The sequence below is a fragment of the Niveispirillum fermenti genome, assembly GCF_048066175.1.
In the GTDB taxonomy this organism is placed as follows: domain Bacteria; phylum Pseudomonadota; class Alphaproteobacteria; order Azospirillales; family Azospirillaceae; genus Niveispirillum; species Niveispirillum fermenti.
This window is the reverse complement of record NZ_JBLTXA010000008.1, coordinates 110,681-166,336: the sequence shown is the minus strand read 5'-3', so window position 1 is coordinate 166,336 and position 55,656 is coordinate 110,681. Positions and strand designations below refer to the sequence as shown.

Sequence of the window (55,656 nt, the reverse complement as noted above, 5' to 3'; positions counted from 1 at the left end):
GGGGGCGTCGCCGGCAGCCTGGGCGCCGGCCGTCAGGCCGGCAATGGACAGAACGCCTGCGGCGATCAGGGTGCGAAGACGACGCATCAGGCCTTCTCCATCGTTTGAGCGGTAGAGCCGGCGGCGGTCTTGCCACCACCCAGGACAGCCTGGGCGATGCTGTCCGGCAGCGGCAGCGGCTTCTCGATCCGGCCGATGATGGGCAGGGCCAGGAAGAACGCGAAATACATCACGGTGCCCAACTGGCCGATCCAGACATAGGGCGGCTCGGCCGGCTTGCCACCGGCATAGCCCAGCATGATGAAGGCCGGCACGAGGCAGAGCAGCACCCACCACTTGTAGATCGGGCGGAACCGGGCCGAACGGACCGGCGAGGTGTCCAGCCAGGGCAGGAACAGCATGATGGCGATGGAACCGAACATGGCCAGCACGCCGCCCAGCTTGGCGGGGATCAGCACCACGTCGGTGAAGGGCAGCCCGATGGAGAAGGTGATGGAGCGCAGGATCGCGTAGAAGGGCAGGAAGTACCATTCGGGCACGATATGCGCCGGCGTCACCAGCGGGTCGGCCGGAATGTAATTGTCCGGGTGGCCCAGCAGGTTCGGGGCAAAGAACACGAAGCCGGCGAAGAAGATCAGGAAGATCGTCAGGCCGAAAATGTCCTTCGTGGTGTAGTAGGGATGGAACGGCACCGTGTCCTGCGGACCCTTGGGCTCGATGCCCAGCGGGTTGTTGGAACCGGTCATGTGGAAGGCGGCGACGTGCAGCACGACGACGCCCAGCAGCACGAACGGCAGCAGGTAGTGCAGCGCGAAGAAGCGGTTCAGCGTCGGATTGTCGACCGAGAAGCCACCCCACAGCAGGGTCACGATGCTGTCGCCCACCACCGGGATGGCGGAGAACAGGTTCGTGATCACCGTGGCGCCCCAGAAGGACATCTGGCCCCAGGGCAGCACATAGCCCATGAAGGCGGTGCCCATCATCAGCAGCAGGATGATGACGCCGAAGATCCACACCAGTTCACGCGGGGCCTTGTACGAGCCGTAATAGACACCGCGGAAGATGTGGATATAGACGACGATGAAGAACATCGACGCGCCGTTGGCATGGATGTAGCGGATCATCCAGCCCCAGTTCACGTCGCGCATGATGCGCTCGACACTGTCGAAGGCCAGTGCCGTGTTGTTCGTGTAATGCATCGCCAGCACGATGCCGGAAACGATCATCGTCACCAGCACGAACATGGCCAGCGCGCCGAAGTTCCAGAAATAGTTGAAATTGCGCGGAGTCGGGAAAACCCCGTACTCCTTGCTCATCATCGTGAAGATCGGCAGGCGCTGGTCGATCCAGTTCACCACCGGGTTCTCGAAATTGGATTGTGGGGCGTGAGCCATTTGGCACTCCCTGACTGGATCTGTTCTTAGCCGATCTTGACGCGGGTGTCGGTCAGGAACGTGTATTCCGGCACATGCAGGTTGGCCGGCGCGGGGCCCTTGCGGATACGGCCCGACGTGTCGTAGTGCGAGCCATGGCAGGGGCAGAACCAGCCGCCATACTCACCCTTCGTCTCGCCCGAGGAAGTGCCCAGCGGAATGCAGCCCAGATGGGTGCAGACCCCGACCAGCACCAGCCAGTTATCCTTGCCCGCCGTCACGCGGTCCTGGTCGGCCTGCGGATCGATCATGTCCGCCGGCTGCACGGCGCGGGCGGTGTCGATCTCTTCCTGCGTGCGGTTGCGGATGAAGACCGGCTTGCCGCGCCACATGACCTTGATGGCCTGACCGGTCTGGATCGGGGCCAGGTCGACCTCGACACTGGCCAGCGCCAGCGTATCGGCGGCCGGGTTAAGGCTGTGGATGAAGGGCCACAGGGCGGCGGCACCACCAACGCCACCCATGGCGGCGGCAGCCAGATAGATGAAATCGCGGCGGGTCTGGCCGTCGCCCGCATGCATGGTGTCCGCCATACCTCTCTTCTCCTCAAAGAGCGAACCGGGCGATGGCCCCCACCGGGCCGCCGCCCAAGACTGGAACGACTTGTTGTGACCCGGCGGGGGCCGGGCACGAATAGGCTTGTCCGCCGGCCTGGCCATCCCCATCTGCAGCGCCAGCATGTCCCATCGGGGATGGTCATGGCGGCAGCCTGTTGAAAAGGCCAACACGAACGGAGCGGCCGAAGGATTCTCCGGTCGCGGATGTTCGATATACATGCCCCGCCAACCGTTGGGAAGCGCGTGCTTCTGGACAATCTGTCGCGCACGGACATCCGGCCCCCGGCGGCAACGCATGGCGCGGCCCAAGCGGCGCGCTTGCATCCGGCCGGGTTTGGGAATATCCCTGATTTCACAGCGGCGGCGCCGTGCTTTGCCCGGCCCGCCATGGCGCAATTCGCGGAGAATCGGGACAGGCCCGGTTCCGCCCCAGCTTGATGCCGGCCCCCCTTGCAACAGACACCCCCACCCGCCCCGCCCCTCGCCGGCCGCCGCATCCTGCTGGTGGTCAGCGGCGGCATCGCGGCCTACAAGACCCCGGACCTGGTGCGGCGCCTGCGGGAACGGGGGGCGGCCGTGCGCGTCGTGCTGACGGGCGGGGGGGAACGCTTCGTGACCCCGCTGGCCCTGCAGGCGGTGTCGGAGGATACGGTCTATCGCGACCTGTGGTCCCTGACCGACGAATCGGCGATGGGCCATATTCAGTTGTCGCGGCAGGCGGACCTGGTGCTGGTCGCCCCCGCCACGGCCAACATCCTGGCCCGCATGGCGCACGGGCTGGCCGACGATCTGGCCAGCACGGTGCTGCTGGCCACCGACAAGCCCGTGCTGGTGGCGCCCGCCATGAATGTGCGCATGTACGAACATCCGGCCACCCGGGCCAACCTGGACCTGCTGGCGGCGCGCGGCGTGGGTATCATCGGCCCCGATGACGGCGCCATGGCCTGTGGCGAATATGGGCCCGGCCGCATGGTCGAACCGCTGGCCATCGCCGATCATCTGATCGCCTGGTTCGCACAACGGGATGCGCCCAGGCCGCTGGCCGGCCGCCATGCCCTGGTGACCAGCGGCCCGACGCATGAGGCGATCGACCCCGTGCGCTATATCGCCAACCGGTCCAGCGGCAAACAGGGCCATGCCGTGGCCGCCGCCCTGGCCGCCCTGGGCGCGCGCGTCACGCTGGTCAGCGGGCCGGTGCGCCTGACCGACCCGGCAGGGGTGACCGTGGTGCCGGTGGAGACGGCGGCGGAAATGCTGGCCGCCTGCCGCGCGGCCCTGCCGGCCGACATCTTCGTGGCCGCCGCGGCCGTCGCCGACTGGCGCGTGGACGGGGCGGCGGAACAGAAGCTGAAGAAGGATGGCGGCGGCCCGCCCGCCCTGCGGCTGGCGGAGAACCCCGACATCCTGGCCACCCTGTCAGCCCCGGGGCCCGAAAGGCCGGCCCTTGTCATCGGTTTCGCAGCCGAAACGAATGATGTGCAGACCTATGCCCGTGCCAAGCGGCAGCGCAAGGGCTGTGACTGGATCGTCGCCAATGACGTGTCGCCCGCCACGGGCACCTTCGGCGGCGACCGCAATTCCGTGCATGTCATCCGCGCCGACGGCCAGGAGGACATCTGGACCGACCTGCCCAAGACCGAGGTGGCGGCACGTCTGGCCACCGCCATCGTCGATCATTTCGGAAACGGAAAGATATAGGAAAGAATATAGGAATGTCAGAGACCAGCATTTCCATCCGCCGACTGCCGCATGGTGCCGACCTGGCGCTGCCGGCCTATGCCACGGCCCTGTCGGCCGGCATGGACCTGCTGGCAGCACTGGACGGCCCGCTGACCATCGCCCCCGGCGCGCGCGCGCTGGTGCCGGCCGGCATCGCCATCGCCCTGCCGCCGGGGTATGAGGCGCAGGTGCGCCCCCGTTCCGGCCTGGCCCTGAAGAACGGCATCACCGTGCTGAACAGCCCCGGCACCATCGATGCCGATTATCGCGGCGAGGTGAAGGTGATCCTGGCCAACATGTCCGACACGGGCTTCACGGTGGAACGGGGCATGCGCATCGCCCAGATGGTGATCGCCCGGCATGAGCGGGCGGCCTGGGTGGAGGTGGATGATCTGGATGAGACCGAACGCGGGGCTGGTGGATTCGGGTCCACGGGCACCAAGGGCTGAGGGAACGAGGATGCTGCGGATTTCCAAGAAGCTGATGTTCGCCATCGAGACCGTGCTGGACATCGCCTATAATGCCGGATCGGCCCCCGTGCAATCGGCCGAGATCACCCAGCGCCAGGGCATCCCCAAGCGCTATCTGGAGCAGGTGCTGCAGGCCCTGGTGCGCGCCGGGGTGCTGGCCGGGGTGCGCGGGCCCAAGGGCGGCTACCGGCTGGCCAAGGAACGCCGCCGCATCACGGTGGCGGAGATCGTGCGCGTCGTGCGCGCCCTGGAACAGGCCACCGACCCGATCGAGGAGGAGGTCGGCGCGGAGCTGGGCCGCAAGGTCGTCCGCCCGCTGTGGGCGGAATTGCAGGAAGAGGTGATGGCCCGCCTGGAACAGACCAGCATCGAGGATCTGTGCGTGCGGGCCCATCAGGCCGGCGTGGCCAGCGAGGCCGCGTCCAAGCTGGATTTCAGCATCTGATCCCGGCCCGTGGCACCGGCACGGCTTTGACACCCGTCGCCACTGCCTATATACATTCCCGACCCGGTATTTCCGATAAATACCACAACGGAGACGTGAAATGTCCGCCAACGCCGAATTCCGTGGCAAGATCTACGACAATATCCTGGACACCATCGGGGCCACGCCGCTTGTGCGGTTGAGCCGGCTGGCGGCCAAGCACGGGGTCGTGGCCGATGTCGTGGCCAAGCTGGAATTCTTCAACCCGCTGTCCAGCGTGAAGGACCGCATCGGCAAGGCCATGATCGAGGCGGCGGAGGCCGAGGGCAAGATCGCACCCGACCGGACCGTGCTCATCGAGCCGACATCCGGCAATACGGGCATCGCCCTGGCCTTCGTGGCGGCGGCCAAGGGCTATCGCCTGATCCTGACCATGCCGGAAAGCATGTCGCTGGAACGGCGCAAGATGCTGAAGCTGCTGGGGGCGGAACTGGTGCTGACCCCGGCCCCGCAGGGCATGAAGGGCGCCATCGCCAAGGCGGAGGAGCTGCTGGCCGGCACACCGGGTGCCTATATGCTCCAGCAGTTCAAGAACGCGGCCAATCCGGCCATTCACCGGGCCACCACGGCCGAGGAAATCTGGAACGACACGGCGGGCAAGGCCGACATCCTGATTTCCGGCGTCGGCACGGGTGGCACGCTGACCGGCGTGGCCCAGGTGCTGAAGGAACGCAAGCCCGGCTTCCAGGTCATCGCCGTGGAGCCCGAGGACAGTCCCGTCCTGTCCGGCGGCCTGCCCGGTCCGCACAAGATCCAGGGCATCGGCGCCGGCTTCGTGCCCGACATCCTGTCCAAGGACCTGATCGACGAGGTGCTGCGCATCTCCAACGTCCGTGCCTTTGAACTGGCCCGCGAGGCGGCCAGGACCGAGGGCGTGGCCGTCGGCATCTCCTCCGGTGCCGCGCTGGCCGCCGCGTTCGAGGTGGGTGCGCGGGCCGAGAACAAGGACAAGCTGATCGTCGTCGTGCTGCCCAGCTTCGCCGAGCGTTACCTGTCCACGGCCCTGTTCGAGGGGCTGGAGTAAGGACCGCAGCCCCTGGCGGCCCCCTTGCCGCCAGGGGCTGCGGCCATCCGTGTCGATGCCCCCGATTTGCGGGAAGGGGGAACGGAACAATCGACCTTGCGCTGTGTTTCTCGTTTTGTCAGCCGGCCTCCCGGGCCGGTTCCAGGACGAGAGGATATCATGAAGAAGCGTTTTCTGACCGTTGCAGCCCCCCTGCTGGTTTCCCTGCTGGCGCTTTCGGCGTGCAATACCGTGGAAGGCGTGGGCAAGGATGTGAAGTCCGGCGGCAAGGCCATCGAGGACACGGCCCAGGACGCCAAGAGCTGATCCTGATCGCCGCTTGATGCCGTAAGGCTTTGACGGCATGGTGGCGGCATGAGCATGCCGCCACCTTCCCCGCCCCATACTCCGCCCCGTCCGCCTGTCCCGCCGGCCCCGACCACGGGTCCGCGCCTTCGCACGGCGCCCCAGGGGGAGGATCGGGAGCGGCTGGTCTGCCCCGATTGCAACTATATCGCCTACGAGAATCCCAAGATCGTCGTGGGGGCCGTGGTGACCGACGCCACCGGCCGCTTCCTGCTGTGCCGGCGCGCCATCGAGCCGCGCCGCGGCTTCTGGACCCTGCCCGCCGGCTACATGGAACTGGGAGAGACGACGGAGCAGGGTGCCGCGCGTGAAGCGTGGGAAGAAGCGACGGCCCGGATCGCCATCGATGCGCTGCTGGCCGTCTACAATATTCCGCGCATTTCGCAGGTGCAGATGATCTATCGCGCCAGCCTGTCCGATCCCGCCATCGCCCCCGGGACCGAGAGCCTGGAGGTGGGAATGTTCGCCTGGGGGGATATCCCCTGGGACGAACTGGCCTTTCCCAGCGTGTCCTGGGCCCTGCATGAATGGCGCGACCGGGCGGGCCTGACCGGTTTCGCCCCCGGCACCAACCCGCCCCCGCCCGTGGAGGGCTTGTAACCGGCCCCGCCTGTGGGCGAAGATGCGGGCGCGATACCGAAACCTGCCAGAGAAAGCCGGACCCGTCGATGCGCCGTTCCCTGCATGCCGCCCGCGGCACCGTTCACCGCCTCACGCTGGGCAGCCAGGTCCTGCGGGACAATCTGCTGGGCGACCCGTCGGAACGCGACATCCATGTCTATGTCCCCGCCGGCCATGACGGGCGGGACCTGCCGCTGCTGATCGACCTCGTGGGTTATACCGCCGGCGGCCCGGCACACACCAACTGGAAGAATTTCGGCGAGAACCTGCCGGAACGTCTGGACCGGCTGATCGATAGCGGGGCCATGGCACCGGCCGCCGTCGCCTTTCCCGACTGTTTCACCCGCCTGGGCGGCAACCAGTACATCAATTCCGCCGCCATGGGCCGCTGGATGGATTTCCTGTGCGACGAGGCGGTGCCCTTCGTGGAACGCCGGTTCGGGTGCGGCGGGGCCGGGCGGCGCGCCCTTTTCGGCAAGAGCAGCGGAGGATATGGCGCGCTGGCGCATGTCTTCCTGCGCCCCGATATCTGGGCGGCGGCGGCCTGCCATTCCGGTGACATGGCGTTCGAACTCTGCTACCTGCCCGACATGCCGGGCGTGCTGCGCGCGCTGAGCCGGCATGGCGGCTCCATCGAGCGGTTCATGAATGCCTTTGAGACGACCCGCAAGACGGATGGCAAGGACACCCACGTCCTGATGATCCTGTGCATGGCCGCCACCTATGATCCCGACCCGTCTCAACATCTGGGCATCCGCCTGCCCGTCACCCCCGATACGTGCGAGATCATCGCGGAACGCTGGGCCAACTGGCTGGAATGGGACCCGGTGCGGCTGGTGGAAAGCCGGGCGCACGCGCTGCGGGGGCTGAAGGGCCTGTTCATCGATTGCGGCGACCGCGACCAGTATAACCTGATCCACGGCGCCCGCCGGCTGCACCGCCGGCTGGAGGCGCTGGATGTGCGCCACCGGTACGAGGAATTTCCCGACGACCATTCCTCCATCGATTACCGGATGGATGAAAGCCTGCCCTATCTGGTCCGCTGCCTGAACGGCTGACCCGATGACCGGGCAGGATATAACCCCGACCGATCCGTCCGATGCCGCCGATATGGCCCGGGGCCGGCTGCGGCTGGACAAATGGCTATGGTATGCGCGGTTCCTGAAGACACGCAGCCAGGCGGCGAAGCTGGCCGGTTCCGGCACGCTGCGCCTGGGTGGTGCCCCGGTATCGAAATCCAGCCAGCCCGTGAAGGTGGGGGACGTGCTGACCTTCCCGCTGGGCGCCTATGTGCGGGTGATCAGGGTGACAGCACTGGCCGCGCGGCGCGGGCCGGCGGCAGAGGCCCAGGCGCTCTACGAGGACCTGGACCCGCCGACGCCGGAAGCAAGGCTGCCGCGGGGATAGGCACGGGTATCGCGGCGCCGGACATGCCGGCGCCCGCAACTACTCGCTCTGGATCTGGGCGCGGGCGATCTCAAGCTGGGTGTCCAGCTCCTTCTCCACCCGGTGCTCGGAAATCGCGACACCCTTGGCCTGGAAATCGGCCAGGATCTTGCGGACGATGTCCTTGTGGCCCGGCTCCTCGAAATCGGCGGCCACGACCTGCTTGGCATAGGCGGCGGCGTCCTCGCCGGTGATGCCCATCTGCTCCGCGGCCCACAGGCCGACCAGGCGGGCGCGGCGGGCATAGATGCGGAACAGCAGTTCCTGGTCGTGCTTGAACTTGTTCTCGAATGCCTGTTCGCGATCGTCGAACGTGGTCATCTTCTTCCCTCTGTGAATGAAAACCCGCTATCGTTCCGCGGCTGCTTATATACCGGTCATGCGCCAGCCGCCATCGTCTGCTGCGCTTCGCACCGTATAGGATGGTGTCCATTGGTCGTAATGTGAAGGTGTCGCACCCATGTGTACGGTGGTCATCCTGCGTCGTCCCGGTCATGAATGGCCGCTGCTTCTGGCCGGCAACCGGGACGAGATGCTGGCCCGCCCCTGGAAGCCACCGGCCCGCCACTGGCCCGACCGGCCGGAGGTGCTGGCCGGCCTGGACGAGACGGGCGGCGGGTCCTGGCTGGGCATCAACGACCATGGCGTCGTCGCCACGGTCCTGAACCGGGAACACACGCTGGGGCCACAGGCCGGCAAGCGGTCGCGCGGCGAACTGGTGCTGGACGCGCTGGACCATGCCGACGCGGAGGCCGCGGCCGATGCGCTGGGCCATCTGGACGGCCGCGCCTACCGGCCGTTCAACCTGCTGGTCGCCGACAACCGGGATGCCTTCTGGCTGTCGCTGCCGGCCGATGGCGGGCGGATCCGAACCCATCGCGTGCCGGACGGGCTTTCCGTCATCGCCAGCACCGACCTGAACGACACGCACAATCCGCGCACCCGTTTCTTCCGCCCCCTGTTCCAGGCCGCGGCCATCCCCGATCCGGACAAGGATGACTGGCGCGCCTGGCAGGAATTGCTGGGCTGCCGCATCTGGGACGGCGATGCGGGCCCGCGTGGGGCCATGTGCATCGTCACCGACTGGGGTTATGGCACGGGCAGTTCGGCGCTGGTCGCCCTGCCCTCCATGCAGCGGTCGGGCGCGCCGCCGCGCGTCCTGTTCGCCGCCGGACGGCCCGACCAGACGCCGTTCCAGCCCATCGACCTCTGATCCAAGCCACCCAGCACTGACCCGCCCGCATCGCTGCTTGCATTGTGCCCGGCCCCGTTGCTTGCTATAGGGTGGGCGTCGGACCCGCTGGCCAGCGCCACGCGGGTCCGTATCCCTTTGGCTGGAACGATTGCTGGACACCAGACCCATGACCCGACGCCGGCGCATCTACGAAGGCAAGGCCAAGATCCTGTACGAAGGCCCCGAGCCGGGTACCCTGGTCCAGTATTTCAAGGACGACGCCACCGCGTTCAACGCCCAGAAGAAGGGCACGATCACGGGCAAGGGCGTGCTGAACAACCGTATCAGCGAATATCTGATGACGAAACTGGGCGAGATCGGCATCCCGCACCATTTCGTCCGCCGCCTGAACATGCGCGAACAGCTTGTGCGCGAGGTGGAGATCATCCCCATCGAGGTGGTGGTCCGCAACATCGCCGCCGGGTCCCTGACCAAGCGCTTTGGCATTCCGGAGGGCACGCCGCTGCCCCGCTCCATCGTCGAATATTATTTCAAGAACGACGAGCTGGGCGATCCGATGGTGTCGGAAGAGCATATCACGGCCTTCGGCTGGGCCGCCCCGCAGGATCTGGACGACATGCTGTCGCTGGCCCTGCGCATCAATGATTACCTGAACGGCCTGTTCCTGGGCATCGGGCTGAAGCTCGTCGACTTCAAGGTGGAATTCGGCCGCCTGTGGGAGAACGAGGAGATGCGCATCGTCCTGGCCGATGAGATCAGCCCGGACAATTGCCGCCTGTGGGACGCCAAGACCAACGAGAAGCTGGACAAGGACCGCTTCCGCCAGGATCTGGGCAATGTCGCCGAGGCGTATCAGGAAGTGGCCCGCCGCCTGGGCATTCTGCCCGAGGCCGGACCCGGCGATCACACCGCCCCCAAGCTGGTGCAGTGACCAGGACGGCAGTGGCCACCATCCGCTATCCGGTTTCCTCCGCGTTGTTGAAAAGGGTTTCCCCATGAAGGCCAAGGTCGTGGTGACGTTGAAGAACGGCGTGCTGGACCCGCAGGGCAAGGCCATCGGCCATGCCCTGACCAATCTGGGTTTCGACGGGATCGGCGAGGTCCGCCAGGGCAAGCTGATCGAACTGGAAGTGGCCGAGACCGATCCGGCCAAGGCCAAGGCCCAGATCGAGGACATGTGCCGCAAGCTGCTGGCCAACACCGTGATCGAGAATTATTCGATCGAACTGGTGGCCTGACGCCCCGGCATCCCCCGTGCCGCCCGTATCCGGCGCGGCGCGGGCCTGTCCCGCCTGACGCCCATCTCGCTTCAATCATTGAGATATTCGCCATCGGCAGGTAGAGACTGTTCTATCGACAGTCTCCTGCCCTGCTTTTCCCTGTCCGTAGGGATCCCAGGGCCGGGTCCCCAGCGCCAACCCTGTCAGGGATGCGACCCCGATGCGTGATATCCGCCTGTCCAGCCTGTTCGCCGCCGCCCTGTTCGCCGCCCTGCCCCTCGCGGCCGGCGGCCTGCCCGCGCGGGCCGCCGCACCGGACGAGGTGCTGAAATGCCTGGGCGTCACGGATGATGCGGCACGCCTGGCCTGCTATGACCGGGCGGTTCCGGCCCTGCGTCAGGCCCCGCCAATGGCCGCCGCCCTGCCCCCCGCCCCCCCGCCGCCGGTGGTGGCGGCCAGCCCGCAGCAGGCGTTCGGCGCGGAACGCCTGTCCAGCAAGGAGCGCGGGATCGAGGAGGTGGCGGAGATCACAGCGACGCTGGTCAGCTTCCAGCAGGCCGGTTACGAGCGTTACACCTTCACCCTCGATAATGGCCAGGTCTGGACCCAGACGGTGGCCCGCTCGCTGTCCAACCTGCGGGCCGGACGCAGCCTGCGCATCGAGAAGGGAATGGTGGGCAGCTACAACATGGTGATCGACGGCGTCTCCGGCCTGATCAAGGTCCGCCGGGTGAAATAGCCCATCAACGCCGACACCGGACAGACGGCAGGATGCAAAAAGGGCCGCCCGATTTCCGGGGCGGCCCTTCTTTTGTGCGGCGGAGCCAAGCCAACGAATGTTGGCGCCGGCGATTGAGGGCGGTGACCAGAACCAACAGGTTCTGATCACCGCAAAATAGTATCAGTGCCCGCTGCCCGAGAGGTTCTTCACGATCTCCTCGGTCACCTTCTTGGCGTCACCCAGCAGCATCATGGTGTTGGGGCGGAAGAACAGTTCGTTCTCTACGCCGGCATAGCCGGCACCCATGGACCGCTTGATGAACAGTACCGTCTTGGCCTTTTCCACATCCAGGATGGGCATGCCGAAGATGGGGCTGGCCGGGTCGGTCTTGGCGGCCGGGTTGGTCACGTCGTTGGCGCCGATGACATAGGCCACGTCGGCCTGGCCGAAATCACGGTTGATCTCGTCCAGTTCGAACACCTCGTCATAGGGCACGTTGGCTTCGGCCAGCAGCACGTTCATGTGGCCGGGCATGCGGCCCGCGACGGGGTGAATGGCGTACTTCACCTCCACGCCTTCCTTCTTCAGCAGGTCGGCCATTTCGCGCAGCGCATGCTGGGCCTGGGCCACGGCCATGCCATAGCCGGGGACCACGATCACCTTGGTCGCGTTCTTCATGATGAAGGCCGCGTCGTCGGCGGAGCCGGCCTTGAAGCTGCGGTCGATGGCAGCGCCGCCACCCGCCGCGGCCGCGGCCGTGTCACCGCCGAAGCCACCCAGGATGACGTTGAAGATCGACCGGTTCATGCCCTTGCACATGATGTAGGACAGGATGGCGCCGGAGGCGCCGACCAGCGAGCCGGTGATGATCAGCAGGTTGTTCTGCAAGGTGAAGCCGATGCCGGCCGCGGCCCAGCCGGAATAGCTGTTCAGCATCGACACGACGACGGGCATGTCGGCGCCGCCGATGGGCAGGATCAGCAGCAGGCCCAGCGCCAGCGCCAGCAGCACGATGATCCAGAACAGCAGTTCCGACTGCGTGAAGCACAGCAGTGCGATCAGCACGACCAGTGCGATGCCCAGGCCGGCATTCAGCAGATGCTGCCCGCCGAAGACCAGCGGCTTGCCGCTGACCCGCCCGTCCAGCTTCAGGAAGGCAACGACCGAGCCGGTGAAGGTGATGGCACCGATGGCGACACCCAGGCTCATCTCGATGATGGAGCCGATATGGATGGCGCCGGGCCGGCCGATATTGAAGCTTTCCGGCGAGTAGAAGGCGGCACCCGCCACGAACACGGCGGCCAGGCCGACCAGGCTGTGGAAGGCGGCGACGAGCTGAGGAAGCTGCGTCATCTGGATGCGCTTGGCGATCACGACGCCGATGGCGCCGCCGATGGCGATGCCGGCCACGATCAGGATCAGCCGGCCGAATTCCAGCGACTGGCCCGTCAGGGCCGGCAGCGCGAACAGGGTGGTGACGATGGCCAGCGCCATGCCGATCATGCCGAAGCGGTTGCCCGCCTGCGCCGTTTCCGGGCTGGACAGACCGCGCAGGGCCAGGATGAACAGCACCCCGGAAACGAGATAGAGAAGCGATGCGGTGATGAGCATTATGGTTCCTCCCCGATCACTTCTTGGCGGCGCCGGCGGGCGCCTTCTTCTTGTACATGGCCAGCATGCGCTGCGTGACCATGAAGCCGCCGAAGATGTTCACGCTGGCCAGCACGACGGCCAGGAAACCCATCAGCGCGGAAAAGCCGCTGGCCGCGGCCCCCGTGGCGATCAGCGCGCCGACGATGATGACCGACGACACGGCATTGGTCACCGCCATCAGGGGCGAGTGCAGGGCCGGCGTCACCTTCCAGACGACGTAATAGCCGACGAAACAGGCCAGGACGAAGACCGTCAGGCCCGTGACGATGAAGGGCATCCCGCCGGCATGGGCAAGCTGCGCCTCCAGCATCGAAATCTTGTTGGCCAACTGGACCGCCTGCTCACGCGCGGCATCCAGGTTGCTCAGCAGCTCCGTGCCGCTGTCCGCTTTGGCAGCAAAGGTCATGGCGGCTCCTCCTCAGGCAGCGGGCTTGTTGAAGGCGGGGTGGACGACGGCGCCGTCGCGGGTCAGGCCCGTGCCCTTCACCACCTCGTCCTCCCAGTTCATCTTCAGCGTCTTCGTCTCCTTGTCGACGAAGGGCGTGATGAAGTTGAGCAGGTTCTTGGCGTACAGGGCCGAGGCGTCGACGGCGATGCGGCCCGGCATGTTGATGCGGCCGATGATCTTCACGCCGTACTTCTCCACAACCTGGCCGGCCACCGCACCTTCCACATTGCCACCCTGCTCGCAGGCCAGATCCACAAGGATGGCACCCTGCTTCATGGTCTTCAGCATCTCGTCGGTGACGAGGATGGGCGCCTTGCGACCGGGGATCAGGGCCGTGGTGATGACGATGTCCTGCTTCTTGATCGTCTCGGCGATCAGGGCCGCCTGCTTGGCCTGGTATTCCTTGGACATTTCCTTGGCATAGCCGCCGGCCGTCTGGGCCTGCTGGAACTCCTCGTCCATGACGGCGACAAAGGTGCCGCCCAGGCTTTCCACCTGTTCCTTGGTGGCCGGGCGCACGTCGGTGGCCGACACCGCGGCGCCCAGGCGCTTGGCGGTGGCGATGGCCTGCAGGCCGGCCACGCCGGCCCCCATGATCAGCGCGCGGGCCGGCGGCACCGTGCCAGCGGCCGTCATCATCATGGGAAAGGCGCGCCCGAACTCGTTCGCCGCCTCGATCACGGCGCGGTAGCCGGCCAGGTTCGACTGCGAGGACAGGATGTCCATGCTCTGCGCACGGGTGATGCGCGGCATGAACTCCATCGCGAAGGCATCGACCTTGGCGGCGGCATAGGCGGCCACCGTCTCCGGCGCGCCATAGGGCGACAGGCCGGCGATCAGGATGGCCCCCGGTTTCAGCAGGGCCAGTTCATCGACATCGCCTTCCCCGGCGGTCAGGGGGCGCTGCACCTTCAGCACGATGTCAGCCCCGGTCAGGGTCGAGGCCAGATCGGGGGCAATGCCCGCCCCGGCGGCGGTGAAGGCCTCGTCGGTGATGGCGGAGCCCAGGCCCGCGCCCGCCTCCACCACCACCTCGAATCCCAGCCCGATATATTTGCGCACCGTGTCAGGCGTTGCTGCGACTCGCAGCTCGTGCGCCCGGCGCTCCCTCGGTATGGCGATTTTCATGCGATCCGATTCCCCCTCTCAAGTCCTCTGCCAAAAGGCGGCCCAGGTGGCCGGAGTTCCTTCAGGATTATGCCGGCCGATAATTTTGCACCCGCACGATGACGCATCCGGTAATCTTTGTGAAGCTTTGCGGGGGCATAGCGCCATGTTGCCAAACGGGACGCCCGATAATCGATCCCTGGGCAACCCCGTCCGCACCTGCCATCGGACAAGTCGGGTGTGCCGTCCTGGATGACATCATGTTGCTAGTGGCATTCCATATTAAGTCTGCACTTTAGGGCAAAATTCACGTATGTCGCCTGCCGAATCGGCCCTGGAATGCCGGAGAATGTGTAGTATCATTACAAATCCAACTGCGACGAACGTCCAGCTTGGCGGCCATTCCTTCCTCATGGACCCGGACAGCCGCCCTGCCATGCGGCTGAGGCGCACCGCCCTTGCAATGGCGTCGGGGGCAAGCAGGGGTCTGGACCGGCCCGGCCGTTCCGTCGCACAGTGCCCCCCGCCCCAGCCCGAAGCGCCAATGACCATGACCGATACCGCAGCACCCGAGAAACATCCGCTGGCCGACGCCGCCCGCACCCTGTTCAAGGAACTGACCGATGCCGGCCGCCCCGTTGTCGGCACCGGCCTGGGGGAGGGGCGGATTTTCCTGCGCGTCTCCGGCCCCGACCATGGGGCGCCGGCTGAATATCGCGGATACCAGGTCGTCGTGCTGACGGACGAAGGCATCAAGCGCTAGCACCGGCCGCGCTGCCGGCACCCGCCGGCCGAGCCACACCCCTTGACGGCGCCCCCTCCCCGTCGCACCCTTCAAACAATTGTTTGAACGAACCAGTGCAAGAACGGGAGGAAGCGCATGCCCAAGGCATTGCAGTGCATCGAATTCGGACCGCCGGAGAAACTGTCCCTGGCCGAAGTGCCTCCCCTGCCGCTGGGGGCGGGAGAGGTGCGGATCGCCGTCAAGGCGGCTGCCCTGAACTTTGCCGACACCCTGATCATCGAAGGCAAGTACCAGGAAAAGCCCCCCTTTCCCTTTGTCCCCGGCATGGAATGCGCCGGCATCATCACCGAACGGGGTGAGGGGGTACGGCATCTGGCGGTGGGACAGCGGGTCATGGCCCTGTCGGCCAAGGGGGCCTTCCGGGAGGAAACGGTGGTGGAGGCGGGGGCGGTCCTGCCCATCCCGGACGGCATGGATTTCGCCACGGCCGCCGGCTTTCCCGTGGCCTATGGCACCTCGCACCTGGCCCTGACCGACAGGGCGCGCCTGCAAGCCGGAGAAACGCTGCTGGTATTGGGCGCATCGGGCGGCGTGGGGCTGACAGCGGTGGAGATCGGCAAGGCGCTGGGCGCGCGCGTCATCGCCGCCGCGTCATCCCCGGAAAAGCTGGACGTGGCCCGCGCACACGGGGCGGACGAGGGGATCGATTACAGCGCGGAGGATCTGAAGGGACGGCTGAAGGAACTGGCCCCAAAGGGGGTGGACGTCGTCTTCGACCCCGTGGGGGGCGATTATTTCGATGCCGCCTTGCGCAACATCGCCTGGTGCGGGCGTATCATCACCATCGGTTACGCCGCGGGACGCATCCCCCAGGTGCCGGCCAACCTGCTGCTGGTGAAGAACTGCGCCGTGCTGGGACTGTTCTGGGGCGCCTATCGCAAGCACGATCCCCGGCGCCTGGGCCAGAGCCTGGGTGAATTGCTGAACCTGTGGTCACAGGGCAAGCTGCGCCCGCATGTGTCGCATGCGCTGCCCCTGTCCGACCATGCCCGCGCCTTCGGCCTGCTGTCGGGACGCCAGGCCACGGGCAAGGTCGTGCTGACCATCGGGTAGGCGGGAGACGGGGCACTTGAAGCGGGGTCAACCCCGGTGGGCGCGATCCCCCGCGATGGCCCATACCCCCCGGAAATGGAACCGCCGCACCGGTTGCCCGGTGCGGCGGCTTTCTTTCCAGACGGATGCCCGGAGCTTACTGGACCGACTCGCCGTGCAGGGCGATGTCCAGACCGTCGCGCTCGGCCTCCTCATCCACGCGCAGGCCGACGATGGCCTTGACGACGTAGAGGATGACGGTCGTGCCGATGGTGGCCCAGACGATCGTGGCCAGGATGCCCCAGATCTGGGTCCAGACCTGACCGATATTGCCTTCCAGGGCGCCGGCGGTGCCGCCGATGGCCTCACGGGCGAAGACGCCGGTCAGGATGGCGCCGACGATGCCGCCGACCCCGTGAACGCCCCACACATCCAGGCTGTCGTCATACTTCAGGGCATGCTTCAGCGTGGTGGAGGCGAAGTAGCAGATGATGCCGGCGGCCAGACCGATGCCGAGCGCACCGTCGATGCCCACGAAACCGGCGGCCGGGGTGATGGCGACCAGGCCACCGACGGCACCGGAGATGGCACCCAGGACCGACGGCTTGCCCTTCACGCCCCATTCCACGAACATCCAGGCCAGCGTCGCGGTGGCGGCGGCAACCTGCGTGACCAGCATGGCCATGGCGGCGCTGCCATTGGCGGCGGCGGCGGAACCGGCGTTGAAGCCGAACCAGCCCACCCACAGGAAGGCGGCGCCGATAACCGACAGGACCAGGTTATGCGGCTTCATGTCGGAAGAGCCATAGCCCTTGCGCTTGCCCAGCACGATGGCCGCCACCAGACCGGCGACACCGGCATTGATGTGCACGACGGTACCGCCGGCGAAGTCCAGCACGCCGTCGCCGCCAAGGAAGCCGCCGCCCCACACCCAGTGGCAGACCGGGGCATAGACGATCAGCGACCACAGGCCCATGAACAGCAGCATGGCCGAGAACTTCATGCGGTCGGCGAAGGCGCCGGTGATCAGGGCCGGCGTGATGATGGCGAAGGTCATCTGGAATACGATGAACAGCGATTCCGGGATGCTTCCCGACAGGCTGTCGACCGTCACGTCCGCCAGGAAGGCGCGGCTGAAATCGCCGATATAGGCATTGCCTTCACCGAAGGCCAGGCTGAAGCCGACCACCACCCAGAGCACGGAGATCAGGGCGGTGATGGCGAAGCTCTGCATCACCATCGTCAGGACGTTCGGCTTGCGGACCATGCCGCCATAGAACAGTGCCAGACCAGGAATGGTCATGAACAGCACCAGCGCCGTGGACGTCAGCAGCCAGGCGGTATCGCCTGAGTCCAGGGTCGGCGCCGCGTCCTGAGCGAGGGCCACGCCCGGAACCAACGCCAGGCACGCCGCGATAAGGGTCTTGAACATACGATTCATGTGGCTCCCCATTCTTGTGGGCACGGGGCCGACCGGCCGCCGCACACGCCGTTTCCCCTCTATTCAAAGTCCGTGCCGCAACGCAAAGCGGCGGAATCCCTACATCCGGTCCTGAGCGGAATCCACGCAGCCACCCAGGACTCCCCTGCGAATCCGGACTGTTTGCACAAATTTTGTGCTGTTTCCAGCGGTGCGAAATCGGGATAAAGTTAATTCAAACAATAATTTAGACAAAAACACCTCGCCCGTATTACCCCGATTCAGCGGCTAAAAATGCGTCAGATTAAAAAATAGGCAATTTTCCGGCATTTCCGATCGCGCGTACCGGCACAGGCGGTCTTCGCGATTTCGTTGTCTGCCCTGCCCGTTCCACACCCTCGCGCATACGTATCGGGACGTGACCCGGCCGGATGCATGTGAGAGCATCGGGCACGAAGACAGCCGCCGGATGAAGCGGCGGCGTCCCTGGCGTCAGGATGGGAGGATCGGGAATTGCTCACCAGTCAGTCTGAACAGCGTCTGGACCGCGATCTGCGGCAGGCACCGCGTCATGCCTTGGCCCTGGTGCTGGCGGGCGGGCGCGGCAGCCGGCTGAAGCAACTGACCGACCGCCGGGCCAAGCCGGCCGTGCATTTCGGTGGCAAGTTCCGCATCATCGATTTCGCGCTGTCCAACTGCATCAATTCCGGCTTCCGCCGCATTTCCGTGCTGACGCAGTACAAGTCGCATTCCCTCCTGCGTCATCTTCAGCGCGGCTGGAATTTCCTGCGCGGGGAGATCGGGGAGTTCATCGACCTGTTGCCCGCCCAGCAGCGCATCGACGAGACAAGCTGGTATCAGGGCACGGCCGATGCGGTGTACCAGAACCTGGACATCCTGCGGTCCCACAAGGCCGAATGGGTGCTGATCCTGGCCGGCGACCATATCTACAAGATGGATTACGCCAACATGCTGGCCAGCCACATCCGCACGGGCGCGGATGTGACGGTGGGCTGCATCGAGGTGCCGCGCCGGGAGGCGACGGGCTTCGGCGTCATGCATGTGGATGAAGAGGACCGCATCGTCAGCTTTCTGGAAAAGCCGGCCGACCCGCCGCCCATGCCCGGCAAGCCCGACATGTCGCTGGCTTCCATGGGCATCTATATCTTCAACGCCCAGTTCCTATACGGACATCTGGAGCGCGACGCCCGCGAACAGGGCTCCTCACGCGATTTCGGCAAGGACATCATCCCCTATCTGGTGGACCGGGCCAAGGTGATGGCCCACCATTTCAGCGAAAGCTGTGTGCGCAACCGCGCCCAGCCCGGTGTCGCCTATTGGCGCGATGTGGGCACGGTGGACGCCTATTGGGAAGCCAACCTGGACCTGTGCCAGGTGTCGCCGGACCTCGACCTCTATGACCGCGACTGGCCCATCTTCACCTACCAGGAGCAATTGCCCCCCGCCAAGTTCGTGTTCGATGATGATGGCCGCCGCGGCATGGCGGTGGACAGCATGGTGTCGGCCGGCTGCATCACCTCGGGGTCGCTGGTGCGCCGGTCGCTGCTGTTCAACAAGGTGCGCGTCCACTCCTATTGCGAGCTGACCGACGCCGTCATCCTGCCGGAGGTGGAGATCAACCGGAACGCCCGGCTGACCAAGGTGGTGGTCGATCGGGGCTGTGTCATCCCGGCCGGCCTGGTGGTGGGCGAGAACGCGCAGGAGGATGCCCGCCGCTTCTACCGGTCGGAAAATGGCGTGGTGCTGATCACCCAGGACATGCTGGACAGGCTGGCCGGCTGACGGGCCGGCCCTTTGGTGCCATCATGGGGAACCATGCCGACGGAACATCAGGGGGGCGGCGATGAAGACCTATGCCGGCAATTTCGTGCTGGACCCGCAGGGGCGCCGCGTGCCCCTGCAGGATGCGGCGGGCTTCGCCGCCCTGCGCGCCGCGGGGCAGGCCGCCGCGGCCTGCCTGGATCATATCGCCCCCTTCATCCGGCCCGGCGTGACGACGGGCGACCTGGACCGGGAGGTGGATGGCTTTCTGCGGGCCCGCGGGGCCGTGCCGGCCACGCTGGGCTATCACGGTTTTCCCAAATCCTGCTGCATCTCCCCCAACCATGTCGTCAATCACGGCATCCCGTCCGACCGGACACGGCTGATGGAAGGCGACATCGTCAATATCGATGTCACGGCCATCGTGGATGGCTGGTACGGGGATACCAGCCGCACCTATCCGGTGGGCGCGGTGGCGCCGGCTGCCGCGCATCTGGTGCGCACGACCTATGATGCCATGATGGCGGGCGTGGCCCAGGTGGCCCCCGGACGCCATCTGGGCGATGTCGGCAACGCCATCGAGCAGACGGGCCGGACCTATGGCTATTCCACGGTGCGCGATTATGTCGGCCACGGCATCGGCCGCATCTTCCACGATGCGCCCGACGTGATGCATTTCGGCCGGCCGGGCAAGGGCATGAAGCTGGTGCCCGGCATGGTCTTCACCATCGAACCCATGCTGAACCAGGGCGGTCCCGGCGTGCGCACGCTGGCCGATGGCTGGACCACCATCACCCGCGACCTGTCGCTGTCGGCCCAGTTCGAGCACATGGTGGGCGTGACCGCGGACGGGGTGGAGATCTTCACCCTGTCCCCCACGGGCCAGCATTGCCCCATGCCGCCCCCCGGCGGCGATATCCGATGATCCCAACAATCCCGGACCCGATCATGCGCGTTCTTTTCGTCTCGTCGGAATGCCTGCCCTATGTGAAGACCGGCGGCCTGGGGGATGTGGCCGGTGCCCTGCCGGCCGCCCTGCGGGCTGTGGGGGTGGATGTCCGGCTGCTGATCCCCGGTTATCCCGGCGTGCTGGAAAGGCTGGACGGCATCCGCGTGCTGCGCGATCTGCGCGGGCTGCCGGGCCTGCCCTCGGCAGCGCCGGCCCGGCTGGTGGCCGGGCGCGGCGTGGATGGCGGCATCGTCTATGCGCTGGACATTCCCAGCTTCTTCGGGCGCAAGGGCAACCCCTATCTGGGACCCGACGGGAAGGATTGGAGCGACAACCATCTGCGTTTCGCGGCCCTGGGCCGCGTGGCGGCCCTGATCGGGCTGGCCGGCGACGGGAGCACCGGCCGCGCGATGTGGAAGCCGGACGTGCTGCATGGCCATGACTGGCAGGCGGGCCTGGCCGCAGCCCATCTGCATTTCCCGCTCTGGCCCCTGGCGGGCCTGAAACGGCCGGGGACCGTGTTCACGATCCACAACCTGGCCTTCCAGGGGCTGTTCCCCGCCGACATGGTGCCCATGCTGGGCCTGCCCTGGGACGGGTTCACGCCGCAGGGGTTCGAGTTCCACAACCACCTGTCGTTCCTGAAAGCCGGCCTGGTCTATTCGGACCGGCTGACCACGGTCAGCCCCACCTATGCGACGGAAATTCAAGGGGAGGTGTTCGGCTTCGGCCTGGACGGGTTGTTGCGTGCCCGCGCCGGCGTGCTGGAAGGCGTTCTGAACGGCATCGACACCGACGCCTGGAACCCGGCGCGCGATCCCCAGCTTGCCGCCCCCTATGATGCCGGCACCCTGCCTGCCAAGGAACATAACAAGGCCGACCTGCAGCGGGCCTTCGGCCTGACCCCGGACATCCATGCCCCGCTGTTCGGCATCGTCAGCCGCCTGACCGACCAGAAAGGCATCGATCTGGTGGTGCAGGCCATCCCGCATCTGGTGGCGCGCGGCGCGCAGCTTGCCGTGCTGGGCACGGGTGCGGCCGGGCTGGAACAGGCGCTTGCCGGGGCCGCCCGGCATTATCCGGGCCGCGTCGGGCTGGTGCTGGGCTATGACGAGGCGCTGTCCCACCGCCTGCAGGCCGGCGTGGACGTGCTGATGGTGCCGTCCCGGTTCGAGCCGTGCGGCCTGACCCAGATGTATGCCCTGCGCTATGGCACATTGCCGCTGGTCAGCCGTGTGGGCGGGCTGGCCGATACGGTGACCGACTGCACCGACGATGCGCTGTCCGATGGCACGGCCACCGGCTTCACCTTCGGCCCCGTCACGGTGCCGGCCCTGATCAATGCCATCGACCGGGCCCTGGCCCTGCATCCGCAGACCGACCGCTGGCGGCAGGTGCAGCGCAACGCCATGGCGCGCGACGTATCATGGACGGCATCCGCCCGCCATTATGTCGAAACCTACAAGGCCGCCATCGCCGCGGCCGGTCCCTGATATTGGCGGGCGCTGGCCGGCCGTGCCCGGCCGCCAGGGTCGCCAGAGGGGCGGCGGTGCCTAGGCCCCGCGGAATGAATGAAAAAGGGCGGGTGCCACACCGGCCCCGCCCCCCTTCTTCACAGCGCCCTTCGGCGCGCCGTGGCGCGCCGGGGTCCGCGCATCAATACATGTGCTGGCCGCCATTGATGGACAGGGTGGACCCGGTGACAAAGCCGGCCTCTTCCCCCACCAGGAACAGCACGCCGCGCGCAATCTCGCTGGCCTTGCCCAGGCGGCCAACAGGGATCTTGGCGACAATCTTCTCCAGCACGTTGGGCGGCACGGCGCGCACCATGTCGGTATCGATATAGCCGGGCGCGATGGCGTTCACGGTGATCCCCTTGGCCGCCCCTTCCTGGGCCAGCGCCTTTGTGAAACCGTGGATGCCCGACTTGGCGGCGGCATAGTTCACCTGGCCATACTGGCCGGCCTGACCGTTGATGGAACCGATATTGACGATGCGGCCGAAATTGCGTTCCCGCATGTCATCGATCACGGCGCGGCAGGTGTTGAAGCAGCTTGCCAGGTTGGTCTGGATCACATCGTTCCACTGCTCGAACGTCATGCGGTGGATCGTGGTGTCACGGGTGATGCCGGCATTGTTGACCAGGATATCCACCGGTCCCAGATCGGCCTTGATCTTGGCCACGGCCGCCTTCACCGCCTCGAAATCGGACACGTCGAACTTGTAGGCGGGGATGCCCGTCCGCTCGGTGAATTCCTGGGCGGCCTTGTCATTGCCGCCGTAATTGGCGGCGACCAGATAGCCGGCTTCCTTCAGCGCGACGGAAATCGCCTCGCCGATGCCGCGCGTACCGCCCGTAACCAATGCCACTCGTGCCATCTTGTTTCCCCCTTCGTTGGAAAATCACTTTGCGCAAAAAAGCGAACGGGGGTGACTGGCACCCCCGTTCCGTCCGACCGTCAGTCCCGCTCGACACAGAGCGCGACGCCCATGCCGCCGCCGATGCAAAGGGTCGCCAGACCCTTCTTGGCATCGCGCCGGATCATCTCATGCAGCAGCGTGATCAGCACACGGGCGCCCGATGCGCCGATCGGATGGCCCAGCGCGATGGCGCCGCCATTCACATTCACCCGGGCGGGGTCCAGGCCCAGGTCGCGGTTGACCGCGATGGCCTGCGCCGCGAAGGCCTCGTTCGCCTCGATCAGGTCCAGCTGGTCGATGGACCAGCCGGCCTTGCGCAGCGCCTCCCGGCTGGCCGGGATGGGGCCGGTCCCCATGATGGACGGATCGACGCCGGCCGTGGCCCAGGAGGCGATGCGGGCCAGCGGGGCCACGCCGCGCCTGGCGGCATTGTCCGCCCGCATCAGCACCAGCGCGGCGGCACCGTCATTGATGCCCGATGCGTTGCCGGCCGTGACCGTGCCGTCCTTCTTGAAGGCGGGACGCAGCTTGGCCAGCGATTCCGCCGTCGTGCCGTGCTTGGGATATTCGTCGGTATCGACGATCACATCGCCCTTGCGGCCCGACACGGTGACGGCCGCGATCTCGTCCTTGAAGCGGCCTTCCTTCTGCGCCGCCTCGGCCTTGTTCTGCGAAGCGGCGGCGAAGGCGTCCTGCTCCTCCCGGCTGATGGCGAACTTGGCGGCCACATTCTCGGCCGTCTGGCCCATGTGGTAATTGTTGAAGGCGTCCCACAGCCCGTCGCGGATCATGGTGTCGACCAGCGCGGCGTCGCCCATCTTCGTGCCACCACGCATATAGATGGCGTGCGGGGACAGGCTCATGCTCTCCTGCCCGCCGGCGACCACCACCTCGGTATCGCCCAGCAGCAGCGACTGGTAACCCAGCGCCACGGACCGCAGGCCCGAACCGCAGATCTGGTTGATGGCGAAGGCCGTGCGGCCGGCCGGGATGCCGGCGGCGATGGCCGCCTGGCGCACCGGGTTCTGGCCCTGACCGGCGGTCAGCACCTGACCGAACACCACTTCCGACACCTCGGCCGCATCGGTCTTCGCGCGTTCCAGTGCGGCGCGGATGGCAACCTCGCCCAGCTTGTGGGCCGGCACGGCACCGAAGGCGCCATTGAAGGCGCCGATCGGGGTGCGGGCCGCACCGGCAATTACCACTTCGACCATGGTTCCTCTCCTTGAAATCTCGCCGTCCGGTCCCCGGGACCCGGACAATTCCTCCGCCCGGAAGCTTAGGCGGAAGCGGCTGGCCGGTGCAAGCAACGGGTCCATGACAGCCCCGCCACAACCGCATTATTGCGCTGCATCATGGCCGATGGACAACAGGTGCCGCTTGCTGTTGGGCTGACCGGCTGCCCGGCGCAACCCGGGGGAAGACCAGGGTGAACAGCGCCCCGCCCTGCGGCGAGGCGCCGACATGCACCGTTCCCCCCATGCGGACCGTCACGATATTGTACAGAAGATGCAGCCCCAGCCCCGACCCGCCCGTGCCGCGCCGTGTCGTGAAGAAGGGTTCGAAGATGCGCGGCCACAGATCGGGCGGAATGCCCTGGCCGTCATCGCCATAGGTCATCTCCACCCGCCCATCCTCCAGCAGGCGGGCCGACAGGCGCATCACCCCGGCCCGTTCGCCCGGATAGGCGTGCATGATGGAATTGATGACCAGATTGGTGACGATCTGCGCCATGGCGCCGGGATAGCCGTCCATTTCGATGCCTTCGGGCACCGCCATCTCCACCCGGTGCCCGGCCCGGCGCACGCGCGGCGACAGGCTGGCCAGCACCTCCGCCACATAGGCGCGCAGGTCGTAGGGGCGGCGCGCATCGGACGACTGGTCCACCGCCACCTCCTTGAAGGACTGGATCAGTTCCGCCGCGCGCACGGCATTCTTCTCGATCAGGCCGGCCAGCTCGTCCACCACGGTCAGATACTCGTCGAAGGTGCTGCGCCGCAGCTTGCCTTCCGCCGCCAGCGCCATGATGCGCGCCGTCTCCGTCTTCAGTTGCGAAGCACCGGTGACCGCCAGGCCCACGGGCGTGTTCACCTCGTGCGCGACGCCGGCCACCATGCCGCCCAGGCTGGCCATCTTCTCCTGCAGGATCATCTGGGCCTGGGCAGCGCGCAGCTCGTCCAGCGTGCGCTCCGCCTGGGCGCGGGCCTCCTCCGCCTTGCGACGGCCGTCGATGGCCGCATCACGCGCCCGTTGCAGCATCAGCCGCGTCTTGGTGCGGGCCGATTGCGACGACAGGTTGGCCAGGACCAGCAGCACCACGGCCGTCAGCAGGAAAGCGAATCGGCTATGGACATCATCGGCATGGCTGCCCGTGTAAAGCTGCCAGCCATAGGTGCCGGCGATGACGGCGATAAAGCCGGCGAAAAAGACCAGGATGGCCCGGTTGCCCCCGAAATTCCCCGTCGTTGCCACCCCCATCAGGAACAGCGGCACCAGCGGCGACGCGATGCCGCCCGTGAAATGCAGAAGCATGGCGATCAGGCTAAGCCCGGCCAGGTTGTTGGCGATCGTCACCTCGTGAAACCGGCCCGTCAGGCGCACCAGCACCAGATTGACGCCCAGGATGGCGGCATAGCCGGCCCAGGCCAGGCTGACGGGGTCGAACGGCCCCTGCCGGACGGCCCAGACGGCGTAAAGCACCAGCAGCCCGACATGGATCAGCAGCGTCACGCGGATGAAGGCGCGGGCACGCAGCAGTTGCTTCTCGTCAAAGCCGGGTTGGCGCATCACGGCGGGAAGGAACAGGTCCGTCACCGCGCGCAAAGTCCCCGACGCCCACAACCGCCAGCCACCAGCGCCCATGCGCCTGCCCCCAGTCCGTCGGTTCATACCCTGTCAGGCTCGCCGAATTCGGACAAAAGCTCAATGGGTTAAGCGGTTTTTGCATGAAAAATTCAGGGTTTTGCAACTTCTTGCGGTGCAAGATGGCGCACGGGGTGGCTGTCGCGCAGATTATCCACCCATCCCCCGATCCGGGGGGCAACCAGATGCCGGCTGGTGGCGAACAGCACGGGCATGAGGGCGGCGTCATCCAGCATCAGCGCCTCGGCCCGGCGCAACGCGCGGGCCATGCCGGCCCGGTCCGTCGCGGCATCGGCCGCCGCCATGGCGGCATCGAAGGCGGGGCTGGCATAGCCATTGCCGTTATGCTGCTCGCGCGTGCGCAGGATCTCCAGATATTTTTCCGGGAAAACCCAGAACCATTGCCGCAGGACAAGACCGGGATAGGACCCGTCGCGTACCCGGCCCATCACCACCTTGAATTCCTGGTTCTCCAGTTGCGTGCGCACGCCCAGCACCGACTGCCAGCGGGCCGCCACGGCCACGGCGATCTGCTTGTTCATCTCCCCCGTCGGGTAGAGCAGATTGACCGTCAGCGGCCGGTCCGGGCCGTAGCCGGCCTGGGCGAACAGGGTCCGGGCCAGGGCGTCGCGTGCGCCTTGCGTCCACCCGGCCTGGACGGGCAGGGCGGGGTCATAGTCGGGCAGGCCCGGCGGCACAAAGCTGTGGGCGGGGTCGCCATCGCGCAGGATGCGCCCGGCAATCGTCTCCCGGTCGATGGTCAGCGACAGGGCCAGCCGCAGCGCCCGGTTGGATTTCCAGGGCTCCACCCGCATGTTGGGGGCAATGAAATTGATGCCGGCGCGCGGGGCCAGCCGCAACGCATCCCCCAGATGGGCCCGCACCCAATCGAGCTGGCTGGGCGGCACCGTTTCGGTGATGTCCAGTTCGCCTGCCCGGAACCGGCGCAGTTCGGCCTGGCCGTCCTCCGTGGTGAAGAACAACACCTTGTCGAAGGCCACAGAGGCCGCATCATGGAAATGCGGGTTGCGCACGACGCCGACATGGCTTTGCGGCCGCTGGCTGTCCAGCCGGTAGGGACCGTTGGAGACCAGGTGGCCGGCCCGCGCGAACCCGTCCCCATGCGCCGCCACCGAGGGCGGATGCACGGGATATGTGGCCCGGTGATAGAGATAATCGGTGAAATTGGGCTTGGGCGCGGCCAGCCGCACCTGGAAGCTGCGCATATCCAGGGCCGCCACGCCCAGCGCTTCGGGCGGCATCCGCCCCGCGGCCACCGCCTGCGCATTCAGCACGGGATAAAGGAAATCCGCGAACAGCGGCCGGGTGGCGGGGTCCACGGCACGGCGCCAGGAATAGACGAAATCCGCAGCCGTCACGGGGCTGCCATCCGACCAGCGCCCATCGGCACGCAGGATGAAGGTATAGGTCAGGCCATCATCCGACACGGTCCAGCTTTCCGCCGCCCCCGGCACCATGCGGCCCGCCGCGTCCGGGGTCAGCAGCCCCTCGAACAGGGCCGTCAGGATACGGCTGTCGCCGGCGCCCACGGCGCGGTGCGGGTCCAGGCTCTCGCTGTCGGGACCGTTCCCCAGCCGCAATACGGTCTCCGCCGCCGCCGGCGGCAGGGCAAGGGCCAGGCAGAACAGCAGCAGGGCAAGACAGCGCGACATGGACGGCCCCCCGGGGTTCGCACTGGTTGGGGAAGGAAACCGCCGGCAGCGTGACGGGTCGGCCCCGCGAAGTCGAGCGCGCAATGGCGCGGCGGCCGGACCCGTCGGGTGATGCCGCCTATTCCCCGTCCGGCACGACCAGCCGCCAGACATCGACCAGGGCCCGCCTGCCACGCAGGGAAAAGGCCCCGATCGCCGTCAGCGGCATGTCCACGGCACAGGTGCCGGCGGCGCGCACCGTGTCGTCGCTGACCAGCACGACATAGCACTCGTCCTCCATCATCTCCCCGCCCAGCGCTTCCAGCCGGGCGGCGGTGTTCACCGTGTCGCCGACGATGGTGTAGTTGATGCGGGTGGAAGCGCCGATATTGCCCACGATGACAGGGCCGGAATGCACGCCCACGCGCAGGCAGACGGGCGGACGGCCGGCTGCCTGCGCCTCGGCCGCTTCTTCCGCCACGACATGGGCGATGGCATGGGCGGCCCGCAGCGCGCGGGCGGCATGGTCGGGCTGGTCGTCGGGTGCGCCCCAGAAGGCCATGACGGCGTCACCGATGAACTTGTCCACGGTGCCGCCCTCCGCCTCGATGCAGGCGGCGATGCGGGTGAAATGGCGGTTCAGCCATTCCGCCGTATCCTGGGGCGACATCTTCTCCGCCATGGCGGAGAACCCCTTGATGTCGGTGAACAGCACGGTCACGTCCCGTTCCTCCGACGGGATTTCGGCCTGGGTCGCGTCGCGGCGGATCAGGCGCAGCACCAACGACTTGGGCACATAGGTCTCAAACCAGCGCAGGCCGCTGACCATGGCGTTGAAGGCGGCGGCAGCGTCCGCCACCTCGCGGAACCGGCTGTCGGGCAGACGCGGGACATTGGCGAAATCCAGGTCGCGCAGGGCCACGGCGGCCCCCGACAGCAGCCGGATGCGCCGGCTGATCATCTTGCCCAGGGCCATGGCCACCAGCACGGAGACGATCAGGATGACGAAACCCACGACCAGCAGGTGCTGGAACCGGTCGATCTCGCTGTCCATATCCTCTTCCCGCATGGCGACGACCAGCGTGAAGGGATGCTCGCCATAATCGGAGATGGAGCGAAGCAGGTAGAAATAATTGACCCCGTCCACCTTGGCCTGGCGGAAATGCAGGTCCGCGCGGCGTTCGCTGATGCGGGTTTCAACCTTCTTGCCGGCATTCCACTTGGCCAGGGGCGTGCCGATCCCGTCGGGCCCCACGACGGACCAGATGGCCGAGACGATCGGGTCCCCCACCTCCTCCAGCGTGGGCAGGGGCGGCCGGTTCTCCACCGCGGCGAAATCGAACCGCCTTTCCGCCAGCGCCGGATGGGCCAGCACATAGCGGTCATCGAACAGGATGAAGCTGAACAGGCCCATATCCTTGTCCGTATCGCGCAGGAAGCGCGACAGGCCGTTGAAGCCCACGGCCGACATCACGGCCCCCAGGAACTGCCCGTCCCGGCGCAGAGGCCCTTGCACCGGCATGACCGTCGTTTCGATCTCGTCGGCCCAGACCGGGTCCAGCCAATGGGCCGAGCCGGTCCGCAGCACATCGGCCAGGATGACGGGCGCATCCTTCACCTTGTCCATGTCGAAGGCCGATTCGGTGTCCCCGACGCGGGCCGCCCCCAGCAACTGGTGGTCATCGGCCCGCAGGACGCCGATGCCGGCGACCTGCGGCGTGGAGGCCAGGGCACCGCGCAGCAGCGCCTCGATCCGGTCGGTGTCGTCGATCGACATCTCGCCCGTGCTGAGGATCGAGGTGAGGTAATCCACCTGGGCCTGGGCCGGGTCCAACTGGGCCCGCACCCGCGCCTCGGCCATGTTCATGGCCAGTTCGGCCTTGTCGTTCAGCAGGTTATAGGTGTTGCGGCCCGATGTCTGCACCCCCAGCAGAAAGACGCTGGCCACGGCGGCCAGCATCAGCCCGCCGAAGCCCAGCGTCATGACGGCGGTGATCGGCAGACGCCAGCGGCCTTTGCACGCCGTCGTCTCCTCGCATCGCGGAAGGGGAAGAAGGGTCTTCATGGCCGCGGACGGTACAGGAGAGGGCGAAGGCCGGCAACTGCCGGCCCCGTCCTACCCTTCGACAATGGTCTTCACCCACACGCCGGGCCGGGGCTCCGTGCCGGGCGGAATGTTGTTCAGGACGCGGAACCGTTCGTCCGCATGGTCCTTCAGCGGCATGCGGGCCACGAAATCGGCCACCCGCTCGCCCTGCTTCACCTGCACGACCTTGATCCGGTAGGGCTTCAGGCCCGCCTTCTCCGCCGCGGTCAGGCGGCGGAAGCTGTTGGCCGTGTCCAGGAAGCCGGGATCAAGCCGGCTGGCCAGGGCCGGCGGGCTGGACAGCAGGAACCGGTGGTAGCGCCCGGCCGTTCCCGCCGAAATGGCGACCAGACGGGCAAAGGCGGGGCCGGACTGTCCCGACAATTGCGTCACGGCCGTGGCGGCGGGCAGCCCGCCGATGGTCAGGGACCGCAACTCGCCCAGCTGCACACCCTTGGCCCAGGCATTGGCGATATAATCGGCAGCGCTGTAGGCGCCATCGGCCTGGCCCTGGGAATAGACGATCTGCGATCCTTCCGGCCCCAGCCCGATCACCGCCTGGTCGCTGTTCAGCAGGCGGAAGCCGTCCGGCACCTCGAACCGGAAATCCATGCCGGGATGGGCGAAGACCCGCCCCCGCACGAAGCCGTTCTGGGCGCTGTCGCCATAGATCATGCCATCGATGGCCTGCATATATTCGCTCTGGCGCACCAGCAGGTTGGCGCCGCCCATCTGGGCGGCGGCGGCCGTGGCCCGCTCGGCGCGGTCGCCCGTGGGCGGATGGGTCTGGAGATAGCTGAACTGGTCGGCCCGGCCCGGCTGGCCGGCCAGCAGCGCCTCCAACTGGGCATGGCGGCCCATGGAAGACAGGAAGCCCGCCATCTCACGCGGGTCGTAGCCCGCAGCCGTCATGTAGCGGATGCCCAGATTATCGGCCTGCAGCTCCTGGCTGCGGCTGAAACCGGCCAGGGCGACCTGTGCCCCGGACTGGGCGACCTGACCCGCCTGCTGGCCCAGCAGGATGCCGGCCAGCAGCGCCCCGCCCTGGGCCAGCACGCCGCGGCCATAGCGGTCGGCCGAATGGCGGGCCGTGACGTGCCCGATCTCGTGGCCGACCACGCCGGCCAGTTCCGCCTCACTGTTGGCCAGGGCCATCAAGCCGCGGCTGACATAGACATAGCCGCCGGGCAGGGCGAAGGCGTTGACGATGGGGCTGTCCAGCACCGTGAAGGTGTAGCGCGTGCCCGGCACCTCGGTCCTGGCCGCCAGTTGCTGTCCCAGCCGGTCCACATAGGCCTGAAGCTTCGCATCCTCGTACCGGCCACCGAATTCCTTCAGCATTTCGGGATGCTGCTGGGCACCGATGGCGGCTTCCTGTTCGGGGGGCATCAGGGCCGTGAACTGCCGGTCGCCGGTGACCGGATTCGTGGAGCAGGCGGCCAGCCACAGGGGCAGCATGACGGGCGCAAGGCGGGGCAGAAGGCGTGTCAGACGGGCCATGGTTCAGGCTTCCAATGGTCGTTCGCAGTCCCATTCTTATGCCAAACTAGGCCGGATACCGATAGTCATCCGGTCGGATGAGGGGGAGGGCAAGGGGTCATAGGCTATTGGCCCTGCTCAATTCCCGCGTCGTGAATTCCAGGCGCAGCGCCAGATCGCGCAGCATGGGCACGGCCATTTGCGGGAACTCGTCCATCAGCCGGAAAAACGCCTCCCGCTCGATGCGCAGCGTGATGACATCGCCCACGGCCAGGGCCGTCGCCATGCGCGGCCGGCCGCACAGGATACCCACCTCTCCGATGATGCCGGACCCGTCATGGCTGATCCGATGGACGGCGCCGCCAGCCCCGTGCAGCAAAAGATCGACCCGGCCGCACAGGATGACATGGGCCGCATCCGACGGCTCGTCCTGACGGAACAGCGTGGTGCCGTCAGGAAAGCACTGCTGCTCGCCGGTGAAGGCCAGCAGCTTCAGCTTGGACAGTTCGATCCCCGCGAACAGGGGCAGACGCCGAAGCGCCTCGACCTGTTCGGTCAGGCTGGCGGTCAATGCTTCCTCCCCCATGGCTGCCTGTTTTTGATGCAGCATCCGTTATGACATAGTCGTGACGCATCCGTTCCCCCATGTCCAGCCCGATGGCCGTCAGCGCCGGATTGCCCGTCCGGCAGGTGGCCGTTCCCGGTATCGGGCGGGCATGGATCAGGGGATGGTCGCCATGTCGCAAATCCCCTCCGTCCGGCAGGCGGCATCAGGATAGGATCGGTGCCGGCCCGCCGCCTTGATGCGGGTCAACGCCTCATCATCCGACCATCCCGCAGGGAATTGCCATGTCCGTCGCCCTCCTGACCCATCCCCGCGTCGGCGTCGGCTGCCTGGTCTGGAAACAGGCGCGCGTGCTGCTGATCCGGCGGGGCAAGCCGCCGGGCCATGGCGAATGGTCACTGCCCGGCGGCAGCCAGGAACTGGGGGAAACGCTGTTCCAGGCGGCGGAACGCGAGGTGCTGGAGGAAACGGGCGTCACGGCCCGCGCCCGGTCCATCCTGACCGCCGTGGACAATATCGTGCATGACGCCGCCGGCGCCCTGCTGTTCCATTACACCATCGTGGATGTGGAGGCCGACTGGCAGGCGGGCGAACCCGTGGCCGGCGACGATGCGCTGGACGCGCGCTGGGCCGGCCTGGAGGAATGCGAGGCGCTGGTGTCCTGGGAGCCGCTGAAGCAGGTCCTGCGCATGGCCTTTGCCCGGCACGCGGATGGCCCTGTCCTGGCCGACGGGCGATGACCCCCGCGGCCGGCAACAGCCCGCAGGGGGCAAAGGCCGGCCGGTCATTTCATCAATGGCTCAGCACCTGGCCCAGGAAGGCGCGGGTGCGCTCGCTCTGCGGGTTGTCGAAGAACTGTTCGGGCGGCGCCATCTCCACGATCTCCCCCCGATCCATGAAGACCACACGGTCGGCCATGCGCCGGGCGAATCCCATCTCGTGCGTCACGACCAGCATGGTCATGCCGCCTTCGGCCAGGTCGGTCATCACGTCCAGCACTTCCTTGACCATCTCCGGGTCCAGCGCGCTGGTCGGTTCGTCGAACAGCATGATGGACGGGTCCATGCACAGGGCGCGGGCGATGGCCACGCGCTGCTGCTGCCCGCCGGAAAGCTGGCCCGGAAACTTGGCCGCCTGATCGGGAATGCGCACCCGCTCCAGCAATTGCAGGGCCTTGGCCTCTGCCTGCGCACGCGGCATCTTCTTCACCCACATGGGCGCCAGGGCGCAATTCTCCAGCACCGTCAGGTGCGGGAACAGATTGAACTGCTGGAACACCATGCCAACGTCGCGGCGGATGCTTTCCACGTGCCGCACGTCGTCGTCCAGCGGCACGCCCTTCACGATGATCTCTCCCGCCTGGTGTTCCTCCAGCCGGTTGACGCAGCGGATCATCGTGGACTTGCCCGACCCCGACGGGCCGCAGATGACGATCCGCTCCCCCTTTTCCACGGACAGGCTGACATCGCGCAGCACATGGAAGGCGCCGTACCATTTGTTGACGCCGCGCAGTTCGATGATGGGCTCGGTGGTCATTCGCTCAACTCCGTGTCGGGGGCGCGGGCGGTCATGGCGTCGTGATGATCGCGCGTCACCGCCGCCTCCCCTGCCCGAGGACGGTTTCCAGATACCGGCTGTAGCGGGACAGCGCGTAGCAGAACAGCAGGTAGATGAGGCCGACGAACAGGTACGCTTCCTTGTAGAAGCCGCGCCAGGCCGGATCGGTCAGCGCCGATTTGGCCGTGGACAGCAGGTCCAGCAGGCCGATGACGATGACCAGGCTCGTATCCTTGAAGGTGGCGATGAAGCTGTTGACCAGCGGGGGGATGACCAGCGCCAGCGCCTGGGGCAGCACGATCAGCCGCTGGCGCTGCCAGTAGCCGAGGCCCAGTGCCTTCGCCGCCTCCACCTGTCCCTTGGGGATGGCCTGCAGGCCGCCGCGCACCACCTCCGCCACATAGGCGGCGGCGAACAGGATGATGCCGATCTGGGCGCGCAGCAGCTTGTCGATCGACACCCCGGCCGGCAGGAACAGCGGCAGCATCACCGACGCCATGAACAGGATGGAGATCAGCGGCACGCCGCGGATCAGCTCGATATAGACCACCGACAGGGCACGCAGCACGGGCAGTTCCGACGTGCGGCCAAGGGCCAGCAGCACCCCCAGCGGGAAGCTGGCCGCCAGCCCCACGACGGACAGGGCCAGCGTCAGCGGCAGACCGCCCCATAGCGAGGTCGGCACGAAATCCAGCCCCAGCACCCCGCCGAACATCATCAGCGCGGCAAACCCCATGCCACCGGCCCAGATGAAGACCAGCGGCCGGCCCCAGACCCGGCGGTCGGCCGAGACGACCAGCATGCCGATGATGGACAGCATGGCCAGCGTCGGCCGCCAGTGCTGGTCATCGGGGAAGGTCCCGAACAGGATGAAGCGCCATTTCTCCGCCAGGAAGGCCCAGCAGGCGCCGCCGGCGGCGCGGCAGGCGGCGGCGTCGCCATCCCATGTAGCGCTGACCAGCAGCCAGTCGATCACGCCGGGCACCAGCCTGAACAGCAGATAGAGGATCAGCAGCGTCAGCAAGCTGTTGTACCAGGTGGAAAACAGGTTGGCACGCATCCAGCCGACCGGCCCCTGGCGGGGGCGTTCGGGGGCGGCGCGCTGAACGGTTTCGGTTTCCATGGCGCTCATCCTACCGCTCCACCAGCGCCACGCGGCGGTTGTACCAGTTCATCAGCAGCGACAGGCTGAGGCTGATGACCAGATAGGCCGCCATGATCGACAGCACCCCTTCCACCGCCTGGCCCGTCTGGTTGATGGTGGTGTTGGCGATGGACACGAAGTCCGGAAAGCCGATGGCAACAGCCAGCGAGCTGTTCTTGGTCAGGTTCAGATACTGGCTGGTCGTGGGCGGGATGATGACGCGCAGCGCCTGCGGCAGCACGACGAGCCGCAGCACCTGCCCCCGTGTCAGGCCCAGCGCCGTCGCCGCCTCCGTCTGCCCCCTGTGTACGGCCAGGATGCCGCTGCGCACGATCTCGCCGATGAAGGCGGCCGTGTAGATGACCAGGCCGAACAGCAGGGCCGCGAATTCCGGTGTCAGCGTCATGCCGCCCCGGAAATTGAAGCCCTGGAGCACGGGAACGTCGATGGCGCCGCCGCCATGCGCCAGCAGGATCAGGCCCGGCATGCCGATGACCAAGCCCAGGCCGACAGGCAGCATGTGGAAACGCCGGCCCGTCCGGGCCTGACGCCGGGTGTTCCAGGCGGAAATGACCAGCGTCAGGATGACGCCCAGGCCGAACGCGGCGGCCACCCAGGCCCAGACCGGATCATCGGCCGGGGCGGGCAGTTTCAGCCCGCGGTTGGACAGGAAGACACCCGGCAGCGGCTCCAGCGCCTGGCGCGGTCCCGGCAGCCCCTCGGTCAGCAGGCCGTACCACAGGAAAAGCTGAAGCAGCAGGGGAAGGTTGCGGATCGTCTCGACATAGAAGGTGGCGAAGCGGGCCACCAGCCAGTTGTCCGACAGGCGCGCGATGCCCAGCGCCACCCCAAGGATGGTGGCCAGGACGATACCGATGCCCGACACTTTCAGCGTATTCAGCAGCCCGACCAGGAAGGCGCGGGCGTAATTGTCCTGCGGGCCGAAGGCGACCGGGCTTTCACCGATCTGGAACCCCGCCTCCCGCTCCAGGAAGCCGAAACCGGAGGAGATGGACAGCCGGGCGAGGTTGTCCATCGTGTTGCCGACCAGATACCAGGCGGCCAGCGCGACCAGGAAGGCCGCAACGACCTGCCACAGGATGGCACGGACGAGGGGATTGTTGATGGACAGGTGAAAGGCCGCCTGCCCGGGCGGGGCGGCGGCCTTGATCGTGGCGGGCGCTTGGCGGTCCGTCATGGGGATGGAGGCCGGCCGGTCAGCGGATGGGCGGGGCGTACATCAGGCCGCCATTTGTCCAGAGCGCGTTCAGACCCCGCTCCAGCTTCAGCGGCGTCGACTTGCCGACATTGCGTTCGAAAACCTCGCCATAATTGCCGACGGCCTTGATGGCGCGATAGGCCCATTGCTTGTCCAGGCCCAGCGCCGGGCCCAGATCGCCCTGGACGCCCAGGATGCGCTGCACCGTGGGGTCGGTGTCCTGCAGCTTGGTATCGATATTGGCCTGGGTGATGCCCTTCTCCTCCGCCTCGATCAGGGCAAAGACGCTCCAGCGCACGATGTCCGCCCACTGGTTGTCGCCATGGCGGACGACGGGGGCCAGCGGCTCCTTCGACATGATTTCCGGCAGGATCACGAAATCGTCGGGCTTGGGCGCCACAGAGGCGCGCACGCCCGCCAGACCGGAAATATCCGTGGTCAGCACATCGCAGCGGCCGGAGAAGAAGGCGGCATTCACCTCGTCCAGCGCCTCGATCACGACGGGCCGGAAGGAAAGATTGTTGGCACGGAACCAGTCCGCAAGGTTCAGTTCGGTGGTGGTGCCGGGCTGCACGCAGACCGTGGCCCCGTCCAACTGCTTGGCGCTGGTCACGCCCAGGCTTTTGGCCACCATCAGGCCCTGGCCGTCGTAATAGACCACGGGGCCGAAATCCAGCCCCTGGGCATCGCGGGTCAGCGACCAGGTGGTGTTGCGCGACAGCACGTCGATCTCGCCCGATTGCAGGGCGGTCAGCCGCTGTTGCGCCGACAGCGGAATATAGCGGACCTTGTTCGGGTCGTTCAGGACGGCGGCGGCGACCGCCTTGCAGATATCCACGTCCAGCCCCGTCCAGCGGCCCTGGCTGTCGGGGCTGCTGAAGCCCGGCAGGCCGCTGTTCACGCCGCAGACCACTTGTCCCCTTGCCTTCACGGCGTCCAGCGTCGGCCCGGCCTGTGCCGGGCTTGCGATGAAGGCAAGGCATGCCGCCAGGGCGGCCGCACCGTGCAGGCGAAGGTTCATTTCTACGATCCCCTGTTTTACGTGACCGGCTATCCGATACCGGCCCCTTTTCATGTCAAACAGTTAAGCATTCAATGCGGATCGGAAACAACCCTGTAACCGGGACAATGGCGACAATTTTCACCCCCTTGGCCCGCCGGGCCGACCGGGGCCGCCGGTTCTAGCCCATGCTGCGCGACAATTGTTCCAGCCGTTCCTCCAGCTTGGCGGAGAGGGACTTGAACTGGGCCAGTTCCCCTTCATCCAGGCAGTCCAGCCAGCGCCGCTGCCATTCCAGCGCCAGCGGCGCGATACGCTCATAGAGCGCGCGGCCCGCCGGCGTGAAGGACAGGCGCAGCAGACGCTGGTCGGACGGGTGCGTGCTGCGCGACAGCAGGCCGGCCTCCACCAGCGCCGTGACGGCGCGGCTGACCTTGGCCTTGTCCATGGCCGACCGCTCGACAATGTCGTTGGAGGACAGGGGCTGTTCACGCCCCAGGATGGCCATCACCCGCCATTCGGGGATGGAGATGCCGAATTGCTCCTCGTACCGGCGCGCCAGTTCACGGCTGACGCGCTTGGCCAGGACATTCAGGCGATAGGGCAGGAAATCGTCGAGATCGAGCATGGGTCAAGGGTGACCTGCCCGATACGGACTTGCAAGAGGGTCTGTGATCCGCCATATTCGTTTCAATTGAAACGAATTACCTGACAAGCCAGCCGGGAGCAGCCCCCATGCGTCGGTATATCTCCTTTCCCAGGGTCGAGGGCACAGCCTCGCGCCAGGCCCATGCCGACCTGCCGCCCGGCACCTATGAACGGGAACTGGGCCGGGAGGGTTTCTTCGGCCCCGCCACGCACATGTACCACCGCAACGCCCCCACGGGCTGGACAAGCTGGGAGGGTCCGCTACGCCCCCGCGCCTTCGACCTGAACCAGTTGGTGGAGGGCTTCTCGGCCGGGCCCTGGGCGGCGAAGGAGGTGCTGTTCAACGCCCATTGCCGCATGCGCATGTGGCGCTGCGATGCCCCGATGGACCATCTGGCCCGCAATGGCGACGGCGACGACCTGATCTTCGTGCATGAGGGCGAGGGGGAGCTGTACTGCGACTACGGCCACCTGACCATCAAGGCCGGTGACTATGTCGTGCTGCCGCGCGGCACCATGTGGCGCCTGTCCCCCACCCGGCCCGTCACGGCCCTGCTGATCGAGGCGACGGGATCAACCTATCAGTTGCCCGATCGCGGCATCGTCGGCCCGCATGCAATCTTCGACCCGGCCATGCTGGACACGCCGACGATCGACGCGGCCTTCCGGGACCAGCAGGCCGATAACGGCCCCGGCGGGGCGCCTGACGGGTCCTGGCGCGTGCTGGTGAAGCGGCGCGGGGCGATCAGCACGGTGACCTATCCGTTCAACCCGCTGGACGCCGTGGGCTGGAAGGGTGATCTGGCGCCCGTGCGCCTGAATGTGAAGGATGTGCGGCCGCTGATGAGCCATCGCTACCACCTGCCGCCCAGCGCCCATACCACCTTCGTCGCCAACCGTTTCGTCGTCTGCACCTTCGCCCCCCGCCCGTTCGAGACGGATGAGGGCGCCATCAAGATCCCGTTCTTCCACAATAACGACGATTATGACGAGGTGCTGTTCTACCATGCCGGCGATTTCTTCAGCCGCGACAATATCAAGGCCGGCATGATGACCTTCCACCCGTCGGGCTTCACCCACGGGCCGCATCCCAAGGCGCTGGGCAAGATGCTGGTGCAGACCAAGCCCGCGACCGACGAATATGCGGTCATGGTCGACACCCGCGACGCGCTGGAGGTGGCGGACCTGCCCGCCGGCGTGGAGAACCCCGCCTATGCCGACAGTTGGCGGGTGAAGCCGTGACACCGTTCTGCGGTGATCAGAACCAACCAGGTTCTGATCACCGCCCTCCATCGCCGATGCCAACATCCGTTGGCTTGGGCTACGCCGGACGAACGGCGCGGCAGCAGCCGTAGAGCCAGCAGGTTCCTGCTTAGCCGTTCGCCACCACAGAATTTCCCCGAGCCGGAGCCTCCTTCATGAAACTCGCCTCCCTGCAACAGGGCCGTGATGGCCGTCTCGTCCTGGTGTCCGACGATCTGTCCCGCTGCGCGCCCGTGCCCGACATCGCGCTGACCCTGCAACAGGCGCTGGACCATTGGGACAGCGTGGCCCCGGCCCTGAAGGCCGTGGCGGACAGGCTGAATACCGGCGGGATCGACAGCCAGCCGTTCGACGAGACGGAATGCGCCAGCCCCCTGCCGCGGGCCTATCAATGGGCCGACGGGTCGGCCTATGTGAACCATGTGGAACTGGTGCGCAAGGCGCGCAACGCCGAGATGCCGCCCAGCTTCTGGACCGACCCCCTGATGTATCAGGGCGGGTCGGACAGCTTCCTGGCCCCGCACGATCCGATCCTGATGGCGGACGAAGCCTATGGCATCGACCTGGAAGGAGAGGTCGCCGTGATCACCGGCGACGTGCCCATGGGCGTGACGCCGGAACAGGCGAAGGCGCATATCCGGCTGGTCATGCTGGTCAACGATGTCTCGCTGCGGGGCCTGATCCCGAACGAGTTGGCCAAGGGCTTCGGCTTCTTCCAGTCCAAGCCCAGCAGCGCCTTCAGCCCGGTGGCCGTCACGCCCGACAGCCTGGGCGACGCCTGGGACGGCGGCAGGCTGCATCTGCCGCTTCTGTCTTCCATCAACGGCCAGCCCTTCGGCAAGCCCGATGCCGGCGTGGACATGACCTTCGATTTCCCCACCCTGATCGCGCACGCGGCCAAAACCCGGCCGCTATCGGCCGGCACCATCATCGGGTCGGGCACCGTGTCCAACAAGGATGCCGATGGCGGGCCCGGCCGCCCCGTGTCGGAAGGTGGCCTGGGCTATAGCTGCATTGCGGAAATCCGCACGATCGAGACCATCCGCGACGGCAAGCCCAGCACCCCCTTCCTGCGCTTCGGCGACCGCGTGCGGATCGAGATGAGGGATGGGCGCGGCCGCTCCGTCTTCGGCGCCATCGACCAGGAGGTCCGCCGGTACGAGGGCGCCTGAGAGAGGCGGACGGGGGAAGCCGGGCCCATGGGATCATCGCCGGCCCCGGCCACCGCCCCCGCCCTACAGCCCGCGCAGCCCGCCGCTGGCCCGGATCACCTCGCCCGTGATCCAGGCCGCGTCGGGGCCGGCCAGAAAGGCGACGATGGCGGCAATATCTTCGGGTTCCCCGATGCGGCCCAGGGCCGTGCGCCGCACGATCTCGTCGGCACGCGATCGGTCGCCCGACTTGAACCGGTCGGTGGCCGTCACGCCGGGGGCGACCGTATTGATGGTGATGCCGCGCGGGCCCAGTTCCTGCGCCAGCACCCCCGTCATGGCATGCACCGCCCCCTTGGACGCGGCATAGACGGCGCGCAGCCCCACGGGCATGTCGGTGATGACGCTGCCGATATTGATGATCCGCCCGCCCGGCTGCATGGCCCGCGCCGCCTCCCGCGCCATCAGCAGCGGTGCGGCGGCATTCACGGCCAGCACCTGGGCCAGTTCTTCCGCCGTGATGTCGGCGATGGCGGCGAAACGGCCCGTGCCGGCATTGTTGACCAGGATGTGCGGCACGCCCAGCGCCGCCGCCGCCGCGCCGAACAGGGCCACCGCCCCGCCGGCATCGGACAGGTCGGCCAGATCCGCCTGCAACGCCACGGCCCGCACGCCATGCTGCACGCGGCAGTGCCCGGCCAGTTCTTCCGCCGTCTGGCGGTGCGACCCGTAATGCAGCGCGACATCGGCGCCGTCGCGTGCCAGCCTGTCGGCGATGGCGGCCCCGATGCCGCGCGATGCCCCCGTGACAAGGGCGATCCTGCCCACCAATGGACGGCCCATGGCCCTGCCTCCCCATCAATCCCCGACCGGTGATACCACAGCCATGCAGCTTCATACCTATTTCCGTTCGTCTGCCGCCTACCGGGTGCGCATCGCCCTGGCGCTGAAGGGCATCGCCTGGGATGCGGTCCCCGTCCATCTCCTGAAGGATGGCGGGCAGCAGAAGGCCCCGGCCTATCGGGCGCTGAACCCGATCGGGCTGGTGCCGACCCTGGTGGATGGCGACACCGTGATCCCGCAATCGCTGGCCATCCTGGAATATCTGGAAGAAACGCATCCCACCCCTGCCCTGCTGCCGGCCGGGCCCGTGGCACGGGCCCGGGCCAGGGCCATGGCCCTGACGGTGGCCTGCGACATCCATCCGCTGAACAATCTGCGGGTCCTGTCCTATCTGCGGGGTCCGCTGGACCAGGGGGAAGAGGCTGTCAACGCCTGGATTGCGCACTGGATCGCCGAGGGCTTCCAGGCGCTGGAACAGATGGCGGAGGGGCCGGATTTCTGCCTGGGCGGGGCACCGGGCCTGGCCGATCTGTGCCTGGTGCCGCAGATGTTCAATGCCCGCCGTTTCAACATCGACCTTGCCCCCTATCCGACGCTGGTTGCCATCGACGCGCATTGCCAGACACTGGAAGCCTTCCAGGTGGCGGCACCGGCACAGCAGCCGGATGCGGCATAGGCGACAACAGGCGACGACAGGCGCGCGCCGGCCCGCAATCATTCCCCGCTTTCGTCCCAGAAATCGCCGCAATGGGGGTGCATCAGCTTGTCCGGGCGGCCGCCGGAAGCCTATCCTGGCCACCATCATCCGAAAATGCCCCCTGGGGACCCGTTCCTTGACAACGCTGAGCGCACCGCCCCGTTTCACCCCCCCCGGACCGCCGCCGAAAAGGCGGCCACCCGGACCGCCTCCGGGCGGTTCGGGGCCCGGTGGTGGCGGACGGGGGGCAGCCCCCCCGCCCCCATCCCCACCCGGCGGCGGCAAGGGTTCGCGCCGGTCGCAGCCCCGCAAGTCCTGGGGAAAGCGCTTCCTGACGGGGATCACCGTCCTGGGTATCTGGAGCGTGATCGTCGTGGCCGGCATCGTTGCCTATGTCGCCCATGACATGCCCAGCATATCGGAAGTGGCCGCCGCGGCCCGCCGGCCGGCCATCACGCTGGTGGCCATGGATGGCACCGCGTTCCAGCGGCTGGGCGACCTGCGCGGGGAAACGCTGGATGTCGGGGAATTGCCGCGACATTTCGTGGATGCCCTGATCGCCACGGAAGACCGGCGGTTCTGGAGCCATTTCGGCGTCGACCCCATCGGCATCGCACGCGCGGCCTATACCAACCACAAGGCCGGGCGCACGGTCCAGGGCGGGTCCACCCTAACCCAGCAATTGGCCAAGAACCTGTTCCTGACCCCCGACCAGACCTTCAAGCGCAAGGCGCAGGAAGCGTTGCTGGCCATCCAGCTCGAAGCGACCTACAGCAAGGAGCAGATCCTCACCGCCTATCTGAACCGGGTCTATCTGGGGGCCGGCACCTTCGGCGTCGACGCGGCGGCCCGCACCTATTTCAACAAGTCGGCCCGTGATCTCAGCCTGCGCGAATCGGCCATCATCGTCGGTCTGCTGAAGGCGCCGTCGCGCTATGCCCCCACCGCCAGCCTGAATCGGGCCACCCAGCGCATGGGCGTGGTGCTGCGTGCCATGCTGGACGAAGGCTATATCACCCAGGCCCAACTGGATGCCGCCATGACCCCGCCGCAGGCCCCGGCCCGGACCGAGCAGGCCGACGGCGACGGCCGCTATTTCGCGGCCTGGGTGGCGGACCAGTTGCCGGCCTTCGTGGGGGCCGACCATGGCGACCTTGTCGTCCACACCACCTTCGACGGCGGCATGCAGCGCATCGCCCAGCAGAAGGTGACGGAGATGCTGGCCGGGCCTGGTGCCGAGGCCAAGGTGGGCCAGGCGGCCGCCCTGGTCATGACGCCCGACGGCGCGGTACGCGCCATGATCGGCGGCCGGGATTACGCCAACAGTGAGTTCAACCGCGCCACGCAGGCACTGCGCCAGCCGGGTTCGGCCTTCAAGCCCTTCGTCTATCTGGCGGCGCTGGAGGAAGGGTGGGGGGAATACAGCACCGTTCTGGACGCCCCGTACCGCAAGGCCCGGTGGACGCCCGGCAATTATGACGGACGGTTCCGCGGACAGGTCACGCTGCGCGACGCGCTGGCCCATTCGCTGAACACGGCCACGATCCGGCTGATGGAAAGCGTGGGCATCGACAATGTGCGCCACGCCGCCCGGCGCACGGGCCTGACCACGCCCATGCGCCGCGACCTGTCGCTGGCCCTGGGTACGTCGGAGGTGACCCTGCTGGACCTGACCGGCGCCTATGCCACCATCGCCAATGCCGGGGAGGGCGTGATCCCTTACGGTATCCTGGAGATCCGCGACACGAGCGGCAACATCCTTTACCAGCGCCACGGGTCCAGCGCCGGATTCGCCGTCGCCGCCCCGCATGTGGAGGCGATGAACCGCCTGCTGGCCGGCCCCGTCACCTATGGCACGGGCAAGGCAGCACAACTGGACCGGCCCGTGGTGGGCAAGACCGGCACGACCCAGGATTACAAGGACGCCTGGTTCATCGGCTATACCGCCGATCTGGTCGGCGGCGTCTGGCTGGGCAATGATGACGGCGCGCCCATGAAGAAGGTGACGGGCGGCGGCCTGCCGGCCCGCCTGTGGCAGGCCATCATGGCGGAGGCGCACCAGGGCCTGCCGCCGCGCGACCTGCCCGGCCTGGGCCGCCAGGCACCGGACCCCGCATCAAGCCCCGCATCCAGCCATGCGCCACCGGCCGAAAGCGATGTCCAGACGGCCGACGGGCTGAGCCTGCCGGATGCCGCACCGGCAGGCCCGGAAACGGCCCCGCCGGCCGCCGCCAACGAGGAGGGCAGCGACCCGATCGGCAACCTGTTGCGCAGCCTCACGGGCCGCTGACGGGCGGGTGAGGGGCTGGCCGGGCAGCGCCCGCCCCGCCGCCGGTCACGCCGCCTGTTCCAGCACCGGATAGTCCAGATAGCCGCGTTCGTCGCCGCCATAGAAGGTGGCGCGGTCAGCCTGGGCCAGCGGGGCCTTGCGGCGGAACCGTTCCACCAGGTCCGGGTTGGCGATGTAGGGCACACCAAAGGCGATGGCATCCGCCGCCCCTTCCGCGATCAGCCGGTCCCCCATCTCCCGCGTGATGCCGCCATTCAGGATCAACGGTCCCTTGAACAAGCCGCGCAGCAGGCCCGCCACGCGCGTGGCACCGGGCGGCGGGCTCATCTGATGGTCGTCGGCCAGCGGCTCGATGATGTGCAGGAAGGCCAGGTCGAACCGGTTCAACTGTTCCACCGCATAGGAGAAGGTGGCGGCCGGGTCGTTGTCCGACATGTTGTGATAGGCGCCGTTCGGGCTGAACCGGATGCCGACCCGGCCCGGCCCCAGCACGTCCGTGACCGCCGCCACCACTTCCAGCATGAAGCGGTTGCGGTTTTCCACCGACCCGCCATAGCGGTCGGTGCGCTGGTTGGACCCGCTGCGAATGAACTGGTCGATCAGATAGCCGTTGGCGCCATGCAGTTCCACGGCATCGAAGCCGGCCGCCCGGGCATTTTCCGCCGCCCGGGCGAAATCGGCGACGATGCCGGCGATCTCGTCCGTTTCCAGGGCGCGCGGCGTCACATAGTCCAGCATCCCCTGCGGGGTGAAGGCCTTGCCGTCGGGCTTGATGGCAGACGGGGCCACGGGCAGCCCGCCGCCGGGCTGCAGCACCGGATGGGACAGGCGGCCCACATGCCAGAGCTGGGGGGCGATGCGGCCACCGGCTTCATGCACGGCATCCACGACCCGGCGCCAGCCGGCCACCTGGTCGTCCGTATGGATGCCGGGAGTATAGGCATAGCCCTGCCCCTGCTGGCTGACCTGGGTACCTTCGGTGATCAGCAGGCCGGCCGTGGCGCGCTGCACATAATATTCGGCCGTGGCTGCCGTCGGCACGTCACCCTTGCCGGCACGCGACCGGGTCATGGGCGCCATGATGACGCGGTTGGGCAGGTCCAGCGCCCCCAGGCGCAGCGGAGAAAGCAGATCGTTCCGGCTCATGCGGGAAATTCCTTGATAGGGTCGTTTGCGGTGCGGCAGGGCCGATGCGGCGGCGCACCATGGGTCATGGGCGCAGCCTTGCGGATCGGATGGCAATGTGCAAGTGACCGGCATCACGCAGAATGTTGCAGGCGTGAAAAAGAAACCGGAGCGGGGCAGATGCGGCCCGTGCCGCCGAAATCCCCTGCCCGCGCGTTGGCCGGGTCAAAGGGTCGCTCAATAAGGGCGCTCGCTTTTCAGCCGCAATGCGATAGGATGGGGGCGCGGACCGCTTCCTGGTCCGCGTCACCCAACGCAGAAGATGGTTTCGCTCGAACTCGCCGCGGTCCTGTTCCTGATCCTGTTGAACGGCTTCTTCGCCATGTCCGAACTGGCCATGGTTTCCGCCCGAAAAATCCGGCTCCAGCAGATGGCGGAGGACGGGCGGCGCGGCGCCCGCGCCGCGCTGATCCTGCAGGACGATCCGTCGCGCTTCCTGTCCACGGTCCAGATCGGCATCACCCTGATCGGCGTGATCAACGGCGCCCTTGGCGGGGCGACACTGGCCAACCGGCTGGCCCCCTGGCTGAACGAAATGCCCCTTGTCGCGGGGTATGGGGAGACGCTGGCCATCGCCATCGTCGTGGTAACCATCACCTACCTGTCGCTGATCGCGGGCGAACTGGTGCCCAAGCGCATCGCGCTGAACAATGCCGAGGCCATCGCCAGTTTCGCCGCCCCCATCATGCGCGGCCTGTCGCGCGCCACGGCCCCCTTCGTATGGCTGCTGGGCGCCAGCACGGAAGCCATGCTGAAGCTGCTGCGCGTGCCGGAAAAGGCCGAGCAGACCGTGACGGAAGAAGAGGTCAAGAGCCTGATCGCCGAGGGCACGGCCAGCGGTGTGTTCGATCCGGGCGAAAAGCGGATGATCGAGGGCGTCATGCGCCTGGCCGATCGCACCGTGCGATCCCTGATGACGCCGCGGCCGGAGGTGATGTGGCTGGACATCGACGATGATCCGGAGAACATCAAGCGGGAGATCCGGGAAGCCGGCCATTCCCGCTTCCCCGTGTGCCGCGGGGATTTCGACGATGTCCTGGGTACCATCCATACCAAGGATGTGCTGCACAGCCTGCTTCAGGACGGCGCCTTCGATCTGCGACCCGTGCTGCGCACGGCGCTTATCGTGCATGATGGCACGGCGGTCATGCGCCTGCTGGAACTGTTCAAGCAATCGGGCGAGCAGATGGCCGTCGTCGTGGACGAATATGGCACGGTGGAGGGCATTGTGACCCTGACCGATCTGCTGGAAGGCATTGCCGGTGAACTGCCCGACGATGGCGGGGAGGACAGCGACATCGTCCAGCGCGAGGATGGATCGCTGCTGATCGACGGCATGATGGCCGTGGAAGAGGTGGAGGCCCATCTGGGCCTGAAGAGCCTGCGCGACGAGGATAGCGGCTATCACACCCTGGCCGGCTTCCTGCTGTACAAGCTGGGACGCATTCCGTCCGCCGGCGAATATGCCGACCATGACGGCTACCGGTTCGAAGTGGTGGATATGGATGGCCGCCGCATCGACAAGGTGCTGGTCATGCCCACGCCGGAACCGTAAGCAACGGGCTGTAATGGCGGGCCGCCGCCCGCCCCTGTTGGGGCCGGGTATGGCCTGTTGTCCGGTGCCCGCTTGGTGATGGAGATCAATGATGAAAGCCGTGCAGTTACGGGGTTTCGGCGGCGTGGAGAACCTGGCCCTGGCCGAGGTGCCAGCGCCCGTCGCCGGCCCGGGACAGGTGCTGGTGAAGATCGCGGCTGCCAGCGTCAATCCCGTGGATACCAAGATCCGCCGCAACGGCCCTCCCATCGCCCCGGACCTGCCCGGCATCCTGGGCTGCGACATGGCCGGCACGGTGGTGGCCCTGGGCCCGGGGGTCACGGGCTTTCAGGTCGGCGATGCCGTCTATGGCTGTGTCGGCGGGGTGAAGGGGTTGCAGGGCACCTATGCCGAATATGTGGCGGCCGATGCCCGGCTTCTGGCCCCGGCGCCGGCCGGCCTGTCCCCGCGGGAGGCCGCCGCCCTGCCGCTGGTCACCCTGACGGCGTGGGAAGGGCTGGTGGACCGGGCACGGGTGCGGCCGGGGGACCGGGTGCTGATCCATGGCGGTGCCGGCGGGGTCGGCCATGTCGCCATCCAGATCGCCAGGCAGCAGGGTGCGCACGTCACCACCACCGTGTCCTCGGATGAGAAGGCAGCCATCGTGCGCGGCCTGGGCGCCGACGAAGTCGTGAACTACCGCGATGAACCGGTCGAGCGTTATGTCGCCCGGCTGACGGGGGGCCGCGGCTTCGACATCGTGATGGACGCCACGGGCGGCAGCGACATCGCCACCAGCTTCGCCGCCGCGCGCCTGAATGGCCAGGTCGTGACCATCGTGGCCGGCTATACGGCCGACCTGTCGCCCATGCATGGCAAGGGGTTGAGCCTGCATGTCGTGTTCATGCTGCTGCCCATGCTGCACGATCATGGCTTTGCCATCGATCGCGCCCACCAGGGGCGGGTACTGCGTCAGGCCAGCGGCCATCTGCGCCCGCTGGTCGACCCCACGCGCTTCACGCTGGAAACGGTTGGTCAGGCGCATGAAAGGCTGGAAGGCGGCAAGGCGGTCGGCAAGCTGGTGATCGATATCGCCCCCTGAGGCCGGCCCCGGCGCATTCGCCGCATGATGGTCACGATTGAAACATCGCCCACGATCCGCCATTTTCCTGTGAGTAACCTGTTCGTGACGCCGATGGTCCCCGACCGCTGGCGTCGTGATGGGTAGGGGCGGTGCGGCCGGCGGCATCGGAATGCGCCGGTGAAGCTTTGCTAAGGAGCGTCAGGTCATGAAGTTCAACCGTTCCACGACCATCCGCGGCGCCATCGCCGTGGGCGCGCTGCTGGGGCTTGCCGCCTGTGCCAACCCGCAGGCCGATCAGGCCATGTTCGCCCAGCAGGCCTTCGTCGGCATGCCCAAGCAGTTCCTGCTGTCCTGTGCCGGCGTGCCGACGCGCAGCGCCACCGTCGATAATGTCGACTATTTCACCTATACCAGCGAACGTCTGGTCAGCACGCCCTCCACCGGGCCGCGCTTCTCCGCCGCCTACGGCTATTACCGGCCATGGTCGCCCTGGTACGGCTGGGGTATGGGCTTCGATGATTATCCGGAGGTGGAGACCCGCGACTGTCAGGCGACCTTCACGCTGAAGGACGGCGTGGTGACGCGCATCGTCTATAACAGCGCTTCCGATGGCCAGTCGGCCCGTCTGGGCCAGTGCTATCGCATCGTGGAGAATTGCCTGGCCATGGCCCAGCACCGCCAGCAGGGCGCGCCGCCGCAGCCCGGGCAGTAATGACGGATGGGCAGCCGCTTGCCGGAAGGTCCCCGGGGCCTCCCGGCAAGGTTGGTGCCGGGGGTCAGGCCTTTTCCGGCAGGACGACGACCCCGTCCTCATCGCTATAGACCCAGTGGCCGGGGGTGAAGGCGCAGTCGCCGAAACTGACCGTCTGGTCGGCCTCTCCCGACCCGGTCTTGGCGCTTTTCAGGGGATTGGTGCCAAGGGCCTTGACGCCCAGCGGCAATTCCCCGATGGCCGCACTGTCGCGGATGACGCCATTGACGATGATACCGGCCCAGCCGTTCTTCACGGCCAGGCCGGCGATGATGTCGCCCACCAGGGCGGAGGCCAGCGACCCGCCACCATCCACCACCAGAACCGCCCCGTCGCCCGGCTTGGACAGGATGGATTTCAACAGCGCATTGTCGCGGTGGCAGCGCACGGTCCGGATGGGCCCGGCAAAGCGCACCTGGCCCCCGTAATTGCGCATCTGAACCCAGCAACTGGTGATCACGGCCTCATGCGTGTCGACCAGATCGGCGGTGGCGAAATCCATGGGTCGGGTCCTTCCTGCGGTTTGGCTTATACACGTCCCGTTGATCGCAACCGATCACCGGCCTGAATTGCCGCCGCCGGCATCCAGGGGCCTGAAGACTGTACCTTCAGGGGCTTTCTGTCCATGCGACCAATTTCCGAACGATCGGACTTTTTTCATTGAGTCGAACGTGCGTTTGAACCATGCTGCCCTACAGTGATGCGGGCCGTGGGTCCGCCATAAATATCGGGGGAAACATGTCCGACGCGATCAATCGCCACTGGCTGCTGCTGGACCGCCCCAAGGGCGGCAATTTCACCGAGGTGCTGAGCCTGCGGGAAGAACCGGCCCCCGTGGCGGGGGAAGGCCAGTTCCGCGTGCGTACCATCCATCTCTCGCTGGACCCCACCAATGCGGTCTGGATGCAGTATGACAGCTATCTGCCCGCCGTGCCGCTGAACAGCACCATGCGCGGTCTGGTGCTGGGCGTGGTCGACCAGTCGAACCACCCGAAATTCAAGGTGGGCGACATCGTGACCGGCATGGGCGGCTGGGCCGACTATACGATCAGTGACGGGTCGGCCTTCGGCCGGGTGCCGGCCATCCCGGGCCTGCCGCTGACGGCCTATATGGGGCCTTTGGGCATGACGGGGGCCACGGCCTATTTCGGCCTGCTGGATATCGGCCGACCCAAGGCGGGGGAGACGGTCGTCGTTTCGGCCGCGGCCGGGGCCGTCGGCTCCCTGGTCGGGCAGATCGCGAAGATCAAGGGCTGCCGCGCGGTCGGCATCGCCGGATCGGACGAGAAATGCGCCTGGCTGACGGGCGAGCTGGGCTATGACGCCGCCATCAATTACAAGGCCAAGGGCTGGCAGAAGGCCCTGAAGGCGGCCGTGCCCGACGGCATCGACATCTATTTCGAGAATGTGGGCGGCGATATCACCGAGGCGGCGCTGAGCCTGCTGAACGTCAAGGGGCGCATTCCCTTCTGCGGCGCCATCAGCCAGTACAACGCCACCGAACCGCCGCCGGGCCCGCGCAACCTGTCCGTTCTGGTCAGCCGGCGGGCCCGCATGGAAGGGTTCCTGGTCCTGGACTATAATTCCCGCCTGGGCGAGATGTATGCCGAAATGGGGCCCTGGGTGGCCGAAGGCCGCATCAAGTGGAAGGTGGACCTGGATCAGGGGCTGGAAAACACCCTGACTTCCTTCGCCAAGCTGTTCACGGGCGGCAATACCGGCAAGCTGGTCGTCCAGGTGTCGGAGGAACCGGCCCGGTAATGCCAAGTTGCGGTGAGTTGAACGCATCGCAACCTGGTTGGCGCGTTGAGCCCCCGCGTGCCCATGCCCGCGTGTGCCCAGCCGTCGGATGGCGGCGCCCGGCCCATGAGGGATGCATTGATCAGGACCATAGGGTCTGATCACCGCGAAATAATATTATGATAAACACACGATCAACGGAGGAAGAAGCATGGCAACCCTGTCCTATGGCACCGTCGGTTCCAACCGGCTGGAAGAGGCCAAGGCCTTTTATGATGCGCTGCTGGCCCTGATCGGCATGCGCGGCATTTTCGAGCATCCGTCGGGCGGGCGCATCTATGGCCATGCCCGCGCGCCCGTCTTCGGCGTGCTGGGGCCGTTCAATGGCCAGCCGGCAACGCCGGGCAACGGCTCGATGTTCGCCTTCGGCTTCCCCAGCCGGGAAGAGGTCGATGCCTTCCACGCCAAGGGCTTGGAACTGGGCGGCACGGACGAAGGCGCCCCCGGCCCCCGCGGCCCCGGCCTCTATTTCAGCTATTTCCGGGACCTGGACGGCAACAAGCTGTGTGCCTACAGCCTGGGTTGACCATCAGCGCACCCCGGAGGCGGACGTTTCGATGGCCTGGATATGGTCCAGGCCGGGCTGGATTTCGGAGCGGATGAATTCCACACGCTTGTTCGGCCCGCCCCCGCCCTGGGGAAAGCGTGACTTCCACAGTGCCATCTTCACGGCCAGTCCACACAGAACGCCGCCGATGGTGACATGGTGGCTTTCGATCTGGTGGCGCACGGACCGGAAGCTTTCCGCACTGATATCGTTCCAGAAATGCTTGCTGCGCTGGTCGAACGCCTCGAACCGGCCCGTGATGGAGGTGGTGATCGAGGTCAGCTTCGACTGCACGTCACCCAGCATCTTCACGATATTGCGGTCCCGCGCGATCAGTTCGGAGGATTTCGGCTCCATGGCCCATTTCAGAAAGCGCTGCACCTCCGGCACGATGCCGTCCAGGCATGACCTGAAATAGGCCAGCGACAGGAACACATCGCCGTAATCCTCCAGGAAGTCGGGGATTTCGTTCAGCTTCACCTTCAGCTTGTCGGACAGCAGGCGCAGGTTGTTCAGCGCCTCGTCCCGGTCGGGATTGGCCAGCATGGCCAGGATGTCCGACACGTCGCTGATCTGCCGCTGTTCCCCGCCATAGACCTGCTGCAGCAGAGGGCGGGTGAAATCCTTCATGTAGCCGGTCAGTTCCGACCGCTTGTTGTCCGACAATTGCAGCGACTTGGCATCATTCACGGCGATGCCGACACGACGCAGTTCCTTGCGCAGCGTATAGACATCGAAGCTGTTGATGCGGGTCAGCTTGTTGATCTGCACCATGTCGACGCGCAACGACTTGGCATGGCTTGGGAACAGGCTGCCCAGATGGTCGGGGCTGATCTGGCCGCTGCCCGTCTGCCGGTCCTTGAACACCTCCACCACGGTTTCAAGCCGGGCATTCTTGATCAGGCTGGCGCGGCGCAGGCCGGGGGTCTGCAGGGGCAGCATGCCCAGCGGCAGGATATGCAGCGCATCGCGAGAGGCATCGTCGAACGCGACGATCTCCGCTTCCTGCTCGGGTGCGGCTTCCGGTGCCTCGATCGGGGCGGTGTCGGCCATCAGATTTCCTTGGGGGCCGCAGGAGAGAAGCAGGCGGCCGGGCGGCGAAAAGGTCCCGAAAACTAGTCGCGAGCGACGGCCAGCGCAAGCTGCAACCAGGTCGTGCGCCCGGCGTTCCGCTTGGTTGCTGCCATCCACAATGCTATTTAGCCGGGGCGGGAACCGGCGGGCAAATGTCCATCGGGATATCCGGACGGCCAAGAACAAGGGATCGCACGCGCATGGAACTCTATCTCTGGGTCAAGGCCCTGCATGTCATCAGCGTCATCGCCTGGATGGCTGGCATGCTCTATCTGCCCCGCCTTTTCGTCTATCATTGCGCGGCGGAGCGCGGGTCGGTCCAGTCGGAAACCTTCAAGGTGATGGAGCGGCGGCTGCTGAAGGCCATCATCAATCCGGCCATGGCCGCCACCTGGATCTTCGGCATCGCCATGATCGCGATGAGCCCGGAATTGCTGAAGGGTCAGGGCTGGCTGCACGCCAAGCTGACCCTGGTCCTGATCCTGTCGGGCATGCATGGGGTGTTGAGCAAGTATGTGCGCCTGTTCGCCGCAGACGCCAACACGAAGCCGCAGAAATTCTTCCGCATCCTGAACGAGGTGCCGACCATCCTGATGATCGGCATCGTCATCCTGGTCATCGTCAGGCCCTTCTGACGCGGGTCAGGCCCGCCGGGCTGTCCGGGCGGGCCCGTAACCGCCAGGCTGTACGGGCGGGCCCGTAACCGCCAAGCTGTACGGGCGGGCCCGTACGGTGCCCCACACATGCAACGCCCACATGCAGGGAATTTTCCCGCATGTGGGTATATGCGGCCCCGCGGGCGTCAGAGCACGTTGAAGAGATACAACAGCAGGATGATGGGAAGCGGGATGCCCAGAACCCAGAGAAGAATGCCACGCATGATGTTTCTCCCATGATGTTGTCCCATGGGAAACGGTGCCGGGCGCCCGATGTTCCGCGGCGGGTCAGGGTGCCTGGACCTCCACCGGCAAGGTGATGAGGAAGCGGGTGCCATGGCCGGGCACGCTGGCCAGGTCGATATCCCCCTGCAGCGGACCCGTCACCAGATTGTGGACGATGTGCAGGCCCAGCCCCGTCCCGCCGCTATCCCGCTTGGTGGTGAAGAACGGGTCGAAGGCCTTGGCCTGCACATCCGGCGACATGCCGCAGCCATTGTCGGTGATGGCGATGGACACCCGGTCGGCCCCCAGCCGGCGCGTGGCGATCAGGATTTCCGGCTTTCCGTCATCCGTGAAACCATGCACGACGGCGTTCTGCACCAGATTGCTGACCACCTGGGCCAGAAGCCCCGGCAGGGTGGTGACATGCAGTTCCGCCGTGCCGTCCACGGCCACGGCCACGCGGCGCTGACGCAGCATCGGGTCCAGGCTTTTCAGAACATCGCCGACATAGGCTGTCAGGTCGACCGTGCGCACCGCCTCGCTGCTGCGGTCGGCCGATACCTGCTTGAAGCTGCGCACCAGGTCGGCGGCCCGTTCCAGGTTGCCGGTCAGGATGCGCAGCCCCTCATCCATCTTGTCCAGGAACTGGTCCAGCGCCGCGCGCTTCAACTGTGCCGTTCCGAAGGCGCGGGCAATGTCGTCACGCTCGCTTTGCAGGTGGGTGGCCATGGTGAAGGCGACACCCAGCGGCGTGTTGATCTCATGCGCCACCCCGGCCACAAGCTGCCCCAGCGAGGCCAGCTTCTCCTGCTGCACCAGCCGGTTCTGCGTGCTGCGCAGTTCCGACAGGGTGCTGTCCACCCGGGCATAGGCGGCCGCATTGGACAGCGCGATGGCGCCATAGGCCGACAGGGTGCGGAAGATCAGCTTCTCCCGCTCCCCATAGGCGTTTTCCCGCGCCGACTGCGCCGTCATGACGCCCAGCAGGCGCGACCCCACCAGCAGGGGCGACAGCAGCAGCGTGCGCATGAAACGGGTGCCGGGGATGTGCGATGGCGCCGTCTGTTCGCTCGGGCCGCGCAGGATCAGCATCTCCTGCCGGTCGCGGGCACAGCGCGCCACCAGTGATACCGGGTCCGAGAGAAGCCGGCGCACCATGGGCAGCGGGCGCCCCGCCTCAACCCCATAGCGCAGGTCCAGCCCGTCGCCCGCCGCGTCGAGCAGATAGAGCGAGAAACCATCGAATTCCAGCAGCGTGCCGGCATGGCGGTGCAACCCGTGAAACACGGCCTCGGCATCCAGGGTGGCCGTGATCTGCTGACCGATGCGGCCCAGCAGTTCCAGGGTCTGGGTCGCCTCGCTCAGGGCGGCGGCGCGCGACGCCTCCGCCGCGGCGATCTGGCGATGGTAATCGCCTTCGGCCTTCAGCCGTTCCGTCTCGAACCCGGCCTGCATGGCCAGAAGCCGGTCGCTGACCTCCCGGCTGTGGATCACGCCGCGCGCCTGACCGGCCCGGCGTTCCCAATGCAGCGCCCGGGCGATGTCACCCACCACCTCATAGGCCTCGCCCAGGGCAGCCAGCAGATCGGCGGGCGCGGTGTAGCCCTGGATCGACTCGGCAAGCGACAGGGCCCGCAGCAGCAGATGGATGACGGGTGTCTCCCCCGGTGCCATCCCGGCGGGCGGCGGCAGGTCGGGGAAGCGGCGATGGATGTCGGCCAGGGCCCGAAGCACGTCAATCTCGCGCCAATGGTCGGTGCGCGATCGGACCAGTGACAGCGCCCGGCCGGCCGCCGCCATGGCCTCGTCCCGGCGGACCAGCGCGGACAGGGCCCGCGCCCGCCCCGTCTCCGCCTCCACCTGCAGGTCGGACTGTTCCAGGTCGACGGCGATGTCCAGCAGGTCGTCGAACCAGCGCAGCGCCGCCGTCGGGTTGCCGACATCCATTTCCAGGTCGCCCAGATACTGGCAGGCGATGGCCTGGTTGCGCGACCGGCCGAAGGGGGCCAGCCATTCCTGTGCCTCCAGCAGCAGGTGCCGCGCACGGCCCGACTGCTTCAACCGGCGCAGCGTATCGCCCATGGATCGCAGGCACTGGCCCACGGCCGCCGGCCATCCGGTGCCGCGCGCCATGCCGTGGGCGCGTTCCCGCCACAGGAATTCGCTGACATAATCGTTCAGGTTGGCGTGGGCGGCGCCGACATTGCCGGCCAGCATCACGGCCAGCCGCATCTGCCCGGCCAGCACGGCCTGGTCGCAGCCGCGCTGGTAATGGCGCAGGGCCTTCATGAAATCGCCGCGGGCAAAGCGCAGGCCGCCATGGAAATAGGCCGCCACCGCGTCCAGGCCGGGATGTTCCAGCAGCGGCCCCTCGGGCAGCAGCGGCCCCCAATGCCGCTCTGCCGCCGCGGCATCGACAAACACCGTGTCGCGCGCGATCCAGGCCTGGGCGATCTGCTGGCGCTGGGTGTCGCCGGCACGCAGATAAAGGGCATGGGCCATGCGGTGGGCCTGGGCGCGGCGCCGCTGCTGCCCCAGGTCCAGCGCCAGCAGCGCCTCCGTCATGAAGGCATCCCCCTCCCCCAGCAGGTCGCCGATCTGGCGGAAGGTCTGCTTGGCGCTTTCCAGCAGGCCGCCGGCCTGGTCCAGTTCCGCGAACAGCGCCTTCGCCTCCGCCTTGATCAGCAGCAGGCGCGCCGTCAACCGGCGCAGTTCCCGCTCGCTGGCTCCCGTGGCATGCGGCAGCAGGCCCATCGCCTCCGTCGCCATGTCCAGGGCGGCGCGCGTATCGCGCTGGCGGTTGTACCAGGCCAGCGTCGTCAGCAGCAGCAGGCGGTGGACGGGATCATGGGCCTGAGCCAGATGATGTTCGGCCGCCAGGACCTGTTCGGCCAGACCATAAAGGTCCAGCGGGCCGACAAGGCCGGAACCGGGCAGCGTCGGACAGGCCGGCGCATCCGGCGGGGCTGCATCGATGTCCAGCCCGGCCGGCAGCCCGTCGAACCCCGTCACCTGCTGATCTGTTCCCGATGTTTCGTCCGCCATGGACCGCCTGCGCCCGCCCATCGTCCGCCGATCGGGCTTGGACGAAATTTCAATCAAATGCTACGCAACTGTTCAGCGAAGGGCAAATCCGTTTACGCGATACGCGACGGATTCCGGTTCCGGTCTCCCCAGCCGTCAGCGCGACAGGCCGCGGGCCGCGATTTCGGCCAGATAGGCCGGCCAGAGCGTATCATGGTCGCGACCCAGGCGGTGGAGCAGCGACCAGGTGTAGATGCCGCTGTCATGGCCGTCATCGAAGGTCAGGCGCACGGCATAATGGCCGACGGGCTCCACCCCCGTGATGGCGACGCCCGACTTGCCCCCAAGCCAGCGGCGCTGGGCCGGCGTATGCCCCTGCACCTCGGCCGACGGGCTTTCCACCCGCAGATATTCGGCCGGCAAGTCGAAATGGCTGCCATCGTCGAAGGTGACGGACAGCACCCGTTC

The 55,656-nt window shown here is 67.0% G+C and carries 54 protein-coding genes (2 of these 54 only partly in view); 28 read left to right on the top strand and 26 right to left on the bottom strand.

Annotated elements, in window-relative coordinates; translation table 11 throughout:
• The 3 genes in view from ACM9LZ_RS10935 to petA are tightly spaced (at most 26 nt apart) and all read right to left on the bottom strand, a layout consistent with a single transcriptional unit that may run on beyond the window.
• A protein-coding gene (locus ACM9LZ_RS10935) for a cytochrome c1 (RefSeq protein ID WP_416619441.1) crosses the window boundary here: on the bottom strand, window positions 1-87 show its beginning. 699 nt of this gene lie to the left of the window's left edge; the window shows 87 of its 786 coding nt (coding positions 1-87); the start codon lies at window positions 85-87; its stop codon lies beyond the left edge, outside the window.
• A complete protein-coding gene (locus tag ACM9LZ_RS10930; RefSeq protein ID WP_416619439.1) occupies window positions 87-1,394 on the bottom strand; it encodes a cytochrome b in 1,308 nt (435 codons plus the stop codon). The genes ACM9LZ_RS10935 and ACM9LZ_RS10930 overlap by 1 nt, the downstream gene beginning before the upstream one ends.
• A gap of 26 nt (window positions 1,395-1,420) precedes the next feature.
• On the bottom strand, window positions 1,421-1,966 hold the full coding sequence (petA, locus tag ACM9LZ_RS10925) for a ubiquinol-cytochrome c reductase iron-sulfur subunit (RefSeq protein ID WP_416619437.1): 546 nt from the start codon (window positions 1,964-1,966) through the stop codon (window positions 1,421-1,423).
• 474 nt (window positions 1,967-2,440) lie between these two features.
• Here petA and coaBC point away from each other — a divergent pair, with 474 nt between their 5' ends.
• From coaBC to ACM9LZ_RS10885, 8 genes are all read left to right on the top strand, one after another.
• Window positions 2,441-3,688, top strand: a complete 1,248-nt coding sequence (gene coaBC / locus ACM9LZ_RS10920) for a bifunctional phosphopantothenoylcysteine decarboxylase/phosphopantothenate--cysteine ligase CoaBC (protein ID WP_416619435.1) — start codon at window positions 2,441-2,443, stop codon at window positions 3,686-3,688.
• Between the two features lie 14 nt (window positions 3,689-3,702).
• On the top strand, window positions 3,703-4,158 hold the full coding sequence (gene dut / locus ACM9LZ_RS10915; protein ID WP_416619433.1) for a dUTP diphosphatase: 456 nt from the start codon (window positions 3,703-3,705) through the stop codon (window positions 4,156-4,158).
• 10 nt (window positions 4,159-4,168) lie between these two features.
• The gene (locus ACM9LZ_RS10910) at window positions 4,169-4,624 is read left to right on the top strand and encodes an RrF2 family transcriptional regulator (protein WP_416619431.1); all 456 of its coding nucleotides are present in this window, start codon (window positions 4,169-4,171) and stop codon (window positions 4,622-4,624) included.
• Window positions 4,625-4,724: 100 nt separating this feature from the next.
• Window positions 4,725-5,687: a cysteine synthase A gene (cysK, locus tag ACM9LZ_RS10905; RefSeq protein WP_416619429.1), complete on the top strand. Its 963-nt coding sequence runs from the start codon at window positions 4,725-4,727 to the stop codon at window positions 5,685-5,687.
• Between the two features lie 159 nt (window positions 5,688-5,846).
• The gene (locus tag ACM9LZ_RS10900; protein WP_416619427.1) at window positions 5,847-5,993 is read left to right on the top strand and encodes an entericidin A/B family lipoprotein; all 147 of its coding nucleotides are present in this window, start codon (window positions 5,847-5,849) and stop codon (window positions 5,991-5,993) included.
• A gap of 54 nt (window positions 5,994-6,047) precedes the next feature.
• Window positions 6,048-6,632, top strand: coding sequence for an NUDIX hydrolase (locus ACM9LZ_RS10895; protein WP_416619560.1), 585 nt, complete (start codon window positions 6,048-6,050; stop codon window positions 6,630-6,632).
• A 68-nt stretch (window positions 6,633-6,700) separates the two neighbouring features.
• Window positions 6,701-7,711 carry an alpha/beta hydrolase gene (locus tag ACM9LZ_RS10890; protein WP_416619425.1) on the top strand — a complete coding sequence of 337 codons (1,011 nt, stop codon included), beginning with the start codon at window positions 6,701-6,703 and terminating at the stop codon, window positions 7,709-7,711.
• Between the two features lie 4 nt (window positions 7,712-7,715).
• A complete protein-coding gene (locus tag ACM9LZ_RS10885) occupies window positions 7,716-8,060 on the top strand; it encodes an RNA-binding S4 domain-containing protein (RefSeq protein WP_416619423.1) in 345 nt (114 codons plus the stop codon).
• Between the two features lie 39 nt (window positions 8,061-8,099).
• Here the strand turns inward: ACM9LZ_RS10885 and ACM9LZ_RS10880 are convergent, their stop codons facing one another.
• A complete protein-coding gene (locus ACM9LZ_RS10880; RefSeq protein WP_416619421.1) occupies window positions 8,100-8,420 on the bottom strand; it encodes a DUF1476 domain-containing protein in 321 nt (106 codons plus the stop codon).
• Between the two features lie 139 nt (window positions 8,421-8,559).
• On the opposite strand from ACM9LZ_RS10880, the gene ACM9LZ_RS10875 reads away from it, so the two are divergent.
• From ACM9LZ_RS10875 to ACM9LZ_RS10860, 4 genes are all read left to right on the top strand, one after another.
• On the top strand, window positions 8,560-9,312 hold the full coding sequence (locus ACM9LZ_RS10875; protein ID WP_416619420.1) for an NRDE family protein: 753 nt from the start codon (window positions 8,560-8,562) through the stop codon (window positions 9,310-9,312).
• A gap of 148 nt (window positions 9,313-9,460) precedes the next feature.
• Entirely contained in the window at window positions 9,461-10,225 is a 765-nt protein-coding gene (gene purC, locus ACM9LZ_RS10870) for a phosphoribosylaminoimidazolesuccinocarboxamide synthase (RefSeq protein WP_416619419.1), read from the top strand.
• Between the two features lie 64 nt (window positions 10,226-10,289).
• Window positions 10,290-10,532, top strand: coding sequence for a phosphoribosylformylglycinamidine synthase subunit PurS (purS, locus tag ACM9LZ_RS10865; RefSeq protein ID WP_416619417.1), 243 nt, complete (start codon window positions 10,290-10,292; stop codon window positions 10,530-10,532).
• Between the two features lie 202 nt (window positions 10,533-10,734).
• Window positions 10,735-11,253: a hypothetical protein gene (locus ACM9LZ_RS10860; protein WP_416619416.1), complete on the top strand. Its 519-nt coding sequence runs from the start codon at window positions 10,735-10,737 to the stop codon at window positions 11,251-11,253.
• 162 nt (window positions 11,254-11,415) lie between these two features.
• On the opposite strand, the gene ACM9LZ_RS10855 is transcribed toward ACM9LZ_RS10860, so the two are convergent.
• Genes ACM9LZ_RS10855 through ACM9LZ_RS10845 form a run of 3 tightly spaced genes read right to left on the bottom strand, consistent with a single transcriptional unit; the run spans window position 11,416 to window position 14,464 of the window.
• The gene (locus ACM9LZ_RS10855; protein ID WP_416619415.1) at window positions 11,416-12,846 is read right to left on the bottom strand and encodes an NAD(P)(+) transhydrogenase (Re/Si-specific) subunit beta; all 1,431 of its coding nucleotides are present in this window, start codon (window positions 12,844-12,846) and stop codon (window positions 11,416-11,418) included.
• A gap of 16 nt (window positions 12,847-12,862) precedes the next feature.
• Window positions 12,863-13,294 (bottom strand): NAD(P) transhydrogenase subunit alpha part 2, encoded by a 432-nt coding sequence (locus ACM9LZ_RS10850; protein ID WP_416619414.1) that lies wholly within the window; start codon window positions 13,292-13,294, stop codon window positions 12,863-12,865.
• Window positions 13,295-13,306: 12 nt separating this feature from the next.
• Window positions 13,307-14,464 (bottom strand): Re/Si-specific NAD(P)(+) transhydrogenase subunit alpha, encoded by a 1,158-nt coding sequence (locus tag ACM9LZ_RS10845; protein WP_416619413.1) that lies wholly within the window; start codon window positions 14,462-14,464, stop codon window positions 13,307-13,309.
• Between the two features lie 529 nt (window positions 14,465-14,993).
• Between ACM9LZ_RS10845 and ACM9LZ_RS10840 the strand changes: the two genes are divergently transcribed.
• Window positions 14,994-15,206, top strand: coding sequence for a hypothetical protein (locus ACM9LZ_RS10840; protein WP_416619412.1), 213 nt, complete (start codon window positions 14,994-14,996; stop codon window positions 15,204-15,206).
• 117 nt (window positions 15,207-15,323) lie between these two features.
• Window positions 15,324-16,301 carry an NADPH:quinone oxidoreductase family protein gene (locus ACM9LZ_RS10835; protein WP_416619411.1) on the top strand — a complete coding sequence of 326 codons (978 nt, stop codon included), beginning with the start codon at window positions 15,324-15,326 and terminating at the stop codon, window positions 16,299-16,301.
• 136 nt (window positions 16,302-16,437) lie between these two features.
• Here ACM9LZ_RS10835 and ACM9LZ_RS10830 read toward each other — a convergent pair whose 3' ends face one another.
• A complete protein-coding gene (locus ACM9LZ_RS10830) occupies window positions 16,438-17,721 on the bottom strand; it encodes an ammonium transporter (protein WP_416619410.1) in 1,284 nt (427 codons plus the stop codon).
• Window positions 17,722-18,213: 492 nt separating this feature from the next.
• Here ACM9LZ_RS10830 and glgC point away from each other — a divergent pair, with 492 nt between their 5' ends.
• From glgC to glgA, 3 genes are all read left to right on the top strand, one after another.
• Complete coding sequence (gene glgC, locus ACM9LZ_RS10825; RefSeq protein ID WP_416619409.1) at window positions 18,214-19,503, top strand: glucose-1-phosphate adenylyltransferase; 1,290 nt, start codon at window positions 18,214-18,216, stop codon at window positions 19,501-19,503.
• Window positions 19,504-19,564: 61 nt separating this feature from the next.
• Window positions 19,565-20,407: a type I methionyl aminopeptidase gene (gene map / locus ACM9LZ_RS10820; RefSeq protein WP_416619408.1), complete on the top strand. Its 843-nt coding sequence runs from the start codon at window positions 19,565-19,567 to the stop codon at window positions 20,405-20,407.
• Window positions 20,408-20,430: 23 nt separating this feature from the next.
• A complete protein-coding gene (gene glgA, locus ACM9LZ_RS10815; protein WP_416619407.1) occupies window positions 20,431-21,924 on the top strand; it encodes a glycogen synthase GlgA in 1,494 nt (497 codons plus the stop codon).
• Between the two features lie 163 nt (window positions 21,925-22,087).
• Here glgA and phbB read toward each other — a convergent pair whose 3' ends face one another.
• The 7 genes from phbB to ACM9LZ_RS10780 all read right to left on the bottom strand — a co-directional run bounded on the left by phbB (window position 22,088) and on the right by ACM9LZ_RS10780 (window position 31,541).
• A complete protein-coding gene (phbB, locus tag ACM9LZ_RS10810) occupies window positions 22,088-22,810 on the bottom strand; it encodes an acetoacetyl-CoA reductase (protein ID WP_416619406.1) in 723 nt (240 codons plus the stop codon).
• Between the two features lie 80 nt (window positions 22,811-22,890).
• Window positions 22,891-24,066, bottom strand: coding sequence for an acetyl-CoA C-acetyltransferase (locus tag ACM9LZ_RS10805; RefSeq protein ID WP_416619405.1), 1,176 nt, complete (start codon window positions 24,064-24,066; stop codon window positions 22,891-22,893).
• A gap of 139 nt (window positions 24,067-24,205) precedes the next feature.
• On the bottom strand, window positions 24,206-25,666 hold the full coding sequence (locus ACM9LZ_RS10800) for a sensor histidine kinase (RefSeq protein WP_416619404.1): 1,461 nt from the start codon (window positions 25,664-25,666) through the stop codon (window positions 24,206-24,208).
• Window positions 25,667-25,806: 140 nt separating this feature from the next.
• Window positions 25,807-27,387, bottom strand: a complete 1,581-nt coding sequence (locus ACM9LZ_RS10795) for a peptide ABC transporter substrate-binding protein (protein WP_416619403.1) — start codon at window positions 27,385-27,387, stop codon at window positions 25,807-25,809.
• A 118-nt stretch (window positions 27,388-27,505) separates the two neighbouring features.
• A complete protein-coding gene (locus ACM9LZ_RS10790; protein WP_416619402.1) occupies window positions 27,506-29,431 on the bottom strand; it encodes an adenylate/guanylate cyclase domain-containing protein in 1,926 nt (641 codons plus the stop codon).
• Window positions 29,432-29,482: 51 nt separating this feature from the next.
• Window positions 29,483-30,952: a M48 family metalloprotease gene (locus tag ACM9LZ_RS10785; protein ID WP_416619401.1), complete on the bottom strand. Its 1,470-nt coding sequence runs from the start codon at window positions 30,950-30,952 to the stop codon at window positions 29,483-29,485.
• 97 nt (window positions 30,953-31,049) lie between these two features.
• A complete protein-coding gene (locus ACM9LZ_RS10780; protein ID WP_416619400.1) occupies window positions 31,050-31,541 on the bottom strand; it encodes a cyclic nucleotide-binding domain-containing protein in 492 nt (163 codons plus the stop codon).
• 239 nt (window positions 31,542-31,780) lie between these two features.
• Between ACM9LZ_RS10780 and ACM9LZ_RS10775 the strand changes: the two genes are divergently transcribed.
• On the top strand, window positions 31,781-32,236 hold the full coding sequence (locus ACM9LZ_RS10775) for an NUDIX hydrolase (protein ID WP_416619399.1): 456 nt from the start codon (window positions 31,781-31,783) through the stop codon (window positions 32,234-32,236).
• Window positions 32,237-32,288: 52 nt separating this feature from the next.
• On the opposite strand, the gene ACM9LZ_RS10770 is transcribed toward ACM9LZ_RS10775, so the two are convergent.
• From ACM9LZ_RS10770 to ACM9LZ_RS10750, 5 genes are all read right to left on the bottom strand, one after another.
• On the bottom strand, window positions 32,289-33,032 hold the full coding sequence (locus tag ACM9LZ_RS10770; RefSeq protein ID WP_416619398.1) for an amino acid ABC transporter ATP-binding protein: 744 nt from the start codon (window positions 33,030-33,032) through the stop codon (window positions 32,289-32,291).
• Window positions 33,033-33,087: 55 nt separating this feature from the next.
• Window positions 33,088-34,176, bottom strand: a complete 1,089-nt coding sequence (locus ACM9LZ_RS10765) for an amino acid ABC transporter permease (RefSeq protein WP_416619397.1) — start codon at window positions 34,174-34,176, stop codon at window positions 33,088-33,090.
• Between the two features lie 10 nt (window positions 34,177-34,186).
• Window positions 34,187-35,395: an amino acid ABC transporter permease gene (locus tag ACM9LZ_RS10760; RefSeq protein ID WP_416619396.1), complete on the bottom strand. Its 1,209-nt coding sequence runs from the start codon at window positions 35,393-35,395 to the stop codon at window positions 34,187-34,189.
• A 19-nt stretch (window positions 35,396-35,414) separates the two neighbouring features.
• Window positions 35,415-36,437: an amino acid ABC transporter substrate-binding protein gene (locus tag ACM9LZ_RS10755; protein WP_416619395.1), complete on the bottom strand. Its 1,023-nt coding sequence runs from the start codon at window positions 36,435-36,437 to the stop codon at window positions 35,415-35,417.
• Between the two features lie 160 nt (window positions 36,438-36,597).
• On the bottom strand, window positions 36,598-37,044 hold the full coding sequence (locus ACM9LZ_RS10750) for a MarR family winged helix-turn-helix transcriptional regulator (protein WP_416619394.1): 447 nt from the start codon (window positions 37,042-37,044) through the stop codon (window positions 36,598-36,600).
• Between the two features lie 107 nt (window positions 37,045-37,151).
• Here ACM9LZ_RS10750 and ACM9LZ_RS10745 point away from each other — a divergent pair, with 107 nt between their 5' ends.
• Window positions 37,152-38,306, top strand: coding sequence for a homogentisate 1,2-dioxygenase (locus ACM9LZ_RS10745; RefSeq protein ID WP_416619393.1), 1,155 nt, complete (start codon window positions 37,152-37,154; stop codon window positions 38,304-38,306).
• A 176-nt stretch (window positions 38,307-38,482) separates the two neighbouring features.
• On the top strand, window positions 38,483-39,499 hold the full coding sequence (locus ACM9LZ_RS10740; protein WP_416619392.1) for a fumarylacetoacetate hydrolase family protein: 1,017 nt from the start codon (window positions 38,483-38,485) through the stop codon (window positions 39,497-39,499).
• A gap of 63 nt (window positions 39,500-39,562) precedes the next feature.
• Here the strand turns inward: ACM9LZ_RS10740 and ACM9LZ_RS10735 are convergent, their stop codons facing one another.
• Window positions 39,563-40,321 (bottom strand): SDR family oxidoreductase, encoded by a 759-nt coding sequence (locus tag ACM9LZ_RS10735; RefSeq protein WP_416619391.1) that lies wholly within the window; start codon window positions 40,319-40,321, stop codon window positions 39,563-39,565.
• Here ACM9LZ_RS10735 and maiA point away from each other — a divergent pair.
• Both maiA and ACM9LZ_RS10725 read left to right on the top strand, forming a co-directional pair.
• Window positions 40,320-40,997: a maleylacetoacetate isomerase gene (gene maiA, locus ACM9LZ_RS10730; protein WP_416619390.1), complete on the top strand. Its 678-nt coding sequence runs from the start codon at window positions 40,320-40,322 to the stop codon at window positions 40,995-40,997. The genes ACM9LZ_RS10735 and maiA overlap by 2 nt on opposite strands.
• A 157-nt stretch (window positions 40,998-41,154) precedes the next feature.
• Complete coding sequence (locus tag ACM9LZ_RS10725; protein ID WP_416619389.1) at window positions 41,155-43,308, top strand: transglycosylase domain-containing protein; 2,154 nt, start codon at window positions 41,155-41,157, stop codon at window positions 43,306-43,308.
• 45 nt (window positions 43,309-43,353) lie between these two features.
• Here ACM9LZ_RS10725 and ACM9LZ_RS10720 read toward each other — a convergent pair whose 3' ends face one another.
• Window positions 43,354-44,454 carry an alkene reductase gene (locus tag ACM9LZ_RS10720; protein ID WP_416619388.1) on the bottom strand — a complete coding sequence of 367 codons (1,101 nt, stop codon included), beginning with the start codon at window positions 44,452-44,454 and terminating at the stop codon, window positions 43,354-43,356.
• Between the two features lie 301 nt (window positions 44,455-44,755).
• Between ACM9LZ_RS10720 and ACM9LZ_RS10715 the strand changes: the two genes are divergently transcribed.
• The 3 genes from ACM9LZ_RS10715 (at window position 44,756) to ACM9LZ_RS10705 (ending at window position 47,823) form a co-directional block, all read left to right on the top strand.
• Window positions 44,756-46,048 carry a hemolysin family protein gene (locus ACM9LZ_RS10715; RefSeq protein ID WP_416619387.1) on the top strand — a complete coding sequence of 431 codons (1,293 nt, stop codon included), beginning with the start codon at window positions 44,756-44,758 and terminating at the stop codon, window positions 46,046-46,048.
• 88 nt (window positions 46,049-46,136) lie between these two features.
• On the top strand, window positions 46,137-47,129 hold the full coding sequence (locus ACM9LZ_RS10710) for a zinc-dependent alcohol dehydrogenase family protein (protein ID WP_416619386.1): 993 nt from the start codon (window positions 46,137-46,139) through the stop codon (window positions 47,127-47,129).
• 187 nt (window positions 47,130-47,316) lie between these two features.
• Window positions 47,317-47,823, top strand: a complete 507-nt coding sequence (locus ACM9LZ_RS10705) for a hypothetical protein (protein ID WP_416619385.1) — start codon at window positions 47,317-47,319, stop codon at window positions 47,821-47,823.
• Window positions 47,824-47,887: 64 nt separating this feature from the next.
• On the opposite strand, the gene rraA is transcribed toward ACM9LZ_RS10705, so the two are convergent.
• Window positions 47,888-48,364, bottom strand: coding sequence for a ribonuclease E activity regulator RraA (gene rraA, locus ACM9LZ_RS10700; protein ID WP_416619384.1), 477 nt, complete (start codon window positions 48,362-48,364; stop codon window positions 47,888-47,890).
• Window positions 48,365-48,600: 236 nt separating this feature from the next.
• Between rraA and ACM9LZ_RS10695 the strand changes: the two genes are divergently transcribed.
• Both ACM9LZ_RS10695 and ACM9LZ_RS10690 read left to right on the top strand, forming a co-directional pair.
• Window positions 48,601-49,623, top strand: coding sequence for an NADP-dependent oxidoreductase (locus ACM9LZ_RS10695; RefSeq protein ID WP_416619383.1), 1,023 nt, complete (start codon window positions 48,601-48,603; stop codon window positions 49,621-49,623).
• Between the two features lie 190 nt (window positions 49,624-49,813).
• Window positions 49,814-50,188 (top strand): VOC family protein, encoded by a 375-nt coding sequence (locus ACM9LZ_RS10690; RefSeq protein WP_416619382.1) that lies wholly within the window; start codon window positions 49,814-49,816, stop codon window positions 50,186-50,188.
• A gap of 3 nt (window positions 50,189-50,191) precedes the next feature.
• On the opposite strand, the gene ACM9LZ_RS10685 is transcribed toward ACM9LZ_RS10690, so the two are convergent.
• On the bottom strand, window positions 50,192-51,262 hold the full coding sequence (locus ACM9LZ_RS10685) for a hypothetical protein (RefSeq protein ID WP_416619381.1): 1,071 nt from the start codon (window positions 51,260-51,262) through the stop codon (window positions 50,192-50,194).
• Window positions 51,263-51,483: 221 nt separating this feature from the next.
• Here ACM9LZ_RS10685 and hemJ point away from each other — a divergent pair, with 221 nt between their 5' ends.
• The gene (gene hemJ, locus ACM9LZ_RS10680; RefSeq protein WP_416619380.1) at window positions 51,484-51,918 is read left to right on the top strand and encodes a protoporphyrinogen oxidase HemJ; all 435 of its coding nucleotides are present in this window, start codon (window positions 51,484-51,486) and stop codon (window positions 51,916-51,918) included.
• Window positions 51,919-52,227: 309 nt separating this feature from the next.
• On the opposite strand, the gene ACM9LZ_RS10675 is transcribed toward hemJ, so the two are convergent.
• A complete protein-coding gene (locus ACM9LZ_RS10675) occupies window positions 52,228-55,209 on the bottom strand; it encodes an ATP-binding protein (RefSeq protein ID WP_416619379.1) in 2,982 nt (993 codons plus the stop codon).
• A 135-nt stretch (window positions 55,210-55,344) separates the two neighbouring features.
• Window positions 55,345-55,656, bottom strand: partial view of a gamma-butyrobetaine hydroxylase family protein gene (locus tag ACM9LZ_RS10670; RefSeq protein WP_416619378.1) — the 3' portion only. It continues 75 nt past the right edge of the window; 312 of the gene's 387 nt are visible here — the last part of the coding sequence; its start codon lies off the right edge, out of view; the stop codon is at window positions 55,345-55,347.

Bases quoted from the DNA above. Each gene is read 5' to 3' on its own strand.
- ACM9LZ_RS10875 (WP_416619420.1), top strand. From the start codon at position 8,560: ATGTGTACGGTGGTCATCCTGCGTCGTCCCGGTCATGAATGGCCGCTG.
- ACM9LZ_RS10775 (WP_416619399.1), top strand. From the start codon at position 31,781: ATGTCCGTCGCCCTCCTGACCCATCCCCGCGTCGGCGTCGGCTGCCTG.
- glgA (WP_416619407.1), top strand. From the start codon at position 20,431: ATGCGCGTTCTTTTCGTCTCGTCGGAATGCCTGCCCTATGTGAAGACC.
- ACM9LZ_RS10890 (WP_416619425.1), top strand. From the start codon at position 6,701: ATGCGCCGTTCCCTGCATGCCGCCCGCGGCACCGTTCACCGCCTCACG.
- ACM9LZ_RS10910 (WP_416619431.1), top strand. From the start codon at position 4,169: ATGCTGCGGATTTCCAAGAAGCTGATGTTCGCCATCGAGACCGTGCTG.
- ACM9LZ_RS10860 (WP_416619416.1), top strand. From the start codon at position 10,735: ATGCGTGATATCCGCCTGTCCAGCCTGTTCGCCGCCGCCCTGTTCGCC.
- ACM9LZ_RS10745 (WP_416619393.1), top strand. From the start codon at position 37,152: ATGCGTCGGTATATCTCCTTTCCCAGGGTCGAGGGCACAGCCTCGCGC.
- ACM9LZ_RS10790 (WP_416619402.1), bottom strand. From the start codon at position 29,431: ATGAAGACCCTTCTTCCCCTTCCGCGATGCGAGGAGACGACGGCGTGC.
- ACM9LZ_RS10785 (WP_416619401.1), bottom strand. From the start codon at position 30,952: ATGGCCCGTCTGACACGCCTTCTGCCCCGCCTTGCGCCCGTCATGCTG.
- ACM9LZ_RS10880 (WP_416619421.1), bottom strand. From the start codon at position 8,420: ATGACCACGTTCGACGATCGCGAACAGGCATTCGAGAACAAGTTCAAG.
- ACM9LZ_RS10710 (WP_416619386.1), top strand. From the start codon at position 46,137: ATGATGAAAGCCGTGCAGTTACGGGGTTTCGGCGGCGTGGAGAACCTG.
- ACM9LZ_RS10850 (WP_416619414.1), bottom strand. From the start codon at position 13,294: ATGACCTTTGCTGCCAAAGCGGACAGCGGCACGGAGCTGCTGAGCAAC.
- ACM9LZ_RS10900 (WP_416619427.1), top strand. From the start codon at position 5,847: ATGAAGAAGCGTTTTCTGACCGTTGCAGCCCCCCTGCTGGTTTCCCTG.
- map (WP_416619408.1), top strand. From the start codon at position 19,565: ATGAAGACCTATGCCGGCAATTTCGTGCTGGACCCGCAGGGGCGCCGC.
- ACM9LZ_RS10805 (WP_416619405.1), bottom strand. From the start codon at position 24,066: ATGGTCGAAGTGGTAATTGCCGGTGCGGCCCGCACCCCGATCGGCGCC.
- ACM9LZ_RS10885 (WP_416619423.1), top strand. From the start codon at position 7,716: ATGACCGGGCAGGATATAACCCCGACCGATCCGTCCGATGCCGCCGAT.
- ACM9LZ_RS10930 (WP_416619439.1), bottom strand. From the start codon at position 1,394: ATGGCTCACGCCCCACAATCCAATTTCGAGAACCCGGTGGTGAACTGG.
- ACM9LZ_RS10845 (WP_416619413.1), bottom strand. From the start codon at position 14,464: ATGAAAATCGCCATACCGAGGGAGCGCCGGGCGCACGAGCTGCGAGTC.
- ACM9LZ_RS10735 (WP_416619391.1), bottom strand. From the start codon at position 40,321: ATGGGCCGTCCATTGGTGGGCAGGATCGCCCTTGTCACGGGGGCATCG.
- purC (WP_416619419.1), top strand. From the start codon at position 9,461: ATGACCCGACGCCGGCGCATCTACGAAGGCAAGGCCAAGATCCTGTAC.
- petA (WP_416619437.1), bottom strand. From the start codon at position 1,966: ATGGCGGACACCATGCATGCGGGCGACGGCCAGACCCGCCGCGATTTC.
- ACM9LZ_RS10765 (WP_416619397.1), bottom strand. From the start codon at position 34,176: ATGGAAACCGAAACCGTTCAGCGCGCCGCCCCCGAACGCCCCCGCCAG.
- rraA (WP_416619384.1), bottom strand. From the start codon at position 48,364: ATGGATTTCGCCACCGCCGATCTGGTCGACACGCATGAGGCCGTGATC.
- purS (WP_416619417.1), top strand. From the start codon at position 10,290: ATGAAGGCCAAGGTCGTGGTGACGTTGAAGAACGGCGTGCTGGACCCG.
- cysK (WP_416619429.1), top strand. From the start codon at position 4,725: ATGTCCGCCAACGCCGAATTCCGTGGCAAGATCTACGACAATATCCTG.
- ACM9LZ_RS10895 (WP_416619560.1), top strand. From the start codon at position 6,048: ATGCCGCCACCTTCCCCGCCCCATACTCCGCCCCGTCCGCCTGTCCCG.
- ACM9LZ_RS10755 (WP_416619395.1), bottom strand. From the start codon at position 36,437: ATGAACCTTCGCCTGCACGGTGCGGCCGCCCTGGCGGCATGCCTTGCC.
- dut (WP_416619433.1), top strand. From the start codon at position 3,703: ATGTCAGAGACCAGCATTTCCATCCGCCGACTGCCGCATGGTGCCGAC.
- ACM9LZ_RS10760 (WP_416619396.1), bottom strand. From the start codon at position 35,395: ATGACGGACCGCCAAGCGCCCGCCACGATCAAGGCCGCCGCCCCGCCC.
- ACM9LZ_RS10855 (WP_416619415.1), bottom strand. From the start codon at position 12,846: ATGCTCATCACCGCATCGCTTCTCTATCTCGTTTCCGGGGTGCTGTTC.
- phbB (WP_416619406.1), bottom strand. From the start codon at position 22,810: ATGGCACGAGTGGCATTGGTTACGGGCGGTACGCGCGGCATCGGCGAG.
- ACM9LZ_RS10715 (WP_416619387.1), top strand. From the start codon at position 44,756: ATGGTTTCGCTCGAACTCGCCGCGGTCCTGTTCCTGATCCTGTTGAAC.
- ACM9LZ_RS10835 (WP_416619411.1), top strand. From the start codon at position 15,324: ATGCCCAAGGCATTGCAGTGCATCGAATTCGGACCGCCGGAGAAACTG.
- ACM9LZ_RS10780 (WP_416619400.1), bottom strand. From the start codon at position 31,541: ATGCTGCATCAAAAACAGGCAGCCATGGGGGAGGAAGCATTGACCGCC.
- ACM9LZ_RS10795 (WP_416619403.1), bottom strand. From the start codon at position 27,387: ATGTCGCGCTGTCTTGCCCTGCTGCTGTTCTGCCTGGCCCTTGCCCTG.
- ACM9LZ_RS10675 (WP_416619379.1), bottom strand. From the start codon at position 55,209: ATGGCGGACGAAACATCGGGAACAGATCAGCAGGTGACGGGGTTCGAC.
- ACM9LZ_RS10770 (WP_416619398.1), bottom strand. From the start codon at position 33,032: ATGACCACCGAGCCCATCATCGAACTGCGCGGCGTCAACAAATGGTAC.
- ACM9LZ_RS10750 (WP_416619394.1), bottom strand. From the start codon at position 37,044: ATGCTCGATCTCGACGATTTCCTGCCCTATCGCCTGAATGTCCTGGCC.
- ACM9LZ_RS10840 (WP_416619412.1), top strand. From the start codon at position 14,994: ATGACCGATACCGCAGCACCCGAGAAACATCCGCTGGCCGACGCCGCC.
- ACM9LZ_RS10695 (WP_416619383.1), top strand. From the start codon at position 48,601: ATGTCCGACGCGATCAATCGCCACTGGCTGCTGCTGGACCGCCCCAAG.
- maiA (WP_416619390.1), top strand. From the start codon at position 40,320: ATGGCCCTGCCTCCCCATCAATCCCCGACCGGTGATACCACAGCCATG.
- ACM9LZ_RS10685 (WP_416619381.1), bottom strand. From the start codon at position 51,262: ATGGCCGACACCGCCCCGATCGAGGCACCGGAAGCCGCACCCGAGCAG.
- hemJ (WP_416619380.1), top strand. From the start codon at position 51,484: ATGGAACTCTATCTCTGGGTCAAGGCCCTGCATGTCATCAGCGTCATC.
- ACM9LZ_RS10705 (WP_416619385.1), top strand. From the start codon at position 47,317: ATGAAGTTCAACCGTTCCACGACCATCCGCGGCGCCATCGCCGTGGGC.
- ACM9LZ_RS10690 (WP_416619382.1), top strand. From the start codon at position 49,814: ATGGCAACCCTGTCCTATGGCACCGTCGGTTCCAACCGGCTGGAAGAG.
- ACM9LZ_RS10830 (WP_416619410.1), bottom strand. From the start codon at position 17,721: ATGAATCGTATGTTCAAGACCCTTATCGCGGCGTGCCTGGCGTTGGTT.
- ACM9LZ_RS10720 (WP_416619388.1), bottom strand. From the start codon at position 44,454: ATGAGCCGGAACGATCTGCTTTCTCCGCTGCGCCTGGGGGCGCTGGAC.
- ACM9LZ_RS10740 (WP_416619392.1), top strand. From the start codon at position 38,483: ATGAAACTCGCCTCCCTGCAACAGGGCCGTGATGGCCGTCTCGTCCTG.